Annotated in this window: 47 protein-coding genes (1 of these 47 running past the window's edge); 32 read left to right on the top strand and 15 right to left on the bottom strand. The window is 57.6% G+C overall.

Annotation, left to right across the window (positions count from 1 at the left end; translation table 11 throughout):
* Window positions 1-526, top strand: the 3' portion of a protein-coding gene (locus B3075_RS07695; protein WP_290488219.1) for a hypothetical protein. It extends 125 nt beyond the left edge of the window; only the last 526 of its 651 coding nucleotides appear in the window; its start codon lies beyond the left edge, outside the window; it ends in the stop codon at window positions 524-526.
* A gap of 299 nt (window positions 527-825) precedes the next feature.
* Window positions 826-1,080: a hypothetical protein gene (locus tag B3075_RS07690; RefSeq protein ID WP_290492066.1), complete on the top strand. Its 255-nt coding sequence runs from the start codon at window positions 826-828 to the stop codon at window positions 1,078-1,080.
* A 307-nt stretch (window positions 1,081-1,387) separates the two neighbouring features.
* Here the strand turns inward: B3075_RS07690 and bla are convergent, their stop codons facing one another.
* Window positions 1,388-2,245 (bottom strand): class A beta-lactamase, encoded by an 858-nt coding sequence (bla, locus tag B3075_RS07685; RefSeq protein WP_290488221.1) that lies wholly within the window; start codon window positions 2,243-2,245, stop codon window positions 1,388-1,390.
* 194 nt (window positions 2,246-2,439) lie between these two features.
* On the opposite strand from bla, the gene B3075_RS07680 reads away from it, so the two are divergent.
* The 13 genes from B3075_RS07680 (at window position 2,440) to B3075_RS07620 (ending at window position 18,043) form a co-directional block, all read left to right on the top strand.
* A complete protein-coding gene (locus B3075_RS07680; protein ID WP_290488222.1) occupies window positions 2,440-2,943 on the top strand; it encodes a DUF456 domain-containing protein in 504 nt (167 codons plus the stop codon).
* Between the two features lie 165 nt (window positions 2,944-3,108).
* Complete coding sequence (locus B3075_RS07675; protein WP_290492065.1) at window positions 3,109-3,429, top strand: DUF3784 domain-containing protein; 321 nt, start codon at window positions 3,109-3,111, stop codon at window positions 3,427-3,429.
* A gap of 56 nt (window positions 3,430-3,485) precedes the next feature.
* A complete protein-coding gene (locus B3075_RS07670; RefSeq protein WP_290488224.1) occupies window positions 3,486-5,852 on the top strand; it encodes a glycosyl hydrolase family 95 catalytic domain-containing protein in 2,367 nt (788 codons plus the stop codon).
* A gap of 14 nt (window positions 5,853-5,866) precedes the next feature.
* On the top strand, window positions 5,867-6,958 hold the full coding sequence (locus B3075_RS07665) for a M28 family peptidase (protein ID WP_290488225.1): 1,092 nt from the start codon (window positions 5,867-5,869) through the stop codon (window positions 6,956-6,958).
* Window positions 6,955-7,989 carry an alpha/beta hydrolase gene (locus B3075_RS07660; RefSeq protein ID WP_290488226.1) on the top strand — a complete coding sequence of 345 codons (1,035 nt, stop codon included), beginning with the start codon at window positions 6,955-6,957 and terminating at the stop codon, window positions 7,987-7,989. Before B3075_RS07665 ends, B3075_RS07660 begins: the two co-directional genes overlap by 4 nt.
* Before the next feature lie 71 nt (window positions 7,990-8,060).
* Window positions 8,061-10,790, top strand: coding sequence for an isoleucine--tRNA ligase (gene ileS / locus B3075_RS07655; RefSeq protein ID WP_290488227.1), 2,730 nt, complete (start codon window positions 8,061-8,063; stop codon window positions 10,788-10,790).
* A gap of 30 nt (window positions 10,791-10,820) precedes the next feature.
* On the top strand, window positions 10,821-11,594 hold the full coding sequence (locus tag B3075_RS07650; RefSeq protein WP_102747305.1) for a signal peptidase II: 774 nt from the start codon (window positions 10,821-10,823) through the stop codon (window positions 11,592-11,594).
* Window positions 11,595-11,601: 7 nt separating this feature from the next.
* On the top strand, window positions 11,602-12,264 hold the full coding sequence (locus B3075_RS07645; RefSeq protein WP_290488228.1) for a DUF1573 domain-containing protein: 663 nt from the start codon (window positions 11,602-11,604) through the stop codon (window positions 12,262-12,264).
* 17 nt (window positions 12,265-12,281) lie between these two features.
* Window positions 12,282-12,764 (top strand): rhodanese-like domain-containing protein, encoded by a 483-nt coding sequence (locus B3075_RS07640; protein ID WP_102747307.1) that lies wholly within the window; start codon window positions 12,282-12,284, stop codon window positions 12,762-12,764.
* Window positions 12,765-12,766: 2 nt separating this feature from the next.
* Window positions 12,767-13,993, top strand: coding sequence for an aminotransferase class V-fold PLP-dependent enzyme (locus tag B3075_RS07635; RefSeq protein ID WP_094136585.1), 1,227 nt, complete (start codon window positions 12,767-12,769; stop codon window positions 13,991-13,993).
* 37 nt (window positions 13,994-14,030) lie between these two features.
* Window positions 14,031-15,764 carry an esterase/lipase family protein gene (locus tag B3075_RS07630; RefSeq protein WP_290488229.1) on the top strand — a complete coding sequence of 578 codons (1,734 nt, stop codon included), beginning with the start codon at window positions 14,031-14,033 and terminating at the stop codon, window positions 15,762-15,764.
* A 25-nt stretch (window positions 15,765-15,789) separates the two neighbouring features.
* The gene (locus B3075_RS07625) at window positions 15,790-16,239 is read left to right on the top strand and encodes a hypothetical protein (protein ID WP_290488230.1); all 450 of its coding nucleotides are present in this window, start codon (window positions 15,790-15,792) and stop codon (window positions 16,237-16,239) included.
* Window positions 16,240-16,399: 160 nt separating this feature from the next.
* The gene (locus tag B3075_RS07620; protein WP_290488231.1) at window positions 16,400-18,043 is read left to right on the top strand and encodes a protein kinase domain-containing protein; all 1,644 of its coding nucleotides are present in this window, start codon (window positions 16,400-16,402) and stop codon (window positions 18,041-18,043) included.
* 408 nt (window positions 18,044-18,451) lie between these two features.
* Here B3075_RS07620 and rplS read toward each other — a convergent pair whose 3' ends face one another.
* Together rplS and B3075_RS07610 are read right to left on the bottom strand one after the other, a co-directional pair.
* Window positions 18,452-18,799, bottom strand: a complete 348-nt coding sequence (gene rplS, locus B3075_RS07615) for a 50S ribosomal protein L19 (protein ID WP_012419257.1) — start codon at window positions 18,797-18,799, stop codon at window positions 18,452-18,454.
* Between the two features lie 109 nt (window positions 18,800-18,908).
* Complete coding sequence (locus B3075_RS07610) at window positions 18,909-20,447, bottom strand: TIGR03790 family protein (RefSeq protein ID WP_290488232.1); 1,539 nt, start codon at window positions 20,445-20,447, stop codon at window positions 18,909-18,911.
* 166 nt (window positions 20,448-20,613) lie between these two features.
* Between B3075_RS07610 and mce the strand changes: the two genes are divergently transcribed.
* The 8 genes from mce (at window position 20,614) to B3075_RS07570 (ending at window position 28,514) form a co-directional block, all read left to right on the top strand.
* Window positions 20,614-21,036, top strand: a complete 423-nt coding sequence (gene mce, locus B3075_RS07605) for a methylmalonyl-CoA epimerase (RefSeq protein WP_022197871.1) — start codon at window positions 20,614-20,616, stop codon at window positions 21,034-21,036.
* Between the two features lie 31 nt (window positions 21,037-21,067).
* Window positions 21,068-22,633: an acyl-CoA carboxylase subunit beta gene (locus B3075_RS07600; RefSeq protein ID WP_290488233.1), complete on the top strand. Its 1,566-nt coding sequence runs from the start codon at window positions 21,068-21,070 to the stop codon at window positions 22,631-22,633.
* Window positions 22,634-22,653: 20 nt separating this feature from the next.
* A complete protein-coding gene (locus B3075_RS07595) occupies window positions 22,654-23,100 on the top strand; it encodes an OadG family transporter subunit (RefSeq protein WP_022197873.1) in 447 nt (148 codons plus the stop codon).
* 74 nt (window positions 23,101-23,174) lie between these two features.
* Window positions 23,175-23,576: a biotin/lipoyl-containing protein gene (locus B3075_RS07590; protein WP_179218419.1), complete on the top strand. Its 402-nt coding sequence runs from the start codon at window positions 23,175-23,177 to the stop codon at window positions 23,574-23,576.
* Between the two features lie 78 nt (window positions 23,577-23,654).
* Window positions 23,655-25,319, top strand: a complete 1,665-nt coding sequence (locus tag B3075_RS07585) for a sodium ion-translocating decarboxylase subunit beta (protein WP_290488234.1) — start codon at window positions 23,655-23,657, stop codon at window positions 25,317-25,319.
* Window positions 25,320-25,355: 36 nt separating this feature from the next.
* The gene (locus B3075_RS07580) at window positions 25,356-26,135 is read left to right on the top strand and encodes a biotin--[acetyl-CoA-carboxylase] ligase (RefSeq protein ID WP_290488235.1); all 780 of its coding nucleotides are present in this window, start codon (window positions 25,356-25,358) and stop codon (window positions 26,133-26,135) included.
* Between the two features lie 60 nt (window positions 26,136-26,195).
* Window positions 26,196-27,692 carry an acetyl-CoA hydrolase/transferase family protein gene (locus B3075_RS07575; protein WP_094136596.1) on the top strand — a complete coding sequence of 499 codons (1,497 nt, stop codon included), beginning with the start codon at window positions 26,196-26,198 and terminating at the stop codon, window positions 27,690-27,692.
* A gap of 120 nt (window positions 27,693-27,812) precedes the next feature.
* Complete coding sequence (locus B3075_RS07570) at window positions 27,813-28,514, top strand: hypothetical protein (protein ID WP_290488236.1); 702 nt, start codon at window positions 27,813-27,815, stop codon at window positions 28,512-28,514.
* Window positions 28,515-28,758: 244 nt separating this feature from the next.
* Here the strand turns inward: B3075_RS07570 and rfbA are convergent, their stop codons facing one another.
* From rfbA to B3075_RS07555, 3 genes are all read right to left on the bottom strand, one after another.
* Window positions 28,759-29,622, bottom strand: coding sequence for a glucose-1-phosphate thymidylyltransferase RfbA (gene rfbA / locus B3075_RS07565; protein ID WP_102734813.1), 864 nt, complete (start codon window positions 29,620-29,622; stop codon window positions 28,759-28,761).
* A gap of 9 nt (window positions 29,623-29,631) precedes the next feature.
* Entirely contained in the window at window positions 29,632-30,684 is a 1,053-nt protein-coding gene (gene rfbB / locus B3075_RS07560; protein WP_290488237.1) for a dTDP-glucose 4,6-dehydratase, read from the bottom strand.
* Window positions 30,685-30,816: 132 nt separating this feature from the next.
* Window positions 30,817-31,779, bottom strand: a complete 963-nt coding sequence (locus B3075_RS07555) for a 6-phosphofructokinase (RefSeq protein WP_046434818.1) — start codon at window positions 31,777-31,779, stop codon at window positions 30,817-30,819.
* Between the two features lie 110 nt (window positions 31,780-31,889).
* On the opposite strand from B3075_RS07555, the gene B3075_RS07550 reads away from it, so the two are divergent.
* Together B3075_RS07550 and gatB are read left to right on the top strand one after the other, a co-directional pair.
* Window positions 31,890-32,621: a uracil-DNA glycosylase family protein gene (locus tag B3075_RS07550; protein ID WP_102734814.1), complete on the top strand. Its 732-nt coding sequence runs from the start codon at window positions 31,890-31,892 to the stop codon at window positions 32,619-32,621.
* A 337-nt stretch (window positions 32,622-32,958) separates the two neighbouring features.
* The gene (gatB, locus tag B3075_RS07545; RefSeq protein ID WP_290488238.1) at window positions 32,959-34,425 is read left to right on the top strand and encodes an Asp-tRNA(Asn)/Glu-tRNA(Gln) amidotransferase subunit GatB; all 1,467 of its coding nucleotides are present in this window, start codon (window positions 32,959-32,961) and stop codon (window positions 34,423-34,425) included.
* A gap of 54 nt (window positions 34,426-34,479) precedes the next feature.
* Here the strand turns inward: gatB and B3075_RS07540 are convergent, their stop codons facing one another.
* Window positions 34,480-36,210, bottom strand: a complete 1,731-nt coding sequence (locus B3075_RS07540) for a thiamine pyrophosphate-dependent enzyme (protein WP_290488239.1) — start codon at window positions 36,208-36,210, stop codon at window positions 34,480-34,482.
* Window positions 36,211-36,382: 172 nt separating this feature from the next.
* Window positions 36,383-37,021: a PEP-CTERM sorting domain-containing protein gene (locus B3075_RS07535; protein ID WP_290492064.1), complete on the bottom strand. Its 639-nt coding sequence runs from the start codon at window positions 37,019-37,021 to the stop codon at window positions 36,383-36,385.
* 564 nt (window positions 37,022-37,585) lie between these two features.
* Here B3075_RS07535 and B3075_RS07530 point away from each other — a divergent pair.
* Window positions 37,586-40,123 (top strand): hypothetical protein, encoded by a 2,538-nt coding sequence (locus B3075_RS07530; RefSeq protein ID WP_290488120.1) that lies wholly within the window; start codon window positions 37,586-37,588, stop codon window positions 40,121-40,123.
* Between the two features lie 109 nt (window positions 40,124-40,232).
* Here B3075_RS07530 and B3075_RS07525 read toward each other — a convergent pair whose 3' ends face one another.
* Entirely contained in the window at window positions 40,233-40,886 is a 654-nt protein-coding gene (locus B3075_RS07525; RefSeq protein WP_290488121.1) for a hypothetical protein, read from the bottom strand.
* Between the two features lie 167 nt (window positions 40,887-41,053).
* Between B3075_RS07525 and B3075_RS07520 the strand changes: the two genes are divergently transcribed.
* The 3 genes from B3075_RS07520 (at window position 41,054) to B3075_RS07510 (ending at window position 48,248) form a co-directional block, all read left to right on the top strand.
* Window positions 41,054-43,810, top strand: coding sequence for a calcium-translocating P-type ATPase, PMCA-type (locus tag B3075_RS07520; RefSeq protein ID WP_290488122.1), 2,757 nt, complete (start codon window positions 41,054-41,056; stop codon window positions 43,808-43,810).
* 97 nt (window positions 43,811-43,907) lie between these two features.
* Complete coding sequence (locus tag B3075_RS07515) at window positions 43,908-45,065, top strand: efflux RND transporter periplasmic adaptor subunit (protein ID WP_290488123.1); 1,158 nt, start codon at window positions 43,908-43,910, stop codon at window positions 45,063-45,065.
* A 12-nt stretch (window positions 45,066-45,077) separates the two neighbouring features.
* Entirely contained in the window at window positions 45,078-48,248 is a 3,171-nt protein-coding gene (locus B3075_RS07510; protein ID WP_290488124.1) for an efflux RND transporter permease subunit, read from the top strand.
* Window positions 48,249-48,294: 46 nt separating this feature from the next.
* On the opposite strand, the gene B3075_RS07505 is transcribed toward B3075_RS07510, so the two are convergent.
* On the bottom strand, window positions 48,295-49,677 hold the full coding sequence (locus tag B3075_RS07505) for an SLC13 family permease (RefSeq protein ID WP_290488125.1): 1,383 nt from the start codon (window positions 49,675-49,677) through the stop codon (window positions 48,295-48,297).
* Here B3075_RS07505 and B3075_RS07500 point away from each other — a divergent pair.
* The gene (locus tag B3075_RS07500; RefSeq protein ID WP_290488126.1) at window positions 49,669-49,929 is read left to right on the top strand and encodes a hypothetical protein; all 261 of its coding nucleotides are present in this window, start codon (window positions 49,669-49,671) and stop codon (window positions 49,927-49,929) included. The two genes, B3075_RS07505 and B3075_RS07500, sit on opposite strands and share 9 nt — an antisense overlap.
* A 34-nt stretch (window positions 49,930-49,963) precedes the next feature.
* On the opposite strand, the gene B3075_RS07495 is transcribed toward B3075_RS07500, so the two are convergent.
* Entirely contained in the window at window positions 49,964-50,236 is a 273-nt protein-coding gene (locus B3075_RS07495; protein ID WP_012419280.1) for a hypothetical protein, read from the bottom strand.
* A 185-nt stretch (window positions 50,237-50,421) separates the two neighbouring features.
* Window positions 50,422-51,210 (bottom strand): bifunctional hydroxymethylpyrimidine kinase/phosphomethylpyrimidine kinase, encoded by a 789-nt coding sequence (thiD, locus tag B3075_RS07490; protein ID WP_290488127.1) that lies wholly within the window; start codon window positions 51,208-51,210, stop codon window positions 50,422-50,424.
* Between the two features lie 112 nt (window positions 51,211-51,322).
* Here thiD and B3075_RS07485 point away from each other — a divergent pair, with 112 nt between their 5' ends.
* The gene (locus B3075_RS07485; RefSeq protein ID WP_143245642.1) at window positions 51,323-51,790 is read left to right on the top strand and encodes a hypothetical protein; all 468 of its coding nucleotides are present in this window, start codon (window positions 51,323-51,325) and stop codon (window positions 51,788-51,790) included.
* On the opposite strand, the gene B3075_RS07480 is transcribed toward B3075_RS07485, so the two are convergent.
* Complete coding sequence (locus B3075_RS07480; RefSeq protein ID WP_290488128.1) at window positions 51,787-52,818, bottom strand: tetratricopeptide repeat protein; 1,032 nt, start codon at window positions 52,816-52,818, stop codon at window positions 51,787-51,789. The genes B3075_RS07485 and B3075_RS07480 overlap by 4 nt on opposite strands.
* 160 nt (window positions 52,819-52,978) lie before the next feature.
* Here B3075_RS07480 and B3075_RS07475 point away from each other — a divergent pair, with 160 nt between their 5' ends.
* The gene (locus B3075_RS07475) at window positions 52,979-53,716 is read left to right on the top strand and encodes a hypothetical protein (protein ID WP_290488129.1); all 738 of its coding nucleotides are present in this window, start codon (window positions 52,979-52,981) and stop codon (window positions 53,714-53,716) included.
* Window positions 53,717-53,733: 17 nt separating this feature from the next.
* Here the strand turns inward: B3075_RS07475 and B3075_RS07470 are convergent, their stop codons facing one another.
* Window positions 53,734-54,999, bottom strand: coding sequence for a hypothetical protein (locus B3075_RS07470; protein ID WP_290488130.1), 1,266 nt, complete (start codon window positions 54,997-54,999; stop codon window positions 53,734-53,736).
* A 320-nt stretch (window positions 55,000-55,319) separates the two neighbouring features.
* Window positions 55,320-57,383: an Eco57I restriction-modification methylase domain-containing protein gene (locus B3075_RS07465; protein WP_290488131.1), complete on the bottom strand. Its 2,064-nt coding sequence runs from the start codon at window positions 57,381-57,383 to the stop codon at window positions 55,320-55,322.
* Window positions 57,384-57,671: the final 288 nt, after the last annotated feature.

The raw sequence follows: 57,671 nt of genomic DNA, 5'->3' as shown, positions 1-57,671 counted from the left end.
AAATGAATTGACAAATAAGATAAAAGCCTTTTCAAAATGCAGCAAAACCTGCGGTAAAGGCAGGATGCAACAACCTCCCACAACTCCCTCAAATATGACAACTATTCCAACTAAAAAAGATATTAATCCTACACCACGAAATATTGACGAGTTAACAGCCCTGAAACATTTCCATGGAAAAAGCCAGAGCGAAGCCGCAAATCTTTTTTTTGAATATCCGACATATTATGAAGAAGATTTAAAATGGATGGGAAGTAAAGCATTCGCTTTTTACTTTCCTTCTATGGAACCGTATCTTTTGTCGGAAGCAAGTGAAGATGACTCAGATATAATTAATGCATTGGCGAATACGCTACAAATCCGTCTGAAGCAAGATCCCCAATCAATCAAAGGATGTCTAGTTCCTGCTCTTAGAATTCTAGATTATATATCGGACAATATGCAAAAATTCAATGTGGATCCTACTATATACGGTAATATTACTGTTAAAGTGAGTAATCTAATCAATCAAATTCGCTTACTGTAAATTCCAGACTGATGGCTTGGTTAGTTCAATCTGAATACAACGATGTCTTTCTATGTACTAAATAGTTATGAGTCTCTATTCATCGTCATTTTAATTCGTAATTGTTTACTCTTGTTTTTTCATTCGAGTAATATTATGAATATAAAAAACCAAAATATTTTGAGAATTTTACAGCGGGACTATCCCACATAATTTTGAATTTATTTAATCATGAAATTAATCATAATTATATTCTTATTTTTTTTGCCTTACCTCAAAAAGAGGGGCAGCAGATCAAGAATATCAACAAATCGATTTATATGCAGAAACATCTTTTCTTAAAGATGATAAAAAAACATCGAGTTAAAAAATTAAATTTGGAACAAAAGAAGGAATTAGCGAGAATTATCAGCAAATACGATTTATTTCGGGATGGAAAAACGGAAACAGACGCTCCTTTTATAGGAACTCTGGGTATATTTCATATTGCAATAAATAAAAAACCTTATTTATTGTTCATGGCATATAACACCAAACACATTCATCTTTTTGACAGGAAAAAAAATTGGAGGTGAAGAATATACGAAGAAGCTCTTTTAACACAAAATATAAATATGCTAAATATATTTTTAGCAAATGCCAAATGCAATCATCGCAATAGCAAAACCCCTTATTTTTTGTTATCTCTCCTCAAGCCCATATGAGAAGAAAGCTTCTATTGGCGTGGGACAGAGACACTCATTCTCATCATCATTTTACGGAATTTTTTACTTCAGTATTATTTCATCAATCTCCCTCTGTTGCTCATCCAAGCAATGCGCTGAATATCAAAAGCCAGAATCTTTTGAAAATCTGACGCCAAGACTATTCTGCATTATTCCGTTATTCTTTTCCGGCGGCAGGCTTCCATTCCATGCACAGCCAGCGGGCCATGGAGGCAATCACCCGGTCACAAGCGGATTCAGAATCCTTTGAATCCCTGATAAACACGGAAACCGCCATTTTCCGGCCGTTGGGAAGAACAATGATGCCGACGTCATTGCGGGCGGTAACGCCACCCCCCGGAAGCGAGAATCCGGATCCCGTTTTATGCGCCACCACATAATCCCGCGGCAGCTGTCCTTTCAGACGTTCAAGGCCTGTAGAGCAACCGGCCATGATGTCCCAAAGAACACGTTGTGTGCCTTTTTTCAGAATTTTACCTTCGTCAAACGCGCGGAGAAGAGAGTTCATGGCCGACGGGCGGCTTGAGTTGGCATATTGTAAGTCGCGGTTCCGGTGTATTTCATCTTCCGTAAACCGGACATTAATGCCGTCAATACCCCATTCCTTCAAATCCTTCTGCACGGCCTGCGGCCCTCCAATAAGGCTAAACAGGAGGTCGCAGGTATTGTTGTCGCTTTCCTGGACAGTCACCCTCAGCAGTTCCTTCAGAGAAAAATCGCCGCCTTGCGGGAAACTCTCCCGGAGGGGGCTCCAGGTATCTTTCACCAGTTGTTCCGGACGGATGCGGATGATTTGTTCCAGATTCATGACGCCCTGGTCCACCCGCTTCAAGACGGACAAGGCCAGCACGAATTTAACGACGCTCTGCATGGGATAGGCCGCCTCATCCCCCACCGCGACGGTTTCCCCCGTATCCAGCATTTCCGCAGCCATGCCCACACGGGCTTTCAGGGAATGAGCCAGTTCTTGAACGGCGGAGGAATCCGCTGCGGAAACGGAAACCGGAGAAGACATGCCCCCCTGAGAAAAAACACCAAAGAGCATGATGCAACCGCATAGATAAGCACCGGTGGAAGTCATAGGCGCCATTCCATATCACGCCCGCAACAACCGCAATAATAATTTCTCCCCCTTTTTTCCTTTCTTCGTCATCCGCAAGCCGGGCAGAAACCTTGCCTCCCGCCCGGCTTCCTGATAAGAAGGAAAGCATGCCCCATCTCCTTTCGGAAACCCTCGTCTGGTGCGTCACCCTGCTGTTATTCGGCATGGGGCTGATCGGCACGCTCATCCCCATGCTTCCCGGAATTATCATCATTGCGGCCGGGTGCGTCTGGCAGGGAGTCATGGGAAAAGAGAATCTGGAGTGGTGGGAATGGACTGTCCTGGCGCTGCTGGTGGCGGGAGGCATGGTCATTGACAAGCTTTCCGGAGGCATGGGCGCCAAAAAATTCGGCAGCACTGCCGCCGGAATCTGGGGAGCCATGATCGGCGCCGTGGCGGGGAGCCTCCTTTTCTCCCCCATCGTAGGCCTTTTGTTCATGCCGTTCCTGGGAGCGCTGCTGGCGGAACTTACCTTTGCCAGAAAGGATATCATGGACGCCTTCAGGGCCGGTTCCGGAGCGGCGCTTGGGATGCTTGCCGGCCTGCTGCTGGAATTTACCTGCGGCCTGCTCATCATCGCCTGGTTCTGTTCCTGCTGTTTCCTGTTTTAATGTCAAAAAGAAACCGTAACCGTACCCTGCGGAAGCCTTCGGCAGGAACAACGGAGTTTCTCCGTTGCTGAAAGAAACACAGTTTCCCCAACGTATTCCGCAAAACGCCGCCTCTCCCGTCCGGTCGAACGGCCGGGTTCTCTCATTCCCCCATTTTGCCAGCTTATGGATGCACCTGTTCCTATACCCGTCGCCATGATGGCAGGTTTCATGATTCTTGGCGTCATTCTTTCCATGGGGAAATGTTCTTTCCTCATCACAGGCTGCAACATGATGAGCAGAGAGCAAAAAAGAAAGTATGATGAACAGGCGCTGTGCCGGTTCATGGGGAAAATCATGTACTGCCTCGCCTTCACCATGCTGCTCTGGCTTGCCAGCATCCTTCTCCAGAACTCCGTGCTTCTGTCCGCATCCCTGTGCTTTCTGGCGGGAAGCATTGCGTTTGCGGTCATTTACGCCGGCACCGGAAGCCGATTAAAAAAATAACGCTTTTTACACCAGCTTTCTTTTACTTTTATCATACGCAATATTCATCTTCTCTCATGAACATCCCTGCAACCTTGAAATATTCCTTCCTGCTCTGCCTTTTCGCCGCAGCCGTCCCCCTCCGGGCCATTCCGGCCCCCATGCAGGTCACCGCCTCCACCCCCGCCCGGGTATGGACGGAAGGATACGGCACGGGCAACGGAAGGTTGGGCATCCTCTCTTTCGGCGTTTTCCCGAAGGAAACCGTCGTCCTCAATGAAGGAAGCATTTTCGCAAAGAAAAATTTCCAAATGAGGGAAGGCGCCGCGGAAGCTCTGGACAAGGCGCGCGAATTTTGCAAGGAAGGAAAATACCGCAGTGCGGACCAGCTATTCCGGAAGAACATCCTTCCCCCCGGCAACATTGCGGGGGATTACCAGCAGGGGGGGCGTCTCCAGGTGGAATTCCAGGGGCTCCCCTCACCTTCCTCCTATCAGCGTACGCTGGATATGCGACGGGGCAAGGCAACCACCCGCGCCCAATTCGGCACTGGGGAATTGACCACAGAAATCCTGGCGGCTCCGTCCAGCGACTGCGCCGCCTACCACATTGCCTGCACAATGCCGTCCGGATGCCGCGTTTCCCTGAATCTGGAACACCCGGATCCGGCTTCCCGAATTGTTGCGCAGCCGAATGGCTGGACGCTGGAAGGACAGGGAAGCAACGGAGGCACCCGGTTTGAAAACACGGTGGTCATCCTGGCTCCCGGAGCCTCCATTACCCGCAAAGGCTCAACAATTATTCTTGATTCCGCCCGGGAAGTGCTGGTGCTTTCATCCATTTCCACAGATTACAATATCCGGAAGCCGGAAGCTCCCCTGACGCATTCCCTGGCGGCTAAAAACGCGCAAATCCTGGCAAAAGCGCAAAAGGCGGGATGGAAAAAACTGGCGGCGGAAACGGAAGATTATTTTTCCCGGCTCATGACGCGCTGCCAGGTGGATCTGGGAGATTCCCCAGCCGGGGTCTCCGCCATGACCACCGCCCAAAGACTAGAACGGGTCAAACAGGGAAAGAAGGACCCGGATCTTCTGGAACAACTTTTCCAGTTCGGCCGCTTCTGCACGATTGCCCACACCAGACCGAGGCAGCTTCCCTGCGGTTTGCAGGGATTATGGAATCCGGAGCTGAGGGCGGCGTGGATGGGCTGCTATTTCCTGAACATCAACAGCCAGATGAACCAGTGGCCCTCCCATGTCACCGGGCTGGGAGAATTCCAGAACTCCTATCTTGATTTTGTCCGCAGCCTGCGCCCCCACGGAGAGGAATTCGCGCGCTTCATCAAACGGGACGGCTTCTGCTTCGGCCACTATACGGATTGCTGGAAACGCACCTATTTTTCAGGCAACAATCCGGAATGGGGGGCCAGCCTCATGAACGGGGCGTGGGCATGCGCCCACCTGGTGGACAGCTACCGTTTCACCGGAGACCGGGAAGACCTTAAAAAATCGCTGCCCATTCTGGAATCCAACGCGCGTTTCATCATGTCCTGGTTTGAAGATGACGGCGAGGGCCGTTACCTTTCCGGTCCCGGCGTATCGCCGGAGACCGGATTTTACGCGCCGGACGGCACAGGCCCCAACGTGCTTTCCTATGTTTCCAACGGCGCTTCCCATGACCAGCTTCTGGGCAGGGAATCCCTCCGCAATTACATTTACGCCTGCGGGGAGCTGGGCGTACAAACGCCTACTCTGGTTAAAGCCGTTCAATTCCTCAGGAAAATTCCCCAACCTGCCATCGGCCCCGACGGAAGGGTACAGGAATGGAGGCAGCCTTTTGAAGAAATGCAGAAGGGCCACCGGCACATCAGCCACCTTTACGGCCTATTTCCCGGCACGGAATGGGACGTTCTCAATACGCCGGAATACGCGGAGGCTGTACGCAAGTCAGCCGATTTCCGGCGCAAGTACGCGGATATGGGAAACAATGGCATCAGGACGGGATGGAGCACGGCATGGCTCATCAATCTTTACGCCGCCCTAGGCGACGGAAACGCCGCAGAGGACAGGATGTACACCATGCTGAGGCACTACATCAACTCCAACCTTTTTGACCTCCATCCCCCGTTCCAGATAGAAGGGAACTTCGGCTTTTCCTCCGGCGTGGCCGAATGCCTGATCCAGAGCCGGGTCATGCAGGACGGGTTCCAGGTTATCCTGCTGGCCCCGGCCCTGGCAGACGACTGGAAGAAGGGTTCCGCCACGGGATTGCGCACGCGGGGCGGGCTTAAGGTGGATTTGTCCTGGCAAGACGGCCGGGTGCAGGCCACGGCTACCGCTACGCGTCCGGGCAAATTCCGGTTCATGCATCGAGGCCGGAAAAAGGATTTGTCCATGAATAAGGGAGAAACGGCGCGTCTTGATTTTCCTCCGCTTTCCCATTAGGATTCTCTTCCTGCATGACTTTTCCAACTTCCGCCATGCATTTCTTTTCCATGACCTTCAGGCTCAGTCTGCTCATAACGGCGGCCTGCATCGCCCTCAGCTCCTGTTCCAAGCTTTTTTCTCCCCGCGGAAGCGGAGAAATACCGGACACGGACCAAACGGAAACGCTCCTGAAAGCGCATGTATTCCACCTGGCGGATTCCATCGGTGAACGGAACGTTTACCACTCCGGCGCCATGGAGCGTTCCGCCCGCTACATTGAACAAAAACTGGAGGAGATGGGTTATGCCGTCACGCGCCAAGCTGTCCATATCCCACCCTCCGGAGAATTCGGCGCCGTCAAGGACTGGACGGCATATAATCTCATCGCCATCAAGAAAGGGACCTCCCCCCGGCCCAAAACGCTCATCGTCGGCGCGCATTACGATACCAAAGTGGGCATGGACAACTGGCACGACCACGGCCCCGCCCGGCCTTCCCGCACCGGAACGCCGGGAGCCAATGACAACGCCTCCGGCGCAGCCGCCCTGCTGGAAACGGCACGCGCCCTTGCAGCAACTTCCACCCTCCACGATGTTTGCCTAGTGGCCTACGCCAATGAAGAGCCTCCCTTTTACCAGACGCCCGCCATGGGCAGCGCCGTGCATGCCAAATCCGTCTCCCTTCATCCGGGCAGGGAAAAAATCATCGGCATGATTGCCCTGGAAACGCTGGGCTGCTATTCTCCCCGGGTGAATAAAAAACGCCAATCCGCCGTAGTTGCCGGATTGGCCGGCCTGCCGGACCGCTGCGACTATGTTGCCTTCCTCTCCACCAACACGGGCCGCAAACTGGCACGCTCCTGCGCGGAGGAATTTTCCACTTTAAGCCGTTTTCCGGTGCGTTCCGCCGTGTTCCCGTATTACGCCCGCGGCGTTTCCTGGTCTGACGACTGGGGATACATGAAGGAGGGCATCCCCTCCTTTGCCGTCACGGATACGGCCTTCCTCCGTTGCGACGATTACCATGAAACCAGCGATACGGCTGAAAAGCTGGACTATCCCCAGTTTGCAGAAGTAGTGCAGGGACTTTCCAAACTCATCATTTCACTCGCCAACAAACCATGAACATGAACCCGGTCTTCTTCTCCGCTTTTTTTCCGGCATTCGCCTGCACCGCAGCTGTACCTCCTGAACCGTCCGCGCTGGAGGCCATCTGCCTGCCCTCAGAGGGAAAAGCCTTTCACTCCGGATGGATTTCCCTGGGACTGAAAGCGGCGGATCTGAAAGAAAAACAAGTCTCCGCCGGACACATTACGGATGTGGGGGAAGCGCAGGTTCTGCTTCACTTCCCCGCCGGATGGAGGCCGCAGGACAAGCGCACGGCCCTGTGTATCTTTCCGGGAGGGGGGTATTCCATCCAGGCCATTGAAAAGGAAGGGAGCCGCATTGCCGGCTGGGCGGCGGAACACGGCATGGTGGGGGTTGTCGTGAAATACCGCGTTTCAGGAACCAGCAATGCCTTGGGGAAGTTTCCCGGCCCCCTGCTGGACGCCCGCCAGGCCCTGAGGACCGTGCGGGAAAACGCCTCCTCCCTGGGAATTGACCCTCTCCGCATCGGCGTCATGGGCTTTTCCGCAGGCGGCCATCTGGCGGCCATGACCTCTACGCTGTGGAACCGCACCCTGCCGGAAGAAGCGGAAAATCCGCTGAAAAACATTTCCGCCCGTCCGGATTTTTCCATGTTCATTTATCCCGTCATTACCATGGCGCCCCATACAACCCACGGGGGAACGCGCAACAAAATATTGGGCCCCCATCCCTCCCCGGCCCTGGAGGAGATGTGTTCCGCGGAGCGGCAGGTAACGGAACAGACGCCCCCGGTCTTCCTCGTTCACGCTCTGGATGACGGCGTTTCCTGCGCCAACAGCAGGTTGATGGAACAGGCCTGCCGGAATAAGGGGGTTCCCGTCAGCCTTAATCTCTATCCAACGGGAGGCCACGGGTATGGCATGGAAAAACGCGGGCATCCCACGGATCAATGGCCGGATGCCGCCGAACAATGGCTCAGGGAACAGGGATTTCTTCCTTCCCCGGCTTCTGCCCGCGGGGGCGCTCCTTCTGGCGCCGTCCCCTCCTCCGGAACACGGCGGGAATGAATGCGCTAGGACCCAGGTGTGCCGCACCGCAGGGTTGACCGGAACCGGGTCCAGTGGTACTTTTTCCGGGCATGAGTGCGCCCGAAAAGAATTATAAAGACACCATCCTGTTACCGGAAACCGGCTTCCCCATGAGAGGGGATCTGACGAAAAACGAACCCGTACGCCTGAAAAAGTGGGAAGACACCGGGCTGTACGAACGCATTTTGTCCCGCAGGATGGCCCAGGGCGCACCCCGGTTCCTCCTTCATGACGGCCCCCCCTTCGCCAACGGGGATGTGCACATGGGCACCGCCCTGAACAAAATTCTCAAGGACCTTGTCCTGAAATCCAAAACCATGGCAGGCTACGCCGCCCCCTATGTTCCGGGCTGGGACTGCCACGGCCTTCCCATTGAATTCAAGGTAGTTCAGAAGGCCCGTGACCTGGATGCGGCGGAAATCCGCCGGCGCTGTGCGGAATTCGCCAAAGGATTCATTGACATTCAGCGCACTTCCTTCCGCCGCCTGGGCGTGTTCGGCGACTGGGAGAATCCCTACCTGACCATGAAGCCGGCGTATGAGGCCAACATCCTGCGCGTGTTCGCCAAACTGGTGGAAGACGGAGCGGTGTACCAGAGCCGCAAACCCGTCCAATGGTCCTATGGGGCCTATACGGCGCTGGCGGAAGCGGAAATAGACTACAAGGAAAAGGTCAGTACCTCCGTTTTCGTGCGCTTCCCGCTTCTTGACAATCCCCTGGGACTGAAAGCCTCCATGGTCATCTGGACCACTACTCCGTGGACGCTGCCCGCCAACGTAGGTCTCGCCCTCCATCCGCGTTTCACCTACGTGGCAGGCAGGTTCATGAAGAACGGCCAGACGGAAAACCTCGTCATCGTCAAAGAGCTGCTGGATGCCTTCGCTCAGAAAACGGGCTGGGCTCTTGCGGAAACCATCCGTGAATTCAAGGGAGCCGAACTGGAAAACTGCGAAGCCCGGCATCCCTTCCTTTCCCGAACGTCAACAATCATCCTGGCGGATTTCGTCACCACGGACACCGGAACCGGCATCGTCCACATCGCGCCCGGCCACGGCGCGGACGACTATAACGTAGGACGCCAATACGGACTGCCCGTCCTCTCCCCCGTGGACGACGACGGCAAATACACGGAGGAAGTGGGCGTGCCCTCCCTGGTGGGCAAACATGTCTTTGACGCCAACAAGGACATCATTTCCATGCTGGAACAGGGCGACAACCTCTTCGGCGTGGAAGAATACCGCCACCAGTACCCGCACTGCTGGCGTTCCAAGACGCCTATTATTTTCCGGGCCGTGGAACAGTTCTTCATCTCCATGGACAAGCTCCGCCCGCAGGCCCTGGAAGAAATAGACAAGGTGCAGTGGCTGCCCTCCTGGGGCCGCAACCGCATTTACGGCACGGTGGAAGCCAGGCCGGACTGGTGCATCTCCCGCCAGCGCACCTGGGGCGTGCCGCTGCCCGTCTTCTTTGACGAAAACGGCAAAGCCGTGCTGGACGCCGCCCTGGTTCGCAAAATCGCGGATATGGTGGAGAAACACGGTTCCAACATCTGGTTTGAACTCTCCGATGAAGACCTGTGCGAACGCCTCGGCCTGCCGAAGACCTGGAAAAAGGGCAAGGATACGCTGGACGTCTGGATTGATTCCGGCAGTTCCCATATGGCCGTCATGGACAACCGCCCCGGGCTGGACGCGCCGGCGGACCTTTACCTGGAAGCTACGGACCAACACCGAGGCTGGTTCCAGAGTTCCCTGATGCTTTCCGTCGCCTGGCGCGGCAAGGCTCCGTACAAGGCCGTGATGACCCACGGCTTCGTCGTGGACAAAGACACCGGGAAAAAAACCTCCAAATCTGACGCCAAGAGCGGCAAACCCATTGACGCGGCCTATTACTACGACAAATACGGTGCAGACATCGTGCGCCTGTGGGCCGCTTCCGTGGATTGGCAAAATGAAGTCCCCTTCGGGGAAGACCTCTTCAAGCAGGTGACGGAACCCTACCGCCGCCTCCGCAACACCCTGCGCATCCTGCTGGGCAACATCAGCGGATTCGATTTCGCCGCGCAGGCAGTCGCCCCGGAACACATGCCCCTCCTGGACCGCTGGATTCTGGAACGCCTGAACGCCGTCATCAGGGAAACGCTGAAGGCCTATGAAGCCTATGACTTCCGCAAGGCGTTCAGCGCCATCAACCAGTTCTGCACCAGCGACCTGTCCGCCCTGTACGTGGACACCACCAAGGACCGCCTGTACTGCGACTCATCTTCCTCCGTGCGCCGCCGCGCCACACAAACGGCCATGACCATCATCTTCAAGGCTCTGTGCCGTCTGCTGGCTCCCATCCTGGCCTTCACGGCGGATGAAGCCTGGGAATACGCGGGATATGAAGGCAGCGTGCATGAGCAGGACTTCCCCGCCCCCATGCCGGAATACGATACCCAGGAGGCGACCTCCGTCATTTCCCGTCTCCAGGAAATCAAGTCCGTCATTCAGGTAGCCATTGAAGAACAGGTGAAGGCCAAGGTATTTTCCAAAAATAATGAGGCCTCCATCACTCTGACCGTTCCCGTGAATGAGAGCGAAGACGTCGTGGCGCTTCTGGAAGACCGGGCGTTTGCCACGGAATTCTTCATCATCGCGGACCTTGACGTGAAAACCGGCCCGGAACTGGCAGCCTCCGCCGCAAAAACGGAACATGCCATGTGCCCGCGCTGCCGCCGGTATGAACCGGCGGCGGAGGGCAGGGACGTATGCGAACGCTGCGCGGAAGTTCTTTCCTGAACCGCATCCACTCCATTTCCCGACCTTTATATGGACCCCCAGACGGAAAAAGAACCCGCCCCCCATAAAAAAACTCCCCCCGGCTGGCTCTGGTGGAGCTTGCTGGGCGCAGGGCTGTATGCGCTGGACCAGGCCAGCAAGCTGTGGATTATCCGCCGCTTCCCGCTGAACTACCTGAACGAAAAGCTCCATAAGTACGCCTATCTGCCGGACTTTCCGGGCTTCCAGCACATCAATGCGGACGGCACGCTGGACTTCGCCACGAACGGACGCATGCCGGAGGCGGAACTGGCGCGGCTCCCGGATCTGAATCCAAACACGGTGGACGCCCTGAACAAACTGAGGGAACTGGAACCCATTTCCTTCCTGGACGGGACCATGAACATTACCCGCGTGCACAACACGGGCGTTGCTTTCGGGCTGGGGAACGGCACCGTCTGGTCCAGCTATCTTTTTCTGGCGGTTCCCGTGCTCGCCATCGTGGTCCTGGTCGTGCTTTACCGGAAAAACTTCTTCCACACGGCATGGCTCAAGCTGGCCTATGTTCTGCTGCTGGCGGGCGTAGCCGGCAACCTGACGGACCGCCTGATTCAAGGCTTCCTGATTCCGTATGAGCAGCAGCACGGCTTCTTCACCAAGCTGATGAACGGTTACGTGGTGGACTTCATTGACGTCACCATCCCCCTCTTCAACTACCGCTGGCCCGCCTTCAACGTGGCGGACTCCTGCATCTTCGTAGCGGCAATTATTTTCTTCATCGCCAGTATTTTCTCCGCCAGGAATAAAGAAGAAAAACCATCCTGAAACGCCCATGACCACCCGGCTCGCCATTCTGTCAGGACTGCTTTTGTGCGGGAGCCTCGCCTCCGGCAAAAATGAATTGTCCTTCAAGGAAACGGTAGTTCCGGTAAAGGCGGCTCCGGACCAGGACAGCATCACCGCCTCCTTCCCCTTCACCAACACGTCCGGCACCCCGATCACTATCAGTAAAATCCATGTTTCCTGCGACTGCACCACCGCCGGAGCGAAGGATAACAAGCTGACGTATGCCCCTGGGGAATCCGGCGTCATCAGCGCCGTGATGAAAACCGGCAATTTTTCCGGTACCGTGGACAAGGACATGACGGTGCATGCCAACGGCTCCGCCTACAAGCTGGTGATACGCGCGCAAATCCCGGACATCATCCGGATGGAGCCCCGCAAGCTGGAATGGGCCAGGGGAGAAGCCGCCGCACCCAAAACCATTAAAATCACCATCTCCAAAGAACTGCCCGTCAACCTGACCACGGTGGATTTGACGGGAGACGCCTTTGACTACGAACCTGTGACCGTGAAAAAAGGCAGGGAATATAAAATCATCGTCACCCCCAAATCCACGGCCAAACCGGCCTTCAACACCATCTGGGTGCGCACGGATTCTACCGTGCCGCGCTACAAGCGCCAAATGGGGTTCCTGGCCATCAAGGAAAACTGACATCCGCCCTTCCTTCCATGAGAGACGCTTTTTCCACCGCTCTGAAACTCCTGCTGGCCGTATTTCTGCTGGCCGTAGGCGTCGCCGCGCTGGACCTGCGCGTCATCCAGCCGTTCCGCACGCCGCCCTGCAACCCGGAAACGCTGGAGGAAGGGCACGTGTGCCTCTCCCAGATATTAAAGGAATGGCCGGGGAAAATCCTCTGGATTGACGCCAGAAAACAGGACGACTTTGAACGCCATACCGTCACACAGGCTCCCGTTTACCCCATCCGCCCGGCGGATGCCAATTACCAGGAACTCCTGGCGAATGCCATGGAAGCCCTGATGACGGCAGAGGACAGGGGATTCTGCATCGTCATCTTTTGCAGCAGGGACTGCACCTCCAGCGCGGCCGTGGCCAATGAACTGAAAAAGCCGGAATACGGCATCCGAGCGCCCATTTTCATTCTGGAAGGGGGCTGGGATGAATTGCGCAAAGAACCCTCACTCGTACCATAGCCATGCTTGACACAGCAACCATTCGCCCGCAGTTCCCCATTCTGGAAACCAGCGTGCACGGCAAGCCTCTCATTTACCTGGACAATGCGGCCACCACGCAAAAGCCCCTGGCCGTACTGGACGCCATCCGCCATTACTACGATACGGAAAACGCCAATGTGCACCGCGGTTCCCACTACCTGAGCCAGCTCGCGACGGAAGCGCATGAAGAATCGCGGGAAACGGTGGCGCGGTTTATCAACGCGCCGGAAACGGCGGAAGTCCTGTTCACCTCCGGCTGCACGATGGGCATCAACCTGGCGGCGGATACCATCGCCGGGTCCGGCATGGTCAAACCGGGAGACGAAGTCATTGTTACCGCTTCCGAACACCATTCCAACATCGTTCCCTGGCAAATGCTGTGCGAACGCACGGGCGCCGTCCTGAAAGCGGTTCCCCTGACGCCGGGCCAGACCCTGGACATGGAAGCTTACCGGAACATGCTTTCCCCCCGCACCCGCATCGTAGCCGTGGGACACGTCTCCAACACGCTGGGGACAGTCAATCCCGTGCGGGAAATGACCGCACTCGCCAAAGCGAACAGGCAGGAAACCATCGTGCTGATTGACGGGGCCCAGGCTGTCTCCCACATGAATGTGGATGTTCAGGAACTGGGCTGCGACCTGTATGCCTTTTCCGGCCACAAGCTGTACGCGCCCACCGGCATCGGCGCGCTGTGGGGGAAAAGGGAGCTGCTGGAAAAACTGCCGCCGTGGATGGGCGGCGGAGAGATGATCAAGGAAGTCACCTTTGAAAAAACCGTTTACAATGACATTCCTTTCAAATATGAAGCGGGAACGCCCAACATAGGCGGGGCTGTGGGTCTGGCGGCCGCCATCCGCTACGTCTCCGGACTGGGCCTGGACAACATCGCCGCCCATGAACAGAAACTGACGGATATGGCGGTGGAAGGCCTGAAAGCCATGCCGCGCCTGACCGTACTGGCGCCGGACGTGCCGCACAGCGCCGTGGTCTCCGTTCTGGCGAAGGGCATCCACCACTATGACCTGGGTACGCTGCTGGATCAGATGGGGATTGCCGTAAGAACCGGGCACCATTGCTGCCAGCCGCTCATGTGCGCCCTGGGTACCACCGGGACAACCCGCGCCTCCTTTGCCCTGTACAATACGGAAGAGGAAGTGCAGACCTTCCTCAAATCCATGAACCGGGCGCTGGACATGCTCTCCTGAACCACCCTCCCTTCCCTTTTTATTTACACCGCTCATCATGAAAACGGTTTCCATCCTTCTTTTAGGACTGGCCATAGGCCTTTCCGGCTGTTCCCTGCACCAGCGGCAGGAAATGGAGTACTCCCATTACCAGGATGACGCCGCAGCCATCCGGGAAGCCCATGCCGCATGGCTCATTCTTTCCTCTCCCCAACGCAGCCGGGAATGGCCGGAAGCCCGGAAAAAATATAACGCGTGCATTCGGGAGCTGGCCTCCCACTTGAAGGAAGCCAAACGCAAAGGGGGCATGAATGAGGCGAAGCGCCTGAGCCTTCCCTTCGTCATTGAAAAATCCTCCTACGCCAGGGACAGCAATCCGTGGTTCTATGAGGCCATTTTCATGTCCGATGAAGTGGACCCCACCTTCCGCCTGCGGGAAAGCGTAACCGTAGAGGGAATGGGCATACCGCTGGCGGGGCTGGCGCCCCGGGGCGGCTCCCTCCCACATGCCAACGTGCTTAAGGACAACGGCAACGTGCACACGCTGACAGCCATTCTGGACTTTGACCGCATGGTGGACGGCAAACCTACCCTCCGCACCATTCCGCGCCTGATGAATGAACATATTTTCATTGGCAAAAACAAGGTGCGGCAGCCGCTGGCGGCCAATTTTTCCGTCCCTATCGCCCTGTTCTGGAAGCTTTCCGACGCAGACGGGACGGAACTGCTGGGGGCATTCCGCCCGAAAAAGGCCATCAATACGATGGGGCTTTATTTTTCCGAACCCTATGACCCCCGGAAAATACCCGTGGTTTTCACCCACGGCCTGATGTCCGGCCCCGCCACCTTCGCCAACCTGACCAACCGTCTCCTGGTGGATCCGGTCATCCGGGAAAACTACCAATTCTGGTTCTTCGGCTATCCGTCCGGGCTGGCCTGGACCATTCCGGCCAGCAGGCAGCGGCAGGCCCTGAAGGAACTCATGCAGGAATACAATCCCCGCGGCACATCCAGGGAAATGAACAATATCGTCATGGTGGGGCACTCTATGGGCGGCCTCATCACCCGCTTCAACAATTCCACCAAACCCTGGACGCTGATGAAGGGAGTATTTGAGCTTTCTCCGGAAACGTTTGAGGGAATGACGCTGGAAAACTGGAAGAAAGGGCTGGCCCCCCTCCATTATGATGAACAAACGCTTGAACGGCTCCAGAATAATTTCATCTTTTCCCCGCCCCAGGGAGTCACGCGCATCGTGTACATGGCCACCCCGCACCGCGGTTCCACTTTCGCGGACAACTGGATAGGAAGACTGGGCCAGCGCCTGATTGACCTCCCCTCGGACATGCTGGAAGAAGTCACCCGCATCGCTACACTCAGCCGCGGCATGTTCCTACTCAATCCGTTGAAAATGAAAGACGAGCTGACCAGCATCCGCCAGCTTTCCCCGAACTCATCCCTGGTCAAATACATGTCTGAACTGCGCGGTTCTCCCAATGTTCCCGTTCATTCCATCATCGGAGACAGAGGCAGGAATGACACGCCCAATTCCTCCGACGGAGTGGTCAAATACCAGTCCTCCCATCTGGACTGGAGCGCCAGCGAAAAAATTGTTCCGTCCGGGCACAGCGTGCAGGATGACCCGGCATCCGCCGTGGAACTGCGGCGCATCCTCCGGGAACACCTGGTCAAGGTCAAAGGCCGTAAAACGCTGGAAGAAGCGGACGCACGGGCCGCTACCCCGGTATGGCAAACCAATCCCTCGCCTCCCCTCATTCTGAAAAGGCCCTGATGCAGAAAATCAAATGCTCTTGTCCATGCAAGACTTCCTCTCCTCGTTCCTGTCATCCATCATATACGGCGAAATAACGTCCAAAACAAAAAAGGAAGAACGTTTCCTGAATAAAAAGAAGACCCGGGAAACCGTCAAAAAATATCAACTCCCCGCGGGGATCATCGCTTGCTCCTTCAGCCTTTTGCTGCTCCTGCTGATAGCAGCAGCGATTTTCCAGTCAAAAGGCCAACCCATAACGGCTCTGTTTCTGGGGTCCCTGTATGTCCTGACGTTAACAGAGGGGACGGCATTATTCATCCGCCTTCTCTGCCGCTGCCGGAAAAGCTGGAACAAACAGGATTTTTACCTCTCCGCGGCCGTCTGCGGCAACATGCCGCCGCGCCGGTTGAAACAACTGAAATTCCTCCTGATCATTACGGCCTGCTCCGGTCTGGCCTGTTCAGCCTTCCTGTTCCTGGCTACCCTGATTTAACCGGCCGGTTGAGGAAAAGGGAATGCCGCGGCCGGACATGATTGGCGCCCGTCCAGCATCAGGACATCCCCTCCGCCAAAATATGCCTGCCTATAGAGTTGCTCCCGGTGGGGAATTTAAGGTAGAGTGGAGACCGATACTATTCCACCTGCCTTTTTCCATGCCTGCCGACGATTTCCTTCCCTTGGACCAGCTTTCTTCTCTCTTTCCCCAATTGGAAAATATCCAGCTTGTCGGAGCCAAAGGCCCCCAGCAAATCTTTACGGCTACCCTGAAATCCAACTTTGCTCCCGTCATGCTGCGGGTAGTTCCCACGGAAGAAGCCGGCATCTTCGGCTGGGATCCTGAATTCATCGTCCGCTCCCTCACCATCGTGGAACAATCCCATCAGGGGCTTCTGCGCGTTTATGAAACAGGACAGGCGGGACCGTTTACTTTCATCATTTCCGAGCACTCCCCCTACCCGCGTCTGGCGGATATGGCCACCCTTCCCAAAATATCTCCCCAGGCGGCGCTCAACCTGGTGCGCAACATGGCGGAAGGACTGCTGACGCTCCACCGGAAAAACATTTTTCACGGGGGCATTACGCCCAAGCTGATTTGCCTGCGCGAAGACGGCGGAGACGCCCTGCTGCTGCCCATCAACATTTATCCTGCCCAATCTCCGGTGGATATGGGGGACTTCGCTTCTCCGGAGTGGGTCACCGGGGCGGAAACCACGTTCACGCCGGGCATGGATATTTACGCGCTGGGGCTGGTGCTCTACATTCTGCTTACCCGCAAAACGCCGATGGAAGCGGGTTTTGCCATGCCCTCCTCACTGATCAAATGCAGCGATGCCGTGGATTCGGTAGTCTCCCGCGCCATCAATCCAGATACCCGGGAACGCTACCGGGACCTGGGGGATTTCATCACGGATCTGGATAAAGCCATTGCCCATCCTTCGGGAAGAAACGCGGCAGCCATCCCTCCGCCGCCATCTTCCCCGGTCATTCCGGTTCTGAACATGCAAAAAGGGCAGTCCAATATCTATTACTATCTCATTCCGGCCCTGATCATAGGCATTGTGCTGACCTATACCTGCATCCTGTATAAGAAGGATGTCGTCAAAATGCGCAATGATTATAATGAGCAGGTGCAGAAGGAAAATAACGCGAAAGCGGAAGCGGCAAGACAGGCGAACAGGGAAGCGCTCCGCCACGCCCCGTCCGCCGCGAAACACGCCGCTGCGGCCATTCCTTCACCTGTTCCGTCCGCACGTCCGGAGCAGGCTCCGGCAGTTCCCAAAGTTTCCGGGGAACCCGGCAAAGTCAACTGGAGCCTTCAGCCCGGCGTCAAGGTGCGCCAGAGTTCCAACCGCAATATGCTGGCAGCTTACGGTCCGGAAAAGGCCGTTGACGGCAATACCAGCTCCAGGATTTCCGATGTTTCCATCAGCGCCACAGGCGTGGTTGAAGGAAAAACCGCCTGGTTCGGCATTGACTTCGGCAGGGAAACCAACCGCACTATAGAAAAGGTGGTCATTTACACGCCGGCCAATCTGACGCTGCTGGGCGCCATGGAAAACTTCAAGGTCATCCTCTACGACAATGACAAAAACGTGCTGGCGGAAAAAACCTTCAGCACTACTCCTTCGGAAAAATCCACCAACATCACTTCCTGGGAACTGGACGCTCCAGTCAAAGCGCGCGCCTTGCGCGTGGAATCCTCAAATCCGTCCCAGCCGCTGGCGTTGACGGAAGTGGAAGCGTACGGACCGGAAGATGCGGAGGACACACCGGTTCCTGCATCTGCGGAAGAATAATTATCCGGAAGCGCTGTCCCCGGTCGGAAACACCTCCAGGAGCCAAGCAGAAGGCCGCCGCCTCCTTTCCTCCTCCCGAAATGAGAGTTGGGTGGCGCCGGAAGGAAAGTCACGCGCTGCGTTCCGGAATTGGCTTCGCGTATGAAACTGTCCGGCTCCTGCTTTCTTGTCTTGAAGACCTTTAGATCCAGTGTGGGAAAATCTGAAAGAACGCATTCGCTCCGGGCCCGCCCTCTCTCCTCACCCCCGAAAAAGCGCTTCCACCCCATATGAACTGCGGGAAAATATCTTGAAGCGGCTGTTGCCCCAGCGTCCTTTTCCCCATTCAGAAAGAGCAACACTCCGGAAATAAAAAAACCCGGCGCCGCCTCACGGCGGGCCGGGCCAGCAAAATAGCAATTCTTCCGATTACCGGTTGGCGGACTTCACAATCATGGCATCCTTGCCGATGCGGCCGCGCAGGTAGTGAAGTTTGGCGCGGCGGACTTTGCCGCGGTTCACGACTTCAATCTTGGCAATGCGGGGAGTATGCAGGGGGAATACGCGTTCCACGCCTTCGCCATAGGAAATCTTGCGGACGGTGAAAGCTTCATTGATGCCGGAACCGCGCTTGGCGATCACAATGCCCTGGAAAATCTGGATACGTTCCTTGCCGCCTTCAATAACACGAGTGTGAACCTTGATGGTATCACCTACGTTAAATGGGGTCACATCCGCCTTGAGTTGCTCTTGCTCGATTTTGTTGATAATGTTCATCTTGTGTTATCTATTGCTGGTGAATATCAGTAAAAGGAAAACTTACGGGACGCAGAATATGAGCCATAATCCCCTAAAAGGCAATCCAAATTTGCCATACGTCCTTAATTTATTTTTTCGGCGGGGCCGGCGGCGGAGCCACTCTGGCGAGCCATTCCTCCAGCGCCGGAAGAAAAGCGGAGGAAGACATGAGGCCCCGGATGCCGTCCGCCCGCTGCAGAAAGGCCTTGTTCCCGCCCCGGACCCGTTCCGCCAGCAGAATTTCCAGCAGCAGGCGCGCGCGGGTGCGGGCATTGGCCGCGCCGTCCAGGGCGGAAGAAAGAAACTCTCCGGCGCGGGCCGGTTCCTTCCGGTACAGGCATTCCAGAGCCAGAGCTTCATAAAGGCAGGAGAAAGGGGCTTTCCGGGCGGACTCCGTCAAACGCGCTGAACGGTCCTTCCAGCGGTCTCCAAACTGCACGAAGGAAGCCCACCACCCCTGGAAATAACGGTCTTCTTCCGTCGGCTCCACGTCCATATCCTTCATGCGGGCGTATGGACGGTACAGGGGGTCTCCGAACACCACCCCCTGCCAGGACAGCACAGGCATGCTCATCCAGGAGGCCTCCGCCACGGTATAACCGTCCAGGAGGCGGTCCACAAAAATATCAAAGCGGTGGCAGGCGCCCAGGAACGGCTCATACACGTTTCCCACCGTCACAGCAGCCCCCTTTTCCAACAGGGCGGAACTCCACCCCTTGCCGGGAACCTTGAAATCGGCGGCGCTGAAAGAATGCAGGTGCATGGCTATCGCCCCGGGCCGGAAGCGGAACGAAGGGTCTGAAAACGGTCCGTTCGCCTTCCCCGCATACCACCCGCAATAAAGAGCCGTATCCCGGCTCAGGGGGAATTTTTCCGGCAGAGTCTGAGGCCAGTCGTCCAGATAAACGGGAATGCCCGCCTCCCTCACGCGCTTGAACACGTCATCCATCCACCGGTCCCCCTGGGCATAGGGGCCGCCCCGGTCCACAACAGCCCACCCCCATAAACCCTGTTTCTCCACCTTCGCCGGCTCCGTCACCAGCCGCATGCAGGTATCGGGCGTCAGGCCGTCCAGGCGGCATACCAGAAACGAAGGAAGACCGGCCCCCACAAAATCCTCCCTCTTATTAAAATAGGGATTCACCTGCCAGGATTTCCTTTCATAACCGCCCACCGCCAGCAGCGCCAGTTCGGAATCCACCGCCGCCCGGTCCGTCTGCATCTGGTTGACCCCTTTCCCGGGCTGGGGAGCGGGCGTTTCATGCCGAATCTTCATCGGCAGATCCGCCATCAGCGCCAGCACAAAAATCTTCCGGTCCATCAAGGGGGAGGACGCAATGCCGGAAGGCGTCCACCACCGTTGTTTCCGCGCCGTCTCCAGCAGCGGGACGCGAATCGTCTCATCATACTCCTTCCGCGAAATTTCGCCGGTCATGGGGCAATCCAGAGAAACAAGGTTCCCTTCCGGAACGCCGCGCACCCGCGCATATTCCCTGGCCATGCGGCGGCTCAACTCGGATTTTCCGTTATAAACCACGGCCACATGAGCAGGCAGCAGCTCATAGGCACACGCGGCGGAAAACCACGACGCCAGCAGAAACAACACGGCTAATCCACTCCTGTACATGCCCCTACCATACCTCATCTCCCGGGGCAATCAAGCAGGTGAAAAGGACGGCCGCGAATTCGCCATTTTTCCGCTTTTCGCTTCACATCCTAAAAAAATCCGCTTTAATAACTCTTGATGTATTGCAGGCCTCCCCCCTGCATTCCCCTATAACCATCACACGCATATGATTCAGCAAATTGACCATATCGGCATCGCCGTCAAGAGTCTTGACGCCACCGTTCCCTATTACCGCGATGCGCTCGGACTCGGCGAGCCCCACATTGAGGAAGTCCCCACTCAAAAGGTCCGCGTCGCCATGTTTGACGTTGCCGGCGTCCACATCGAACTGCTCGAACCCACCTCTCCGGAAAGCGCCATCGCCAAGGCTATTGAGAAAAAAGGGGAAGGCATCCACCACATCGCTTTCAAGACCAATGACATCGCCGGAAATATCTCCCAGGCCAAGGAAGCGGGCCTTACCGTGCTGAACGATCCGCCCGTCCCCGGTGCCCACAACACGCAGGTCACCTTCCTGCATCCCAAGTGCACCTTCGGCGTCCTGACCGAATTCTGCCAGCACCCCGGCGGCTGCGAATGCGGTAAGTAACATTCTCCCTATTCACCATACCACTATACCAATGGCTATTGATCCCAAATTGATTGACGATCTGAACAGCCGCCGCAAGAAGGTGATCCTCAGCGGCGGTCAGGAAAAGATCGACAAGAGACACGAAAAGGGCGAAATGACGGCCCGCGACCGCATGGGGTACCTCTTTGAGGAAGGCACCTTCTCGGAAATCGGCATGCATGTGCGCCACAACTGCCACAACTTCGGCATGGGCAAGAAGGAAATCCCCGGCGACGGCGTCGTTTCCGGCTTCGGCCTGGTGGACGGCCGTCCGGTGGCCTGCGCGGCCTCCGACTTCCTGGCCCAGGGCGGTTCCCTCGGCTACATGCACGCCATGAAAATTGCGGATGCCCAGAAGTACGCCCTGAAGGCCGGCATCCCGATGGTGACCGTGAACGACTCCGGCGGCGCGCGCCTCCAGGAAGGCGTGGCGGCCCTTTCCGGCTATGCCCAGGTGTTCTACAACAATGTGCTTGCCTCCGGCGTAGTTCCGCAAATCTCCATGATTCTGGGTCCCTGCGCGGGCGGCGCGGCCTACTCCCCCGCCCTGACGGACTTCATCATCATGCGCAATTCCGGCAACGCCGGCATGTACATCACCGGCCCCAAGGTGATTGAACAGGTCACGTATGAAAAATGCACGATGGACGACATCGGCTCCGCCGCCATTCACGCCACCGTGTCCGGCAACGTCCATTTCGTAGCGGACAGCGACGCGCACGCCATGGACATCCTGAAGAGGCTGCTTTCCTTCCTTCCTTCCAACAACACGGAAGAACCGCCTCACAAACTGGACACCCCGCTTGACCTGAGCGCAGACGAAGGCATGAGCGCCCTGATTCCCGGCGACAACCGCACGCCGCTGGACGTCCAGCCCATCATCAGCCGCCTCGTGGACAACGGGGACTTCCTGGAAGTGCATAAGGACTTCGCCAAAAACGTCGTCGTCGGCTTCGGCCGCATCTGCGGCGTAGTGGTCGGCATCATCGCCAACCAGCCCAACGTGAAAGCCGGCTGCCTGGATATCGACTCCTCCGACAAGGCCGCACGCTTCATCCGCTTCTGCAACGCATTCAATATTCCGTTGGTGAACCTGGTGGACGTGCCCGGCTTCCTGCCCGGCAAGAACCAGGAACGGGGCGGCATTATCCGCCACGGCGCCAAACTCATCTTCGCCTATTCCCAGGCCACGGTGCCCAAAGTCACCCTGATCATGCGGAAAGCCTACGGCGGCGCCTACATCGCCATGTGCTGCAAGGATCTGGGTGCTGACGCCGTCTTCGCCTGGCCCGGCGCGGAAATCGCCGTCATGGGCGCGGAAGGCGCCGTTCCGGTGCTCTACGGCCGTGAATTGAAGGCTGTGGAAGACCCGGCGGAAAAAGCCAAGCGCCAGGGAGAACTCCTTGAAGAATACCGGGAAGCCTTCTACAACCCGTATGTGGCGGCCGGCATGGGGCAGATCACGGAAGTCATCAATCCGGAAGAAACCCGCGCCAAAATCGCCTTCGCCCTGCGCACCCTGCTGAACAAGAAGGAAGTGCGCCCGGCCAAGAAACACGGCAACATTCCGCTCTAACATCCATCTCAACGGATCATATGTTACTCACAACACTCGCCTTTGCACAGGGCATCGCCAACGTCATGAACAATCTGAACTATCAGATTGTCGGCATTATGGTGGTCATGATGTGCCTGGGTGGCCTGGCCGTCATTCTGACCATCAGCGGCTCCATCGCCGCCGCCATTCAGAACAGGGCCAAAGCCAAAACCGCCGCTCCCGTGGCCGCGCCTGCCGCCGCCCCCGCTGCGGCGGGCAAACCGGGCATGACTCCGGAAATGCTCGCCATCCTCTCCGCAGCGGTGGACTCCGCCATGACGGAGCTCACGCCGGAAATGGTGGCCGTCATCTCCGCCGCCGTGGACGCGGGCCTGGACGGCATGAGCCACCGCATTGTGGAAATCAAGCAATCCCCGGGCTCCGGCTATGCGGCCGCAGGCAGGGCGGAAATCTTCGCCTCCCACCGCATTCGGCCTTCCCGTTGAACTACAGCATTATTCACCCTTACCCCCGCCCCGGCGGGAACCATTTAACTTAATACTCCATACCATACATTATCATGAAGAAACTTCGCATCACCGTAGACGGCAAGGTATTTGACGTATCCGTAGAACTCCTGGACCAGGTATCCTCCACTACCGCAGCCCCGGCCCCGGCTCCCGCAGCCGCTCCCGCTCCTGCCGCATCCGCCCCCGTAGCCGCCCCGGCCCCGGCTCCCGCACCTGCGCCCGCTCCGGCCGCCGCCGGCGCCGGAGACGTGCCCAGCCCGCTTGCCGGCAAGGTTGTTTCCCTGGACGTGGCCGCTGGCGCCTCCGTGAAGGCCGGCGACCAGATTCTGACGCTGGAAGCCATGAAGATGAACACCATCATCTACGCTCCCGCCTCCGGCACGCTCACCGCTTTCTGCGTAAACCCGGGTGATACGGTTCAGGAAGGACAGGCTCTGGCCAAGATCGGTTAATCCCGGCGGCAACCGCCCGGGACCTCCAACAGTTCCGGGCTCCGACTCAGATAACAAACCGCTACAATAACATTCCGTATGAGTCTTTTTGATTCATTAATCACCTTTTTACAGGGGATGGGCGTCTTCTCCCTATCATGGCAAATGGTAGGGATGTGGGGCATTGCCATCCTGCTCCTGTATCTGGGTGTAGCCAAGCAATATGAACCTCTCCTGATGGTTCCCATTGCTTTCGGCGCCCTCATCGCCAACATTCCGGACAACGGAATGCTCATCACCCAGCTGAACCAGCAGGTCATTTCCTCCAATGAACAGGGGGAAGTAACCTCCACGTCCCTGAACAACGTGGGCTACCTGCGCGTTCATGTGGCTCCTCTGCAGCAGACGCCCGCCAAGGTGCCGGCCAATCTGACCACGCCGGAAGCCCGCTCCCAGTATCTGGAAACCATGCAGCAGCCCATGCAGGTTTATCCCGGCAGCCAGCTGACCGTTTCCAAAATCAAGTCCGTGCGGGAATCCCAGGAAAAAGCCAAAGCTGACGCCGCCCGTCTGGGAGACGACAGTCTGACGGTGGACCCCAACCTGAAGGACTTCCAGAACGTGACGGAAGACAACGGCAATGAGCCGGTCTTCCTGCTCACGAACGGAGAAGGAACCACCGTCGTCCGCCAGCAGGGAGTCAATTACTTTGACACCACCGGCAACCGTGTTCCCGTGGACCTGAAAACGCAGAAGCTGGAGCCCCTGGTGGTTTCCGCCGCAGGCAAATACGTGGCCGTAGGACAGCATACCCAGGAACTTCTGGTCACCTCCATCCACGGGGGCCTGTATGACTGGATCGGACTGGGCATCAAGGCTGAAATTTTCCCGCCCATCATCTTCCTGGGCGTAGGAGCCCTGACGGACTTCGGCCCGCTGCTCGCCGCACCGCGCACCCTGCTTCTGGGCGCGGCGGCCCAGGTGGGCGTCGCCGCCACATTCTTCATGGCCCTGTTCATGGGCTTCAACCCGAATGAAGCCGCCTCCATCGGCATCATCGGCGGAGCTGACGGCCCCACCTCCATCTTCCTGACGATGAAGCTGGCTCCGCACCTGCTGGGCGCCGTGGCCGTGGCCGCATACACGTACATGTCCCTGGTTCCGCTGATACAGCCGCCCATCATGGCGTTGCTGACGACCAAGAAGGAGCGCCTCATCCGCATGAAATCCCTGCGGACGGTCAGCAAGAGCGAAAAACTGTTCTTCGCCGTGCTGGTAACCATTGTCACCATTCTGCTGATTCCGGACGCATCCCCGCTCATCGGCATGCTGATGCTCGGCAACTTCCTGCGCGAATGCAAGGTAACGGAACGCCTGGTTCAGGCCTCCCAGAATGAAATCATCAACATCGTCACCATCTTCCTGGGAACCTCCGTGGGTCTCACGATGCAGGGAGACCGCTTCCTGCAGGCGGAAACGCTGCTGATCATTCTGCTGGGCATTGTCGCCTTCGGCGTGGCCACTGCGGGCGGTGTCATCGCCGCCAAGCTCATGAACCTCATCTGGCGCAAGAATCCGGTCAACCCCCTCATCGGGTCCGCAGGCGTCTCCGCCGTCCCGATGGCGGCCCGCGTCTCCCACAATGTGGGCCAGAAGTACGATCCCTCCAACTATCTGCTCATGCACGCCATGGGTCCGAACGTTGCAGGCGTGATCGGCACCGCGGTCATCGCGGGCTACTACATCGCCACGCTGGCGAAATAACCAGAATTAAAATTATTACCGGCCTCGGCCCGTCCCATGAATTCGGCAGCCCCATTTTCCAGCCCTCCGGCGGAGGAAGGACCATGCGGCGACTGGACTTATCATGAATGGGCCGAGGCTTTTTCCACCAATGACCTGGCCCGCTCCCTGCCCCCGGGGCATATTGCCGTCTGCCGCGTCCAGACAGGAGGCCGGGGCAGATTCAACCGCAAATGGATAGGGGATAAAGGAGGCCTGTGGGCATCCTTCACCGTTCCCCTGACCGCTCCCGCGGATGCAGCGGCCGGCGTGCACTGGGGCCATTTGCCCCTGGTTGCGGGACTGGCCCTGTTCAACATGCTCCGCGGCATGGGGCTGGATTCCGTACGCCTGCGCTGGCCGAACGACCTGCTGGCGGGCAAATCCAAACTGGCGGGAATACTGGTGGAACGCCCGGCGGAGTACATGGCCGTCATCGGCATCGGCATCAATGTTTTCAATGATGTAGCCTCCATCGCCGGGGAAATCAAGGACCCTCCGGCAAGGCTGTCGGATCTTGTTCGGAACTGCCCTTCGCTTCATGCCGTCATGGCTTCCCTGGGCAGTCATTTGAACCAGGTTCTCTCCGTCTTTTCCCGCGGCGGCATCCCCGCTCTCCAGGAGGGTCTGGCCCGGGCATGGGCCGGAGAAAGGCCGGTTTCCATTCTTACGGATGATGAAACCGTCCGGGGCATTTTTACAGGGATTGACGATCAGGGCAATCCTGTGCTATCCCTGCCGTCCGGCGCCGTCCGCACCGTGCCGGCGCACCTGATCAACAGGCTTCTCGAAGAATAAGCCTGCCGCTCCGTTGTTACACGGGGTTTCTTTCTTTTTCATCCAACAAAAATCACTGACATGAGTTACAAGGTACTGACACCAGAAGAAGCAGCAAGCCTGATCAAGCATGGCCACCATATTGGGCTGAGCGGATTCACTCCCGCCGGAACGGCCAAGGCCGTTACGGCCGCGCTGGCAAAAATTGCAGAAGCGGAACACGAAAAGGGGAACCCCTTCCAGGTGAGCGTTTTCACCGGCGCTTCCACCGGCGATTCCTGCGACGGGATCCTTTCCCGGGCCAAGGCGATCCGCTACCGCGCTCCCTACACCACCAACGTTGACTTCCGCAAGGCGGTGAACAACGGGGAAATCGCCTATAATGACATCCATCTGTCCCAGATGGCCCAGGAAGTGCGCTACGGGTTCATGGGCAACGTGGACGTCGCCATTATTGAAGCCTGTGAAGTCACGGCTGACGGCAAAATTTATCTGACGGCCGCGGGCGGGATCGCTCCCACCATCTGCCGCCTGGCAGACAAAATTATCGTGGAATTAAACGCCGCCCACAGCAAGAGCGCCATGGGCCTGCATGACGTTTACGAACCCCTGGATCCTCCCTACCGCCGTGAAATTTCCATCTTCAAACCCAGCGATCGCATCGGCAAGCCGTACATCCAGGTTGACCCGAAGAAGATTGTGGGCGTGGTGGAAACCAACTGGCCGGACGAAGCCCGCTCCTTCGCCGCAGCGGATCCCCTGACTGATAAAATCGGGCAGAACGTGGCCGACTTCCTGGCCGCCGACATGAAACGGGGCATCATTCCCTCCACATTCCTGCCTCTCCAGTCCGGCGTAGGCAACATCGCAAACGCGGTGCTGGGCGCCCTGGGCCGCGACAAGACGATTCCCGCGTTCGAGATGTACACGGAAGTCATCCAGAACTCCGTCATCGGCCTGATCCGGGAAGGCCGCGTAAAGTTCGGCAGCGCCTGCTCCCTGACCGTAACGAACGACTGCCTGGAAGGCATTTACAGGGATATGGACTTTTTCCGCGACAAACTGGTGCTCCGCCCCTCGGAAATATCCAACAGCCCGGAAGTTATCCGCCGTCTCGGCGTCATCTCCATCAACACCGCCATTGAAGCCGACATTTACGGGAACGTCAACTCCACGCACATCGGCGGCACGAAGATGATGAACGGCATCGGCGGCTCCGGCGACTTCACGCGCAACGCCTACATCTCCATTTTCACCTGCCCGTCCGTTGCCAAGGACGGCAAGATCAGCGCCATCGTCCCCATGGTTTCCCACCATGACCATACGGAACATGACGTCAATATCATTATTACCGAGCAGGGGGTCGCGGACCTGCGCGGCAAGAGCCCGAAAGAACGCGCCCAGACCATTATTGAAAACTGCGTCCACCCGGATTACAAAAACATCCTCTGGGATTACCTGAAGCTGTCCGACGGCAAAGCCCAGACGCCGCAATCCATCAAGGCCGCTTTGGGCATGCATGCCGAACTGGCCAGGAGCGGAGACATGAAGAATGTCGACTGGGCCCAGTATAAGTAATTCCCGCATGCCGTCATTCGCATTGGCATCCATGAATTCACGCTGATTCCTCAGGACCGCTTCCGCAAAGGGAGCGGTCCTTTTCCTTTTTTCCGTTCCCCGCTCCCCCGTCTCTTCACCATGAACTGGATGATTTACCCCGCCGCCAGGGCTTTCATCAAAGTCTGCGCCGTCCTTTTCGGCTCGGGCGTCGCAACGGCTGTCCTTATCCATCTGTTCATGCCCTGGTTCCTCCGCTCTCCCCGGACAGCCGCGCCCTTCCTGCTTTTGGGGACAGGGGCGGAATTGCTCTCCATCCTTTCCCTGTCCCTCCTCCTATTCTGGGGCGCCAGAGTTCTGCTGGCCTCCCGGGGAAGCAGGATAACAAGAAATCTGAGCGTGCTGGCCTTGCTGCCCGCCCTGTACGCGCTCCTTATTCCCTTTGCGGGCATGCCCGCCCCATCGCAATACACGGAAATGGACAGGGTTTGGGAGATCCTCCTCCTTCTGGCGGCCGTCACTTCTTTTTTTTCCTTCCCTTATACGGCGGGATATGGCGCCGCAGGCAGGAAATTATTCCTGTCCTGGGGAATTGCGGCGGCGGGCTGCGGGTTGCAGAGCGCCCTGTTCTTTCTCGCCGTCCTGTTGCGGCAGTTCCTGTCCACCGCGGTTCCCTCCCTGGCTGCGCCAACTGCATGGCTGGCCGTTCTCCTGTCCTGCGGCCTGGAAATCATGTTGGCGGCCCTTTCCGTCATTCTGGCGCGGCGCCTGTTCAAAAATGTCATGTCCATAGCGTCCATGCCGGAGCCAATGGATCCCGCCATGCCGGGCAACCGTCCCTGACTTCCTCCCTGCCTTCATGTTTACAGCCAGTTGGAAGGGGTTATCCCCCAGTCCGCGGCATGAATACGTGAACCGCTCACGGCATGAAAGGCTTTTACGGCCTTGAGCAGACAACGTCCGGAAATTTCCGCCGGCACGGCCACCGCATGGAAAACATCGCCGGGAAGCAAACCGCCCCCTTCCCCGAAAACCAAGGGATTTGCAGGGTCGCCCCTTCCATTTCCCTTGCTGACCTCAGACAGCCCTATTTCACCAATTCATCCAAATACCGGCCATAACCGTTATTGTTCATGGCTCCGGCCTGGGAACGCAGCGTCTCCGGGGAAATCCAGCCGTTATTAAAGGCTATCTCCTCCAGGCACGCCACCTTGAACCCCTGGTGATGCTCCAACGTGCGAACGAACATGGAAGCCTCCAGAAGGGTATCGTGCGTGCCCGTATCCAGCCACGTATAGCCGCGCGCCAGCTTTTCCACGCGCAACAGGCCCTGCTTCAGGTATTCCTGATTCACGGAGGTAATTTCCAACTCGCCCCGGGAGGACTTGGGAATCCTTTTGGCTATCTCCACCACCCGGTTGTCGTAAAAATAGAGGCCCGTCACCGCCATGTCCGATTTGGGCCTAAGCGGTTTTTCCTCAATGGATACCGCCTTCCCCTCCTCATTGAATTCCACTACCCCGAAACGCTGCGGGTCATGCACCTGGTACCCGAAAATGGTCGCTCCGCTCGTCAGTTTGGCGGCCCGCCTCAGCTTCTCCGTCAGGCCGCGCCCGTAAAAAATATTGTCCCCCAGCACCAGGGCTACGGAATCCTTTCCGATGAACTCCTCTCCAATAATAAATGCCTGCGCCAGCCCCTCCGGCCTGGGTTGCTCCCTGTATTCAAAGGAGACGCCGAACCTGCTGCCGTCCCCCAGCAAATCCCGGTACAGGGGCAGGTCCCGGGGCGTGGAAATGATGAGGATTTCCCGTATTCCGGCCAGCATCAGCACGGAGATGGGATAATAAACCATCGGCTTATCGTAAACGGGCAGCAGTTGCTTGCTGACGGAAAGCGTAACGGGATGCAGCCGCGTGCCGCTTCCCCCGGCCAGAACAATACCTTTCATATCAACCTCCTAGCCATTGGTTCCAAGACGTTCCAGGCGGTATTCCCCGGACAGGATGCCCCGCCACCATTCCTCATGGTCCAGATACCACTGAATGGTTTTTCTGAATCCGGAAGAATGGTCCTGGCGCGGAGCCCATCCCAATTCCCTCCGTATTTTGGAAGCGTCAATCGCATAGCGCAGGTCATGGCCCGGCCTGTCCTGAACAAAGGTGATTTGCTCCCGGTAGCTCTGGCCGTCCGTTCGCGGCCGCAATTCATCCAGATGGGAACACAGCAGCTCCACCAGTTCCAGATTGGTCTTCTCGTTATTGCCGCCGATGTTGTACGTCTCTCCGGGTTTTCCGCAGGAAACGACCGTCAGCAGCGCCTCGCAGTGATCCCCCACATACAGCCAATCCCTCACGTTTTCCCCTTTGCCGTATACAGGGATGGGGTCCCCGCCCAGCGCTTTCAGGATAACGACGGGGATCAGCTTTTCCGGGAACTGGTAAGGGCCGTAATTGTTGGAACAGTTGGTGATCAGCACGGGCAGCCCGTACGTATCGTGCCAGGCGCGCACCAGGTGGTCGCTGGAAGCCTTGCTGGCGGAATACGGGGAATGGGGGCGATACGGCGTGGATTCCGTGAACAGGCCTTCCTTTCCCAGGGAGCCGTACACCTCATCCGTGGAAATGTGGTGGAAGCGGAAGCGCTCCTTTTTCTCCCCCTCCAGGGAGCGGTAATATTCCAGGGCGGCCTGAAGCAAGGAAAAAGTACCCATGACGTTGGTGGTCATAAAGTTTCCCGGATCGTCAATGGAACGGTCCACATGGGACTCCGCCGCCAGGTGCATTACCCAGTCCGGCCCGTACTCCCGCAGGGTGCGGCTCATCAGGGAAGCGTCCCGGACGTCGGCGTGCAGAAAGCGGTATGCCGGGGAATCCGCCAAACCGTCCAGGGAATGGATGTTGCCGGCATAGGTCAGGGCGTCAATATTCAGGACTTCATGGCCGCGCTCCAGCAGCAGCCTGACCAGATTGGAGCCAATGAATCCGGCGCCGCCCGTAACGATAACTTTCATAGCACTATTTTCAGGGAAAGATGCGGCGCCATCATACAACAGCGGCGTTTTTTTTCAAAACAAATCCGCCCATGCCGCGGGAACGCAGCGGCATGGGCGCGGAAAAGCGGGGGTCCGTAACCGCAGAGACGGCTAGCAGCTCAGCTCCCGGCAAAGGTTGATGATATCCTGGTTCACGGAGTACTGCTGCCCGGCCACGGAATCCAGGGAGGCATAGCCGTACTGGCCGTCATGATACACCATGATCTGGTTGATGTCCCCGTTGTTAAGAGCTTCCACGGCGCGGGTGGCAAAACGGGTGCCCATCAGGCGGTCACGGGCGGTGGGGGAACCGCCGCGCTGCACATGGCCCAGCACGGTCAGGCGGGTATCCATGCCGGCGCGTTCCGTCAGCCAGCGGGTCAGGTACTGCGCCACGCGGGTGCCTTCCGCCACCACGGCAATGATGCAGCTTCCCTCCTCATTGATGACAGGCTGGAGGCGCTTGTAAATGGATTCCAGGTCATACGGAATTTCAGGGACAATGCAGATGTCCGCCGCGCTGCAAAGAGCGGTGGTCATCGCCAGATAGCCGCAGTCCCGGCCCATCGTTTCAATCACGAAAGCGCGGTGATGGGAACGGGCCGTATCACGGACGGAATCAATGCAGTCCAGAATCACGTTCTGGGCCGTGTCCACGCCCAGGCAGTAGTCCGTACCGGCAATGTCGTTGTCAATCGTGGCCGGAATACCGGCGAAAGGCACTTCAAAATCATTGAAAAAGTCGTTCAGGGCGCGGAAAGAGCCGTCTCCGCCCATAATGATGAGCTTGTCGATGTTGCGTTCCTTCAGATGCTCGTAGGCCTGCCTGCGGAATTCGTAGTCGAAAAAGCGCTTGGACCGTGAGGAACGGAGGAGAGTTCCGCCCCTGTAGATCATGTCGCTGGTCAGCTCCCGGGTAGCTTCCTTGATTTTTCCATCAATCAGTCCTTCCAAACCGTCATAAACAACGTACGGATTCATTCCAAGCTGGCGGGCATGGTCCACTGCCGCCTTGATCGCCGGGTTCATTCCGGCGGCGTCGCCGCCAGATGTCATAATGGCTATTCCACTCATAAGTAATAAGGTTAACTTGTCCGGGGGGAAATGTTACCGGGCGGAACAAATAATGCAAGCGCGGAGTTTTTACTGGCGCAATAAACGGCAACGCTTCATGATGCGGAGGCATGAACGACACTGCAGCAGCCATTCTGAAAGCCACGGCCGCCCTCCGGGACGGCACGGAGCGGCTCCGGTTCGGAGCTCCGGTCCATGTTACCTACAACCCTCTTGCTTATGCATGGAACCCGCATGAACAGTATGTGCGCACCTATGGAAACGGGGAAAAGGGCCATTTGTTCCTGGGCATGAATCCCGGCCCCTTCGGCATGGCCCAGACGGGCGTCCCCTTCGGGGAAGTGGATGCCGTCGTCAACTGGCTGCACATCCGCGGAGAGGTGGGGCGGCCGGAACATACCCATCCCAAACGTCCCGTGGAAGGCTTCGGCTGCCCCAGGTCGGAAGTCAGCGGCCGCCGCCTTTGGGGACTTTTCGCGGAAGCTTTCGGCACCGCGGAAAACTTCTTCCGGCACAATTACGTGGCCAATTACTGCCCGCTGATTTGGATGGGCGCCACCGGGGCCAACATCACGCCGGACAAACTGCCGGCGGAACAGCGCGCCGCCGTGGACGCGGTATGCATGGAGCACCTGCTTTCCCTCATCACCATCCTGAATCCCCATACGCTGGTAGGGGTGGGAGCCTACGCCACGCAGAAACTGCGGGACGCCGCCTCCCGGCTCCCCGGCAAGAACTTCACCATCGGCACGTTGCTCCACCCAAGCCCCGCCAGCCCCATCGCCAACAAACTCTGGCCGGAACGCCCCATCCAGCAGCTTAAGGAACTGGGCATTTTATAAAGAATGGGGAGGTTAGAGCGGAGAGTTCCGTGACATGAAAGGAATCACCGGAGCAACAAGCCGGAAATTTGCGGGTCATGTTGTTCACCTGCGGCAATTCCCGCGCCACGGCGGGAGCGGGCCCGTGTTTTCAAACAATGATTGAGACGCGGCGCCGGCGTCACCAGGGCGGAGAAGGACATAAACGCCTCCCCGCCTCCATTGCAAAAACAGCCTTCCGCCAGACCAATCATCATCTTTAGCCGGAAAACCCTCCGCTCTCCCCCGCAGGCCTTTTTACTGGACAGGGAGAAAAGGGTTCCGTACAGTTTCCGCGATCTTCAAGCGTTCCGAATTTATGGCAATTTCAGATTACATCGTGACCATTGGCCTGGAAGTCCACTGCCAGATCAAGACAAAGAGCAAAATGTTCTGCTCCTGCGAAACCGGCTTTGGCTTTGAACCCAATACGCGTGTGTGCCCCACCTGCCTGGGGCTGCCGGGCGCCCTGCCCGTCCTGAATGAATTCGCCATTGAACGCACGCTGCTGACCGGCCTGATGCTGGGATGTTCCAGCCCGGAGATTTCCCAGTGGGACCGCAAGAATTATTTCTATCCGGACATGGCTAAAAATTACCAGACCTCCCAGCTGGATCTTCCGCTGTGCCTGGGCGGGGAAGTGCCCCTGTACCCCTGGTCCTATCCTAATGACGTGATCAAAGCCGGCGTCCCCCCTTTCCGCACCGTGAAGCTGACCCGCATCCACCTGGAAGAAGACGCGGCGAAGATTACCCATCACGCCAATTATTCCCTGATTGACTACAACCGCGCGGGGTCCGCCCTGATGGAAATCGTTTCCGAGCCGGACATAGACACCCCGGAAGAAGCCTACGCCTATCTCAAGTCCCTCCAGCAGATTCTGAATTACGGGGATATTTCCGACGCGGACATGGAAAAGGGCCAGATGCGGTGCGATGTGAATATTTCCCTGCGGCCCCACGGACAGAAGGAACTGGGAGCCAAGGTGGAAATGAAGAACATCAACTCCATGTCCGCCGTCCGCAGAGCCCTTCATGATGAAATCCGGCGCCAGGCGGAAGAACTGGACATGGGCATTCCTCAAGTCCAGTCCACCCGCCGCTGGGACGACGAACGCGGAGAAAGCGTCGTCATGCGCACCAAGGAAGACGCGCACGATTACCGTTATTTCCCCTGCCCGGATCTGGTTCCCGTACGCACGGCCCCCCTGGTGGAGAAGGTGCGCGGACAGATTCCCGAGCTGCCCCAGGAACGGCAGAAACGCTTCATGGAGGAATATGGCCTGAGCGAGTATGACGCCAACGTGCTGGTGGGGGATCTGGAGCTGGCGCGCTTTTTTGAAGAGGCGGCGCGGGGAACCGCCAGCGGCAAAAAAATCGCTAACTGGGTTATCAACAACATTTCCGCCGTGCTGAACGAAAAAGGCATGCGGCCGTCTGAATGCCCGGTAAAACCCGGCGCCATTCAGGAGCTGATCGCCATTATTGACGACGGCACCGTTTCCAACAACCAGGCCAAGGACGTATTCGCCAAGATGTGGGATGAACCGGCCCTCGCCGCAGCGCAGGCCGCCAAGCTGCTGGGCTTTGAAAAGGCGGATTCCTCTTTTCTGGACGGCATCGTGCGGGAAGTTATTTCCGCCAATCCGGACAAGGTGGCGGAAATACAGGGAGGCAACGAGAAGCTCCTGAACTGGCTCACCGGCCAGGTCATGAAGGCCGCCAAAGGCAAGGCCAACCCGAAAATCGTGACGGAAGCGCTGAAACAGGCCCTTTCCCTGAAGTGACCCCAAACAAAGAGCCGTTTTCCTTCCCGGTTTCCGGCTCCAGCCCGCAGGGCATCACGGTTTGAACAGCTTCCTGTTCCCGGCCAGGGTATTCCATACCTGCTTCACTTCCCCGGCCAGCGTCTGCTTCATCATGGCAAGGGAAAAGTCCGCGGCCTGGCCCATGCTGATGTAAGGAGGCAGGGCAATGGCGTCCCTGTCCACATGCGCGTCCAGCAGAGCGGCGCCGGGATAATTCAAGAACATGTCCACCATCTGATCCACCTGGCTGGATTTGTCCAATAAAAATCCCTTGATGCCGACGGCATCCGCCACGGCGGCAAAAGAGGGATTGTTCAGATTGATCTGCCATGGGATCAGCCCGGCCGCCTGCATTTCCAACTGGATGAAATCCAGACAGTCATTGTTATACACCACGATTTTCACCGGCAGCCTGTACTGCACAATCGTGATGAGATCCCCCAGCAGCATGGACAGGCCGCCATCTCCGCACAGGGCAATTACCTGACGTCCGGGGTATTCCATCTGCGCCCCGATGGCCATCGGCATGGCATTGGCCATGGAGCCATGATTGAAGGAAGCCAGCGTCCTCCTGCCCGGCGTAGCGCACAGGAACCTTGCGCTCCAGATGCAGGGGGTGCCGGTATCTACCGTAAATACGGCGTCGGATGCCGCATGCCTGTTCAAGGCGGTCGTGAGCTGTTCCGGACGGATGGGAGACTCCTTGTCATTTCCTTCCATATAGGCGTTCATATCCCTCACGTCCCTGGCGTGGCGTTTCAGGGAGGCGTCCAAATGCCCGGAATCCGTTTTTTCCTGCACCATGTTCAGCAACGCCTCCGCCGTGACGGAAACATCCCCGCAAATGCCCAGGTCCAGGCGGCAGCGGCGGCCCATCACTTCCCCGCGCCTGTCAATCTGCACGATTTCAGGTTTGGTGGGGATGAAATTGAAATAGGGAAAGTCTGTTCCCCACAACACGATCATGTCGCTTTCATGCATGGCCTTGTAGGCGTCTCCCCACCCCAGCAGCCCCGTCATGCCGATGCCCAGGGGATTGTCATGCTCAAAATAATCCTTGCCCCGCCAGGTGTAGGCAATCGGGGCTTTCAAACGGTACGCGAGCTTGACGACCTTGTCTTCCGCGCCCGCGCACCCGGCGCCGCAGAAGAAAGTGATGCGGCGGTGGTCATCAAGCATCCGCGCCAGAAGGGATACGGATTCATGCTCAGGAACAACACTCTCCCGGGTATAAGAAGGAGGATGAACCATGTGCTTCATCTCCGCGGGGGCATCCGCAATGTCTCCGGGCAGGACGACGACGCCTACGTCGCGCCTGGCCCACGCGTGCTGAATGGCGGACATCAGTATGCCCGGAGCCTGGGAAGCTTCCGAAACCAGTTCCGCATATGCGCTGCATTCCTTGAAAAGCTGTTCCGGATGCGTGGCCTGGAAATATTCCATGCCCACCTGGCTCTGCGGGATGTGGGAGGCGATGGCCAGCACCGGAGCATGGTTCCGGTGGGCGTCAAACAGGCCGTTGATCAAATGGAGGTTGCCGGGGCCGCTGCTGCCGCAGCATACAGCCAGGTTCCCGCTCAGCTGGGCTTCCGCGCTCGCGGCAAATGCCGCCGCTTCCTCATGCCGCACATGAATCCATTCAATGGTCTTCCTCCTTCTCAAAGCGTCCGTAACGGGGTTCAGGCTATCCCCCACAATTCCGTAAATTCGCTTAATTCCCGCCTTTTCCAAAATTTCAACGATCTGATCGGCTACCCTGTGCATGCAGCTTAGACACCGTCCAATCTCCCACGGATTCATTCTTATGTGTCATCCTCCCGCCTTTTCCGCACCGGAGAAAATACCTGCGGTTACCCTCCCGATATAAGAAACAATAAGGCCGCCGCCTTTGTCAGGCAGCGGCCCATGAATTGACGGGTTTTCCAGTGGGAAACCGTCAGGAACGGCGGCGGCGCATCATCAGGGCGGCCAGGCCCAGGATTCCCAGAGAAGCGGAGGCCGGCTCCGGAACCTGAAGCCCGGCAAAACCGGCAATCTGTTCCGCGCCAAGTTTTTCATTCGTCCATTTAACTTCACCCCATGTAAGGTTGGGATTAATCCAGCTGCTAATGGGGTTGGCGTTGCCGTTCATGTTGCCGTTGTAGGACAACGTGTCAAGCAGAGAACCATTCACATAGACATCCACAGACTGACTCTGGTCTGCGCCCGTGACGGACAAAGTAACGTTAAGAAGACCTCCACCCAAAACAACGGAAGTTTCAGAAACGTCCCCACGGTCTTGAGTAAAAAACCCGTTAGAAGTATTCAGGTTTCCATCTCCCATGCCAAGCCTGGCATCTGAAGTCAGATACAGGGCATTTGCCCCATAGCTTTGATTTGCGTTGCGTCCATAATAACCGAACAGAGCGGTTTGGGCTCCTTGCGTTAAGGAAGAGGTGTCCAGCCAGAGGGAGATCGTGTAACTGGAAGCATAAAAATTAGCACCATAAGGAATGGAACCAGCAGGGATAGCGCTGCTTGAAAGACTTCCGAACGTCATCTCTTTTCCCAGCGCAACACCTTCAGTTGTTGTCATCGTACCGGAATTGTAAAGCGTTCCGGACTCCGGAGCAACAGAGCCGGGGTCCGCCAATGCCGGCACGGAGCAACAAGCAGCAATAACCATTAATGCTAAAGTCTTTTTCATTTTTATGTATGATGGACTGAGTTGTTAGAGGAATATTCTCTGCCCTTCATATATCGGATTCCTAATCCGAGGTCAACCTAACATTTCAGATATGAAGATATTATCACGATTTTTCTCTTCTGAGAAAAAGGATTTCTGTTTCTAAACAGCAATTTCAAAGCGGCTGCAAAAAAAAATTATTCTGCGCTTCATTTATATTTTTTCATAAGTTGCAGAAAATAAGCATATTGAAAATTTGTTTAGAGAATAAAAAAGAGTTCTTTCCATCTTTCCCAGTTGAGAGAAAAAAGGGCGGATTAGGAATTCGGTTGTCTTTCTCCAGCCCTCAAAAAACAACATAATATTTTCATATTCAATAAGAATTATTCTTCTTCCCCTCCACTTCCAAGACCTTTTTCTTGAAAAAGAACCTTCCCCAAATTATGCTCCCGCTAGCTGTAATATCATTTCATCATGAAATTTTTCAAAACAACCATTGCCATGGCAACCCTGCTGGGCTGTCTGCCCACGTCTCCGGCAGAAGTTGCCTTTCCGGGGCCTGCTCCCGGAACAGCCAACGCGGAACAATCCGCTTCCGGCTATACTCTTTCCAATAATATCCTGACGGCCAAATTTATCCTTCGGAACGGCAGTCTTTCCTTCGGGGGAATGACTTCCAAACTGGGGCCCGTCGCCAAGGCCGGGGGAGACTTATTTATCATCAATCTTCAGGATGGACGGAGCATTAAATCCTCCGATCTGAAAGCGGGAAACGTCAAGTTCACCGCCCTCCAGCCCAATCCCAAAGCGTTCAGACTGGCTGACCGCTTCCCGGGAAAAGCCGTCAGCGCCACGTTTCAGGCTCTGAACGGCGCCCTTCGCATCTCCTGGCGCGCCGTGCTCAGGGATCATTCCCATTACCTGCGGCAGGAACTCCGCCTGACATGTACGAAGCCCATCCAGATGAAAAACATCATAGCGATGCAATATGACCTGGTAGAAGGGAAAGCCGGAGCGCCCTCCGTCTCCGGCAACGCCAGAGGCGCGCTCATCGTCAATGACCTGGCGTTCACTGCCCTGGAAACTCCCATGGGCATCAATACTGTGGGGGGCGCCGGAAATACGGCAGGGGGAGAAACCGCCAGCTGGAGAGCGGACAAGTGGTCCACAGCTTCATGGACAGGAAATTTCAATGTTCCCCAGGAACTGAAAAAGCAGTACGGAGAACAGGTTTCCAGTGCGGAAGGCCCGGTTTCCATTGACGGCAAAGGCGCATGCGCCGTCACCTTCCAGTATAAGGGAGGGGACAAGGGCAACAACAAGCTGAACCTCGCCGGCGTGCAGCTCCTTTCCTCCAAGGGGGCCGTCCTTGATTCCGATTTCCACAACGGCAGCACCGGAGATTCCAATGCCGGCAACACTTACACGGTGCAAGTTCCCTCCAGGGGAAATTACATTCTGCGCTACTGGGCTCAGACCAAGAGCGAACCGATTGCCAGCAAGGGGGAAATCACCTTTTCCCTGCCCGTGCGCACGCTGGAGGAAAAGCAGGAAGCCCAGGCGGGCGAATCCCGGCTGGCCCAGGGTCTCTGGAGCCGTAAAACCACCATGCAGCCCGGGGAAATATGGGACGTATCCTCCGTTCTCGGAATCTTTGCCCCCGGCCAGCAACGCCGCTCCTTCCTGGCCTATATGGAACGGGAACGCGTGATGCCCTACCGCCCCTTCATCCATTATAATTCCTGGTATGAACTGAACATCAACCGCAACAATGATTCGGACCCCGCCAAGCGCATGACGGAAGAACAATGCCTGGCCGTCCTGAAAGACTGGCAGGAACAGTTTTTCCAGAAACGCGGCATGTCCATTGACGCCTTCGTCTGGGACGACGGCTGGGATGAATTCAACAGCCTGTGGGATTTCCACAAGATGTTCCCGCAGGGCTTCAAGCGCATTGACGCCGCCGCCGGAAAACAAAAGGCCGGCATCGGCACGTGGCTGGGCCCGGTGGGGGGCTACGGAGCCTCCAAGGGCAAGCGGCTCGCCCACTGGAACGTGAAGCATCCGGACAACAAAATCGGCAACTTCCAGCTCTCCAACAAGGAATATTTTGACGCCTTTGTGGGCCGCTGCTCCCAGATGGTGAAGGACTACCATATGAAGTACTTCAAATTCGACGGCATCAGCACCCACTTCCATGCCAAGGGACCCGGCAACGAGGAGGATGCGGAAGGCATCATCCGCGTGCTGAACGCCCTGCGCAAGAAAAAGGGGGATCTTTACATCAACTGTACCGTAGGGACCTGGGCATCCCCCTTCTGGTTCCGTTACGCGGATTCCGTATGGAGGCAGGAGAATGACTTCGGCACCATCGGAACGGGCGACAACCGCGACAAATGGATCACCTACCGCGACCGCCTGGTGCATGAAGTCTTTGTGCAGGGCTCCCCGCTGATGCCCATCAATTCCATGATGACTCACGGCCTGATGGTCACTAAATTCGGCCCTCCGGCATGCATGCCCCGCGACCCGGAAAACGTCAAGAAAGAACTCCGCTGCGCCACCGCCTGCGGCACTTCCCTCCAGGAGCTTTACGTGGATCGGGACCTGATGAACGCCAACGGAGGAGTCCTGTGGGACGAACTGGCCAAGGGGATCAAATGGATCCGCCGCAATGCGGACGTTTTGGACGATGTGCACTGGGTAGGCGGCAATCCGTGGAACAGGGAAACTAACGAAGGGTCCGTATACGGCTGGGCCGCATGGAATAAAAACAAGGCCACCCTGGCCCTCCGCAATTCCTCCGACCAGGAAAAGAGCCTGACCGGCACCCTGCGCAGCATCCTGGATATTCCCGCGAACGTCAAGGGCTCCATCACCTTCAAGGATTCCTATGACGACCAGCGGACGCTGGACGGCTTCTCCGGCAGTTCCGTAAATATTGACAAGGAACTCTCCTTCACGCTGAAGCCCTTTGAAGTGCTGGTGTACGAAGGAGGCAAGGTCAAATAAAACCGGCCGGTCCGCACGCCCGGCCAAGCCGGAACGGCGCTGGAAAAACATGTTGAGGGAGGCGGGATACCCGCCTCCCTTCTTTTTTCCCGCCCGCACAGAGCCCGGGTCAGAATGTTTTTTCAAACGTCACCGCTTCCAGCGGATTGGCAGGGTTGACCGGCATCACCAGGCATTCCGCACCTTCCCCGCCCGGGTACAGCGTCAGGCTGCCACCGGAGGAATAGACGATAGAGATGCCGTAATATCCCCCTTTTTTCACCAGAGACCAGGTGCCGCGGCAGGAAGAAACGAGGTCCTCCTCCAGCACGGAAAGGTTCTCCCTCTCCTCCGGGCGGGAAATCCACCTGCCCCATGCCTCCGGACGGGGAAAGGAAGAAATCTCGCACGTCCCGTCTTCATTCAGGAGGAGCGTGGAAGAACTGACCTGGAAAAAACGCTTCAGCTCCGGAGGGCGGAAAAACCACCGCTCCCTGGGGGAGGATTCCACCTCATACTTTCCGGACAAGTCCCGCAGGTCCGGCTTCTGAATCCACAGGAAAGTTTGTTGACACGCCGCCTGGCGGCACGCCAACCCCACCACGGCCAGCAGGGAAAGGAACGCCAGAACAAACGCCCACAGAGCCAGCCGCTTCCTCCACCACGCATAAACGGCGGCCAGCCCAGCCACGCTGCCCGCGCAAACCCAGAACCCCCAGGAACAGGAAAGGAAGGCCAGGGCATCCGCCAGCACGGAAAATCCATGAGAAAGATCATTCCACATAGGCGCTCCAGAATCTCCGGAACATGGTCAAAGTCAAGACAACAATGCCGCCTTTCAAAGCACGGCCCGCGGGCCGCGCCCCGCTGAAAAACTCCCGTCATGACCCCGGAAAATATTCCTCCGCACTTTTCTCACGGACTTCAATCAGGTAAAGAAGCATCTGAACCATGAAAAGCGCAGCACATCATCAGGGGCTTTCGGAACAGCAGGTTCTGGAAAACCGGACCAGATACGGAGTCAACATCCTGACTCCCCCGGAAAAGGAGCCCCTGTGGAAGCAATTTCTGGAGAAATTTTCAGACCCCATCATTAAAATTCTGCTGGTGGCCCTGTTCCTGTCCGTAGGCGTGGCCTGCTATCAGTTCCTTACCGGAGCGGAACCGGCCAGCGTCTTTCTGGAGCCCGCGGGCATCCTGGCGGCCATCCTGCTGGCCACCTGCGTGGGCTTCGCCTTCGAGGTAAGCGCCAACAAAAAGTTTGAAATCCTGAACCAGGTCAATGACGACACCATGGTCCAGGTCATCCGCGGCGGCAATATCTGCGAATTGCCCCGCCGGGACGTGGTGGTGGGCGATATCGTCATCCTGAACACAGGGGAGGAGGTTCCGGCGGACGGCGTCCTGCTGGAAGCCGTTTCCCTCCAGGTCAACGAATCCACGCTGACGGGGGAACCCCTCATCGGCAAAACCACGAATGAGGCGGAATTCAAGAAGGACGCCACCTACCCCTCCAACCACGTTCTGAAAGGAACAACCGTGGCGGACGGCCACGGCGTCATGGAAGTGACGTCCGTGGGGGACAGGACGGAATACGGCAAGGTTTATGAAGGCTCCCAGATCGACAACAAGGTGCAGACGCCCCTCAACCGCCAGCTTTCCAGGCTGGGCGACCTCATCACCTGGGCCAGCTACGCCATCGCCGCCCTCATCATCATCGGGCGGCTTACCCTGTACTTCTCCCACCTGCCCGGCCCCGTGGAATGGCTGAGCGCGGGAACCTATATTCTGAATACCGTCATGATCGCCGTAACCGTCATCGTCGTCACGGTGCCGGAGGGGCTGCCCATGAGCGTCACCCTGAGCCTGGCGTTGAGCATGAAGAGCATGCTCACCAACAACAACCTGGTGCGCAAGATGCACGCCTGCGAAACCATGGGGGCCGCCACCGTCATCTGCACGGACAAGACGGGCACCCTGACGCGCAACCAGATGAACGTGTACAAGGCTGATTTTTACGGGTTGGGGGACGCCGCCCCGGCGGAAAACGAGCTGGGGGACCTGATCCGGGAGGGAATCGCCGTCAACTCCACCGCCTTTCTGGATTACGCGGACCCGGAACATATCAGGGCCCTGGGCAATCCCACAGAAGGAGCGCTCCTCCTGTGGCTGCACGGGCTGGGCGTGAATTACCTGGACCTGCGGGAAAACGCCCGCGTGCTGGAACAGCTTACTTTCTCCACGGAACGCAAGTACATGGCCACCGTGGCGAAATCCCCCCTGCTGGGCAAAAAAGTCCTTTACGTGAAAGGCGCGCCGGAAATCGTGCTGGGCCTCTGTTCCACCGTCCTGACTCCGGAAGGCCAGGTTCCCGCCGCGGACATGCGCCCCGCCATTGAGAAACAGCTCCTGGCCTATCAGAACCAGGCCATGCGCACGCTGGGCTTCGCGTACCGCGTTCTGGAGGATGACGCCCCGGTATTCGAGGACGGCCGCATCATCCGCAAGGATCTGGTTTATCTGGGCATCGCCGCCATTTCCGACCCCGTCCGGGACGATGTGCCCCAAGCCGTGAAGGACTGCATGGACGCGGGCATCCGCATCAAGATCGTCACGGGGGACACCCCCGGCACCGCACGGGAAATAGGGCGCCAGATCGGCCTGTGGACGGAAGAGGACACGCCGGACCGCCTGATGACGGGAGTGGAGTTTGAGCAGACCCCGGATGCGGAACTGCTGGACCGCGTGATGGACCTGAAAATCATGTGCCGCGCCAGGCCCATGGATAAGGAACGGCTGGTCAAGCTGCTCCAGAAGAAGGACCAGGTAGTGGCCGTCACCGGGGACGGCACCAACGACGCCCCCGCGCTGAACGCCGCGCAGGTGGGGCTTTCCATGGGGGACGGTACCACCGTAGCCAAGGAAGCCAGCGCCATCACCATTCTGGACAATTCCTTCATGAGCATTTCCCGCGCCGTCATGTGGGGGCGTTCCCTGTACAGGAATATCCAGCGCTTCATCGTCTTCCAGATGACCATTAACGTGGCGGCCTGCCTCATTGTGCTCATCGGCGCGTTCCTGGGCACGGAATCCCCCCTCACCGTCACGCAGATGCTCTGGGTGAACCTCATCATGGACACCTTCGCCGCGCTGGCGCTGGCCTCCCTGCCGCCGGACGAACGCGTGATGCGGGACCCGCCGCGCAAGACGACGGACCACATCATCACCCGCCCCATGGGGCGAGACATCCTGGGCGTGGGAATCCTGTTCGTCGCTTTCCTGTTCGGCCTGCTGCAATATTTCAAGCATGCGGACATTACCAGCCTCACGCAGTTCAGCCTCAGCGGCTACTTCCGCAGCTACCTGGACTTCTCCACCCCGGAACATGAACTGACAGGTTATGAACTGTCCCTGTTTTTCACCATTTTCGTCCTGCTCCAATTCTGGAACATGTTTAACGCCAAAGCATTCAACACGCACCGGAGCGCCTTTGCACGCATGGGCGCCAGCATCGGGGGCTTCGGGGTGGTGGCTTTGCTCATCCTGGCCGGGCAATACCTCATCGTCACCTTCGGCGGCAAGATGTTCAACGTGGTGCCCCTGAGCTGGACGGACTGGGGCCTCATCTTCGCAGGCACCTCCCTTGTCCTGTGGTTCGGAGAACTGGCGCGGGCATTCACGCCGGACAAATCCGCAGGCCGCCCGTAAACCGTCCGGAAGCAACCTCCCGCGCATGACACGGACGGCGACGCCGCCCGGAAAACCTTCTTTCAACAAAGAAGCCCGCGGGCGTGTCACTCCCTGCATGGACCTGACACGCCTGACGGGCTCTATCTCCGGCCCCGCCGTTTTCCTCTGCCTGCTTTCCCTCTTTTTTTCCGCGTGTAAAAAGACGGAACAGGCGCCGCATGAAACGCCCACGATTATTTACGAACACCCCGTTACCATGGATATTCCGGTGACGGGCAGCTGGGTGGGCCACCTGGACGGCGTGGACAACGCCTCCATCGTCCCCCAGATTACGGGCTACCTGCAAACGCAGAATTACGCCAATGGCGCTATTGTGAAGAAAGGGGAAGTTCTCTTCCGCATTGACGATTCCACATTCAGGGACCAGGTATCCAAGGCCAAAGCCACCCTGGCCCAGGCGCAGGCCCAGCTCCAGCAGTTGAATTACGACGCGGAGATTTACAGGCCCCTGGCCGCGGAGAGCGCCATTTCCAAACAGAAATACGAGGATACGCGCTTCTCCGCCCTGGCCGCGGAAGCGCAGGTGCAGCAGGCCGCGGCGGCCCTGGCCCTGGCTGAAAAAAATCTTTCCTATACGGTGCTGTACGCGCCTTTTGACGGAATAGCCGGCATTTCCAGGACAAACATCGGCGACCTGGTCAGCCCGGAAAGCGGCCCCCTTGCCGTCGTCTCCTCCGTCAATCCCATCCGCGTCAATTTCGCCGTCACCCAGCAGGAATGGATTCAGCAGGCGGGCAAGAACGGGAATGAGGGCGTCCAGACGGGCAGCAAGCTGGACATCACGCTGAAAGACGGGACCAAATACCCGGAACAGGCCACGGTAGTGGCTATTGACCGGGCGTTTAATCCCCAAACAGGCACCATCCGCGTGCAGGCCAACCTTCCCAATGCGGACTATCTGCTGCGCCCCGGCATGTTCATCATCGCCACGGCCCGGCTGGCCACCGTCAAGAACGCGCTGACCGTTCCGGCGAAATCCCTTCTTTCCACGCAGGGGCGCTTTTTCGTCATTGTTCTGGATGAGGGCAGCCACCCTTCCCTCATTCCCGTACAGGCCGGGACGCAGCTTGGAGACCGGCAGCAGGTTATTCCCCTGAAACCGGATTCCCTCACCCCTCAAAGCAAAGTGGTCGTGGACGGCCTTCTCCAGGCGGAAGCGGCCTCCAGAAATCCGGCCGCCCGCCTGAAAGCGGTACCCTCCAGCAACCAATAAGCTCCTCCCGCCATGGCTGATTTCTTCATCAAGCGCCCCATTCTTTCCATCTGCCTCTCCGTCATCATTGTCCTGCTGGGGGCCTTTTCCATTCTGCGCCTGCCCATCTCCGAGTACCCGGACATCATTCCCCCCTCCATCCAGGTGACGGCCACTTATCCCGGGGCGGACTGTGAAACGGTGGTCAAATCCATCGCATCCCCCATCGAACAGCAAATGTCCGGCGTGGACGGCATGTCCTACATGACTTCCGTCAACACCAACAACGGGCAGATGAGCATGATGATCCTTTTTGAAATCGGCACGGAAGCCAACATGGACCAGGTGCTTTCCTACCTGCGCTACGGGCAGGCCACCTCCCAGCTGCCGTCGGAAGTCAGCGCGCTGGGAGTCTCCCTCCGCAAAACAAGCGGGCTGCCCGCCCTGGTCGTCAGCCTCTATTCCCCCCAGGGAACTTATGACGGCCTCTGGCTGGCCAATTACGCCTATATCAATATGGTGGACGCCATCAAGCGCGTGCCCGGAGTAGGAGACGTGCAGGTGTTCGGAGCCGGCCGCTACGCCATGCGCATCTGGCTGAACCCGGAAAAGATGGCCGCCCTGAATATTACGGCCCGTGACGTGATGCTGGCCGTCCAGGCCCAGAACGCCGTGAATCCCGCGGGCAAGATAGGCGCGCAGCCCGCCCCGCCGAACCAGCAGCTTTCCTTCACCGTAAAAGCGCCCGGACGCCTGACCAGCGTGAAGGAATTCGAAAATATCGTGGTGCGCGGGCAGGACAGTTCCATCGTAAGAGTGGGAGATATCGCCCGCGTGGAACTGGGCTCGGAAACCTACAGCCTCAGTTCTTCCGTAAACGGCATGCCCGCCGCTTCCATCGGCATTTACGAGGCGCCCGGCGGAAACGCCATCCAGCTGGTGGACAATATCAAAGACCTGCTGAAAAATACGGATATGCCGCCCGGCATGGATTACCTCGTTTCCCTGGACTCCACGCTGGCCGTCCGCGCCGGGATTGAAGACATCGTCAGCACGCTGGTGATTGCCCTGGGACTGGTGGTGCTGGTCGTCTTCATTTTCCTCCAGGGCTGGCGCGGCACGCTGATTCCGGCCTTTGCCGTTCCGGTATCTATCGTGGGCGCCTTCATCGCCTTTCCATTGTTCGGCTTTTCCATCAATACCATCTGCCTGATGGGGCTGGTGCTGGCCATCGGCCTGGTCGTGGACGATGCCATTGTGGTGGTGGAAGCAGTAAAGAACCATATTTCCAACGGGGAAAAGCCCCTCCAGGCCACCATTGCGGCCATGAAGGAAGTATCCGGCCCCATCGTCAGCACGGCGCTGGTGATTTCCTGCGTCTTTATCCCCACGCTGCTGCTGCCCGGCGTCACAGGCAAACTGTTCGAACAGTTCGCCGTGACCATCGGCATGTCCATCATCATTTCCGCCTTCTGCGCCCTGTCCCTCAGCCCCACCCTGTCCGCCGGGCTGCTGAAAGGGGGAAAAGCGGACTCCATTCCCCTGCTGGGGCCCTTTTTCAAATTGTTCAACAAGGGGTTCAACAAGGCGCGCGACTGGTACGTGGAAATCTGCGCCGGGCTTATCCGGCACATGTGGCTGTCCATCCTGCTGCTGGCCGTCATGACCGCCCTTCTCTTTCCCCTGGCCAGGCTTATTCCCAGCGGATTCCTACCCAATGAAGACCAGGGTTACCTGTTCGGCGGCGTGGAACTGCCGGACAATACCTCCCTGAACGTCACGGCGGACACCGCCGCGCGGATTGAGCAAATCATCAGGGAGGATCCGGGCGTAGACGTAGTCACCACCGTAAACGGCTTCAACCTCATCAGCTCCGTCCAAAGCTCATCTAACTCCTTCTTCTTCATCTCCCTGAAACCGTGGTCCGAACGGACTGCTCCGGGCATGACGGCGGACGGCATCGCCGCGCGCCTGAAAAGCAGGCTGAACGCGGAAATTTCCTCCGGCGTGGCGTATGTGGTCCCGCCGCCGCCCCTGCCTGGCGTAGGAACGTCCGGGGATGTCACGTTCCTGCTGGAAGACCGCCAGGGCATCGGGGAAAAATTCCTGGCCGCCAATACGTCCAAATTCATCGAGGCGGCGGAAAAGAGGCCGGAAATAGCGGACATCAGCAATTTCATGTCTCCCTCCAACCTTCAGTACAACCTGAATGTAAACACGGAGCAGGCCACCCTCCAGAATATGGACGTGGATGAAATTTACGCCACCATCCAAGCCTACATGGGAAGCGCCTTCCTGAACAATTTCAATATCTACGGGCAGGAATGGCAGGTGTACATGCAGGCGGACGCGCCGTACCGGGACAGCATCGACAAGCTTTCCATGTTCTACGTGCGCAACAATGAAGGAGATCCGGTTCCCCTGGATTCCGTAATCAACGTCACGCACGGCTGGGCCCCGGAATTCCTGATCCGCCAGAATATGTTCAACAGTTCCCAGCTCAACGTCACCCCGGCTCCGGGCTATTCCTCCGGCCAGGTCATGAACGCCCTGGAAGAAGTTTTCGCCCAGACCATGCCTTCCGGCATGGGATACGACTATTCCGGAATGAGCTACCAGGAAAAACAGGCGCAGAAAGGCATCACCATCGGCATGATTTTCGCGGCATCAGCCGTGTTTGTCTTTCTGATTCTGGCCTCCCTGTATGAGAGCTGGTCCCTGCCCGTAGCCGTCTTCATGACTGCCCCCATTGCCATCCTGGGAGCATTTCTGGCCCTGTGGATTACCGGGCTGGACCTCAACATTTATTCGGAAATCGGCCTCATCGTCCTGATTGCCCTGGCGGCCAAAAACGCCATCCTCATCGTGGAATTCGCCGTGCTGGAACTCCGGCAGGGAACGGACCTGCTCACAGCCACCCTGGACGCGGCCAGAATCCGCCTGCGCCCCATCCTGATGACCAGCATCGCCTTTATCATGGGCTGCCTTCCCCTGGCCGTCGCCACGGGAGCGGGCGCCGCTGCGCGGCAGGTGGTGGGCGTCGGGGTCATCGGAGGCATGTTGACGGCCGTCTTCATCGGGGTATTTTTCATTCCTTCCTTCTTCTACCTGATTGCCAAGCTCGCCGGGCTGGATAAAAAAGCGGCGCGGAAACTTCAGGAAAAGGAGCAGGGAGCCCCTGCCCCTGCGAAGCTGGCCGAATGACGCTCCCGAAACGGGCAAACCGGCTCCCCCACAGCTTCCCGTCCCCTTACATCCAGAATATCCAGGCCCAGAACGCCTTCACGAACACGAGCACCACGTTAATCAGCAGCCCCACTTTTACCATGGTCATCTGTGGGAATCTCCCCGTAGCGAAGGCCAGGGCGTTGGGAGGAGTGGAAACGGGGAGCATGAAGGCGCAGGAAGCTCCTATGCCCACCAGAAGCACCAGCGGCGTAGCAGACATGCCCATGGCGGAGGCCACCGTGACCATCAGCGGGGCCACCAGGGCGGCGCTGGCCGTATTGGAACAGAATTCCGTCAGCGACGTGATGAAGAGGCTGATGATGAGCAGGATGATGATGGGGCTCTGCCCCATGGCGAGAGAAGATACCTGATCCGCCAGGAATCCTGCCGCCCCCGTCTGGACGAGGATGCTGCTGAGCGTGATGCCGCCTCCGAATAAAAGCAGGACGCCCCAGTCCGTATTTTTGGCGATGCCGCCCCAGTTGATCACCCCGCACAGCGGCAGCAGCACCGCAGCGCTCAGCGCGATGAGCGTGTCCATGGACGGAATGCCGCCCAGAGCAGAGGAAAGGAAACTGCTGCACATCCAGCTCCCGGCCACCAGCACGAAGAGAATAAGAACACGCACCTGTCTGGCATTCAACCGGGCCTCCGCGTTTTCCCCTTTCGCCGGCTCCATATCCACATGCATCCCCAGATTCGGCCGGAGGAACAGGTACATCAGGAAGAAAACAATCACCCCGAACACCAGAACAATGGGCATGGCAATCCGGAACCATTCCGCAAACCCCATGCCGAGTTCATGCGCCGCAATGGCGTTGGGAGGAGACCCTACCAGCGTTCCCATGCCGCCGATGGAGGCGCTGTACGCCACCCCCAGGATGGCAAAAGGAGCCGTCGTTTTCAGTCTTTCCGCCGGAATACGGTCCAGAAGGCCGATCACCAGAGGGAGCATCATCGCCGCCGTGGCCGTATTGGACATCCACATGGAAAGAAACGCCGTAGCCAGGAAAATCAGAATCAGGGCCATCCCCAGACTCCCGCGGGCCATCCGGAGGATTTTTCCCGCCAGCCAGGCATCGATTTTCTGTTCGTGGAGAGCGCCGGCCAGGGCAAAGCCCCCGAAAAACAGGAAAATGGTGGGATCCGCAAAACCGGACAGCGCCTTTGCCCCAGGCAGAATCCCCATAAACATGGCAAGCACCGGCACCAGCAGGGAAGTTACGGTTACGTGCAGGGCTTCCGTCAGCCACAGGATGCCGATAAAGGTGAGAACAGCCAGCCCCCTGGCTACCTCCGGTTCCACGGGAAGCCACTTGAGCATGGCCAGGAAAAGAAGCACGTCACACGCAATGATGATGTAATTGCGGTGCCCTTTGGGAGTGTCTGTAGTACGATGGCGCATAAAGTAAAGATAAACGACGCTATTTTCTTTGTACGCATCAGAAAAACAGTGTCAATCCTTTTCCATAAAACCCCGGAAAAAGCCTTCCCCGGAAACAGGGAAACACGAATCAACCGCCGGCTTGAGAATACGCACGGCGCGGCATCACCGGAACAGCCGCGCCACCTCTTCCCGCTTCTGAAAAACGCAGGAAATCCAGATATGCAAAAAAACCGCCGTGCCATTGCACGGCGGCTTGTAAAAACTGTTTGATTGACGCGCGAAGGGACCACCTCCGCCCGGGCAATTATTCGGCGGCGGGTTCAGCAGCCTTCTTGGCAGCCGGCTTTTTGGCGGGAGCCTTCTTGGCGGCGGCAGCCTTGGTTTCAGTCTTTTTGGCCGGGGCCTTGGCCGCAGTCTTTTTGGCGGGAGCTTCCTTGGCGGCAGGCTTGGCATCCTTGGCAACGGGAACGGCCAGACGGATAGGCGCATTGGAATTCAACTTGGACTGTTCCTTCTTACGCTTGAGGTATTCAATACGTCTGCGGCGCTTGGTGACTTTGCGGATTTGCTGTCCCATAGTGATGATTGCTATGATATTTACTAATTCTTACGAGCTCCATGTGGCACATGGGCGTGGATACAACTACCAACCCCACCTCCCTTACGCAAGCACAAAGCGTTATTAAGGCACAGAAAGGCGGAGGCAGTCCCCGGGTTCCCCAATCCGTGCGGGAGAGGAAGACAACCGGGGCGAAGGAGGTTTTACCACAATTTCAGCGCATCCACCCGGACCGGCTGTTCCCAGCGCAGATGGTTCCGGATGGCGGAAGCGATGAATTCCAGGCCGCGCTCCACCGCCGCAACCAGTCCATCCCCGGCAGCCAGCCGCGCCGCGACGGCGGCGGACAGGGAACAACCCGTTCCGTGAGTGCTCACATCCTGTACGCGCGGGCGTTCCCATTGTCCCAGCAGACAGCCGTCCGGGCCGGCCAGCACGTCCTGGCAGTCCCCCTCCAGATGGCCGCCCTTCAGAAGGACGGGGCATCCGTACCTGACGGCGAGGCGCGCGGCGGCCTCCGGCAGTTCATCCCTTCCCGGATTCACGGAAGAGCGGAGCAGGACGGCAGCCTCATCCAGATTGGGAGTAAGCAACGCCGCTCCCGGCAGCAGAAGCTCTTCATAAACAGCCACCGCCTCTTCCCGCATCAGGCGGTCGCCCGCCGTGGCGATCATCACCGGGTCCACCACAACGGGAACATCCGCCCCGGCCAGCACCTCATGCACCGCACGAACGATAGCCGGGGAATACAGCATGCCCGTCTTCACGGCGCGCACGGGAAAATGTTCCAGATTGATGCGCACCTGGTCAGCCACCAGCGCAGGGTCCACCTCCTGAATGCCGCGCACTGTCCCGGGCGCCTCGGACACGACGCAGGTAACGGCCGTAAGCGCAAACGCCCCCATGGCATGGGCCGCTTTCAGGTCAGCCTGGAGACCGGCTCCCGCGGAGCAGTCGGAACCGGCAATCGTCATCATTACGGGAATACTCATGGCCCTGTTTTTAATCGGGAAGAAAGCTCTTGAACATCCAAAAATCCGCACGCGCCGCCTCAATGTCACAAATCCGGGTGGGAAAACAAGGAGGGAATGCCACAATCATCTCATGACGCACGCCTCCCCCGCCCCGGATGAACAGGAATTCTGGCTTTTCATTCAGGATGCCCCTCTGCCGGCCGCAGAGGAATTGCAGGAGAGCATGTTCCGCCTGGACGGCTGTTTCCGGCTGAACCTTTCCGGTGCGCCGGAAAACGCTCCGGACCATGTGCTGGAAGGAGAATATCTGGATGAAGAGGGAGAATCCCAGCTGGACGTATTCTGGGTCATGGAAACGGACGACGCGCGCCAGGCGTTCAAAAGGGACAACGCGGCCCTCCGGCAGATAGGGAACCGCACCAAAATGCTGCGCTTCATTCTGGAGGACGAATATGCCCTGGGCCATGTATTCGCCATGATTCACGCCATACTGGAACAACGGGACGGCCTGCTGGTCATTCCGGACTCCCGGGGGAACGTTATTCTGGAACGGAAGAAAGCTTTGGATTTCCTGAACAGGGAAATCCGGGAAAGTTAACGTTTCTGCGTCTGCGGAGCAGAACCGCCCTCACGCTCCGCATTCAGTTGAAGCGCCTTCTTTTTCCAGACTTCCGCCATATCCGCATCCTGAGAGGTTCCCTTTCCGGTGCTGTAGCAGACGGAAAGCATCAGCATGGCGTTGACGTGATTCTGCCCGGCGGCCAGCCGGAGCCAGTTGAACGCCTTTCCCTCATCCACAGGCACGCCGGAACCTTCCAGATAAGCCAGTCCCACGATATACTGGGAATGGGCGTCTCCGGCCGCAGCCGCCTGTTCATACCACTTCATGGCTCGCTCCATATCCCGCGCCACTCCCTGCCCCTTTGCATAAATGTTCCCCAGATAGACGGACGAAGGCGTATTCCCTCCGTTGGCGGCCTTCTCCAGCAGCGCCAGGCCGGAAGCGGCATCCTTCTCAAAACCCATCTTCCCCTCCATGTAAGCCCGGCCCAGCAGCCCCATGGCAGCCGGATGTTCCTCATCCGCCGCCTTGCGCCACAGCCCCAGCGCCTTGTTCAGATCCTGATCCGCGCCATCCCCCTTGAAATACATCATTCCCAACATGTACAGGGCGTTCCCCCGCTGGGTTCCCGGGCGGCCAAGCCCGTACTCAAACCACTCCCTGGCCGCTACGGCATCACGCTTGATTCCCGTCCCATACAGGAACATGGCGCCGATAACCGTTTCCCCGGAGTACCCGGAACCGGTCTCCGCCACGGAATCACACCAGGAACGCACGTCCAGCGGATGAACCCAGCCATTCTGCAACCCCTCCGCATACAGAGCGGCCACATCATTGAGGGCTTTTACATGCTCGCTGCCATTTTCCTTCTCGCGGCCGGCGCCCGCCACAGCAGCGTCCAGGCGCTCTCTCCATATTTCCGCCTCTTTCCGCACCGCAGACGGCTTTTCCCGTTCCGCTGAAGGAGCAGCCCGCTTTTCCCCGGAAGAAGGGGCGCGGTCACATCCGCTCAAAAAAAAGAAGGCGAAGGAAGCCGCCCATAAAGAGACAATTTTTTTCATCATGGCCATTACCATAAGACAGCCTCATCAGGCTGCCAAGAAGAGAAATGACGGAAACGCCGCCTCCGCACGCCGCGGAAGGGAGAAGCCGGAGAGCCGGATTTCCTCTTTTTGCATTGAATATTTTCCTCTTTTTGCTCTACTGAAACCAGTTCAACCTCTGATGAAATTCGTTCTGCCCCTGTATCTCTTGACATGCCTGGGCCTGGCGTTCCTGGTAAGTTTTTCCTGCCGGGGTTCCGCGACGGAACTTCCCGTAAAATACGTCTTCGAGCTGTCGGATGAGCCGGTGAAAGTGCATCCCGGCAAAATAGATACCAAAAGCGTTTTCTTCCCCAAATACGCGCGCGGCACGTCTCCGGAAACCCTGAAGCGGCAGGCCGCCCTCTTCCAGTCCAAGGCCTCTCACGAGGCCTCCAAAAGCAAACCGGCCATCAGCATCCACATGAATGACGACAAAATGGAAAGGGACGTCCATGAGCGGTCAGGCTATGAATTTCACCATGCGGAAAACCAGGAAGACATTGTCATCACAACCGAGACGCCGGACGAGGAAGTCTGGCTGAACGCCGGGGATCCGGACAGTCCCTTTTTCCATACGCCCCGTTCCGCCGCCAATACGGGAACTCGCGGAACCGCTACACCTTCCGATTCCTGGCCCGCCTGGAATGAAGAAGAAGTCAACCTGCACATGAACCTTCCGGAATCGGCGCCGCGCCCCCTGGTAGTGCAGCCGGCTCCGTCCGGAGCCATCCGCACCATCATCAAATCCTTTAACGGAACCGTTTTTGAAGCGGATGCGCAGCCCATGCATCCCGTCTGGGATCAGCTTCCGCCCGGATACGTTCCTATTCCGGCTCTTCCGGCCTATCAGCCCGCTATATTGAAGAAATTACAATAGGAGGGGGGCAGAAAGCCTCAGAACTTGAAGCGGACAGCCCCGAAAACAGACCATCCGTTAAAGGCTTTGGCCGTTGCCGAATCCACATGGCTGGTGACATACTCTACAGCCAGCATCAGCTTGACCGCATTGACGGCCTCCGGACACAGATAGCAATTCAGCCCCAGGTAAAAGGAATGCATGCTGTCCACCCATGCGGGGTAATGAGTGACGCTGGGCACATAACGGGTATTCAGCTTCACAGAACGGTTCCCAAAAGAGCACTGGTATTGAAAGACGCCCTCAAGATGCGGGGAAATCCGGTAAATGGGCTGCAACACCAGTCCGTACACATTCTTTGCATCAGGCTGGCCTACAATTCCCACGCCTGCCAGCAAATTCCCCATGATGGAGAAAGCGCCGCGGCTGGCGTCCCAGCTCAGGGAAATCACGTCCTGCGCCCCCGTTCCGCAGTAGTCGGATGTGGAGGGAATTTTCCTTCCCCGCCATTCCGTAAAATTATGGGCATACTGGTACCCCAGAAACTGGCTGTCCCACATGGGAGAAGCCACCTTCCACTTCATGGCGTTCAGGAGAAACAGGTTGTCCGCGGAATGGAACTGGATTTCATCCTTCAAATCCGTACCGTTCGCATTCAGGTAAACGCCGTAGGAATGGTACAGGCTCTTGGCATCCTTCTGAAAATTGGCCTCCAGCCCCCAGTTGGAAATAGGGATTAATTCATTGCACAGGGCGGACCTTTCCACTGTTTTAATCCGTGAGGAAGCCAGGCAATATTCCGACGTCAGGTGAGGCGTCAGCTTGCCGGCCCTGAGCTTGACGCCGGACATGGTCTTTTCCAGATAAAGTTCATACAGGGACCACTCCGTGTGGCTGCCGATCCATTCTCCCCGCACTTCGCGGTGCCGGCCTTCCAAATCCCCTACATTCGTCAGATTGGACAGACGCCAGGAACCGTCCCCCATCAGGATGTCGCCGCCCAGGTAAGCGCGCCTCCACCCGTTGTTATGACCGCCGGAAGAAGCGCAGAATTTATTGGCTCCATTGGGGCTGACGGCTGCTGCCTGATACTGGCCGATCAGCGTCAGCTTCACCTTCCTGATCCATGAGGAATCATTCCGGTACAGCACGGGACCGCGGTCCAGCACCCGGCACAGGGACGGCAGAGATTCCCCGGAAACCGGCTGGAACTGAGTTGCCCCCACACCGGCTTCCGCCGAAGGAAAGGCGGCACACCAGCAAACGGCCAACAAGGACATCCCCGGAAAAACAAGCTTCATCATAGGTTAAACAAACAAATTGGGCGCACATCTTAAGGAGCCGCCTTTGAAAATCAAGCCCGGATGTTCCTTTCGACATCACAGGTTTCTGAAAGGGTTGTTACAAAGAACGGCAATGGTGAACGCAGCGGTACGCCCTTACGGAGCGCCACTATCAAAAGGCTTAGGGACGCAGGTTTCGGCACGGCCTGGAGTTATGGCGACATCAGCCTGCGTATCATCGGCCTGACGAATGGGGGCCATTCCTCATCATTCCCGACGCGATGGAGAAACCATAATGAAGTCCCCTGGCATCATCGCTAACGTTTACCGGCTCCAGCGCATCATTCCGGCAAGCTTTCCCTCCCGGCCCGCATGGAGGAACATGCCTGAATAACTACCTCCCGCTCCTGCGGGGAAAGACCGTAAATGTCTTCCATCAGCACATTCATCCGCTCATCCCCTTCCGGACAATAGCGGACCGCGAGCGCGTCCGCCAGCCTTTCCGCCTCCCGCAACAGGGGAAGGCCGGGCACGCGGATGGGGGCCCGGAGGATAGGGGCGGTATCCATCTGGAAAAAATCCCCCTGCATTTTTCCCCGGCGGAGAAACCAAAACTGCATCAGGCGCGAATTGAACAGAGCCGCCAGATATTTCATGCTCACGCGTTCCGAGCGAATCACGTTGAATGCCATCATCACATAAGCCTCCTTTTCCGTATAGGAGAAGGTTGGACGGGCACACTTCCTGACGGCCAGGATTTTGGGGCCGGGACGGAAAAAACGCTCCTGCCGGGGCCAGTGCACATGGTAGTATTTCATGCGGCCCATGCGTGTTTCCCGCCGGGCCTCCATCAGGGGACGGAACTTTTCCAAATGGCGCAAAAGCGTAACGGCCTGCTCCGCTCCGTTGGACGGGGTCAGATATAACAACACCTTCTCAGGATCGTTCAGCGCATGCCGCCCTGCCTGAACAGGTTCATACAGAGGCTTGAGAAAACGCCGCTCCCGTTCCGGCAGCAGGTCAACATACCCCTTAGGCACGACGAATACCCCATCCCCCCTCCGGATTCCGAACCGCCGCACGGTTTCAGGCCCCAGATTCTCCAGAGCGCGGGAGGAAACGACGTCTGGATTCGGCACAATCCCCTGCGTCATTTCCTTTGCGGCGTCCAGCCTGAAATTCCGGCACGCCTCCATCTTTTCCAGAAGACGCCGCTCTGCTGAAGAGCAGAAGGACAATCCTTCCCTGACGCACGTTCCAGCATCTTCCGGCAGGGGAAATTGACGGTACGGCTCATGTTCCAGAAATGATTCCACTTCATTCACGGAGCCGCCAAAACGGCGGTATTCCGGAACCAGACGCTTGCCTTCCTCTCCCTTTTTCTCCGCCAGAACAGTCATGGTATGGACGCGGGCGGATTCAAACACCCGGCAGGCTCCGAAATCCGACAAGCGCAGCAAACCGCAATCTTCCAGCAGCTTGCGGCGGAGAAAGGCGGCTCCGGCATTAGCCATCCACTTGTTGGGAACGACCAGATGCATCACGCCCCCCCGCTTCAGGGCATCCAGCCCCACACAGGCAAACACGTACCAGTAATCCATGCGGGAAGAACAGTAGGAAGCAAGAGAAGAACATTTCAACCGGTCAAATAATTCCTTGTTCCCTTTTTCCCCGACAAAAGGGGGATTGCCGATCACCAGATCAAAGCCTCCTTCCTCCATGACCGTTGAAAGGCCCTGCCGCCAGACGCCGAACGCTGACATATCCAGACTGTCCCCGCACAGCAGGCGATCCCGTAACTCCCCCTTTCCTCCGGCGGCGAGCCATGCGCAACGAAAACGGAAACGGGCCACTTCCAACGCCTCCGCACAGACATCCACTCCGTAAATATTCTCTTCCAAAACGGAGCGGATTAAATCGGACTCCGGACACCCCGGTTCCAGACGCTTTCTGCGGGAGACAAGCTCCCGGAGCATTCCCATGGTGAATGCTCCGGCCCCGGCGGATAAATCCAGCACACGGACACTTCCCAGCAACCCGGCTTCTTCATCATCGCTCCTGGGAGCAGGCAATCTGGATTCCAGCCAGGAAGATACCGCTTCCCGGGCCATCCAGCGAACAAGAAAGCCGGGGGTATACACCGTCCCGGAACGACGGGCATCCGTCAGGAAACGCCCCAGCAATCCTTCCAGCACGGCAGGAGTAACAGCCCGGCGGGCCTCCTCTTCCCTCAAGGAAAAAGCGAATCCCCCCGGCAGCCGGCCCTCACGGCCAGCCTGCCGTTTCAGCAAATTATTCATCACCGCCTCTTTCAACCGCCCCCAGGTTTCAGGACGGCCCCCGCCGCCCTTCTCCACGGCGAAACACTGAGCTATAAAACAATCCTGAACGTTCCGCTCCTTCACTGCGGCATTCGTACACTACTGGAACGGGCCGCGCAATCAAAAGGAGAAATTGTCCGGGAAGCCAGCTTCAGAACATTCATGCCCGGAATGCCCTTTCCTGGACAATCCCGGCGCGCTTACACCGGCAATGCCTGTTTCCATGGAGGCAACACCCCATTTCATAAATCCGGTTTCCCTATCAGGTTTCTCAATTCGTTTCTCTATTCCCTTATTTTGGAATAAATAAAATCCGGCTTTGCCATCAGCAAGCCGGACTAAAAAAGAGATGGTACCCCGTCACGGGCTCGA

It is taken from the genome of Akkermansia sp. UBA7090 (assembly GCF_002493465.1).
GTDB lineage: Bacteria > Verrucomicrobiota > Verrucomicrobiia > Verrucomicrobiales > Akkermansiaceae > Akkermansia > Akkermansia muciniphila_A.
Note: the sequence above shows the minus strand (reverse complement) of the source record. Positions and strands in the feature narration are given on the sequence as shown.

What these genes read in the sequence shown, in the direction of transcription:
- rfbB (WP_290488237.1), bottom strand. Translation starts at nt 30,684, where the DNA reads ATGAAAGTTATCGTTACGGGCGGCGCCGGATTCATTGGCTCCAATCTG.
- B3075_RS07580 (WP_290488235.1), top strand. Translation starts at nt 25,356, where the DNA reads ATGAATTCGGCAGCCCCATTTTCCAGCCCTCCGGCGGAGGAAGGACCA.
- rfbA (WP_102734813.1), bottom strand. Translation starts at nt 29,622, where the DNA reads ATGAAAGGTATTGTTCTGGCCGGGGGAAGCGGCACGCGGCTGCATCCC.
- B3075_RS07645 (WP_290488228.1), top strand. Translation starts at nt 11,602, where the DNA reads ATGACCACCCGGCTCGCCATTCTGTCAGGACTGCTTTTGTGCGGGAGC.
- B3075_RS07540 (WP_290488239.1), bottom strand. Translation starts at nt 36,210, where the DNA reads ATGCACAGGGTAGCCGATCAGATCGTTGAAATTTTGGAAAAGGCGGGA.
- B3075_RS07690 (WP_290492066.1), top strand. Translation starts at nt 826, where the DNA reads ATGCAGAAACATCTTTTCTTAAAGATGATAAAAAAACATCGAGTTAAA.
- B3075_RS07530 (WP_290488120.1), top strand. Translation starts at nt 37,586, where the DNA reads ATGAAATTTTTCAAAACAACCATTGCCATGGCAACCCTGCTGGGCTGT.
- rplS (WP_012419257.1), bottom strand. Translation starts at nt 18,799, where the DNA reads ATGAACATTATCAACAAAATCGAGCAAGAGCAACTCAAGGCGGATGTG.
- ileS (WP_290488227.1), top strand. Translation starts at nt 8,061, where the DNA reads ATGAGTGCGCCCGAAAAGAATTATAAAGACACCATCCTGTTACCGGAA.
- B3075_RS07670 (WP_290488224.1), top strand. Translation starts at nt 3,486, where the DNA reads ATGAACATCCCTGCAACCTTGAAATATTCCTTCCTGCTCTGCCTTTTC.
- B3075_RS07625 (WP_290488230.1), top strand. Translation starts at nt 15,790, where the DNA reads ATGCAAGACTTCCTCTCCTCGTTCCTGTCATCCATCATATACGGCGAA.
- B3075_RS07525 (WP_290488121.1), bottom strand. Translation starts at nt 40,886, where the DNA reads ATGTGGAATGATCTTTCTCATGGATTTTCCGTGCTGGCGGATGCCCTG.
- bla (WP_290488221.1), bottom strand. Translation starts at nt 2,245, where the DNA reads ATGTCTTCTCCGGTTTCCGTTTCCGCAGCGGATTCCTCCGCCGTTCAA.
- B3075_RS07665 (WP_290488225.1), top strand. Translation starts at nt 5,867, where the DNA reads ATGACTTTTCCAACTTCCGCCATGCATTTCTTTTCCATGACCTTCAGG.
- B3075_RS07680 (WP_290488222.1), top strand. Translation starts at nt 2,440, where the DNA reads ATGCCCCATCTCCTTTCGGAAACCCTCGTCTGGTGCGTCACCCTGCTG.
- B3075_RS07630 (WP_290488229.1), top strand. Translation starts at nt 14,031, where the DNA reads ATGAAAACGGTTTCCATCCTTCTTTTAGGACTGGCCATAGGCCTTTCC.
- B3075_RS07475 (WP_290488129.1), top strand. Translation starts at nt 52,979, where the DNA reads ATGAAATTCGTTCTGCCCCTGTATCTCTTGACATGCCTGGGCCTGGCG.
- gatB (WP_290488238.1), top strand. Translation starts at nt 32,959, where the DNA reads ATGGCAATTTCAGATTACATCGTGACCATTGGCCTGGAAGTCCACTGC.
- B3075_RS07585 (WP_290488234.1), top strand. Translation starts at nt 23,655, where the DNA reads ATGAGTCTTTTTGATTCATTAATCACCTTTTTACAGGGGATGGGCGTC.
- B3075_RS07510 (WP_290488124.1), top strand. Translation starts at nt 45,078, where the DNA reads ATGGCTGATTTCTTCATCAAGCGCCCCATTCTTTCCATCTGCCTCTCC.
- B3075_RS07470 (WP_290488130.1), bottom strand. Translation starts at nt 54,999, where the DNA reads ATGATGAAGCTTGTTTTTCCGGGGATGTCCTTGTTGGCCGTTTGCTGG.
- B3075_RS07640 (WP_102747307.1), top strand. Translation starts at nt 12,282, where the DNA reads ATGAGAGACGCTTTTTCCACCGCTCTGAAACTCCTGCTGGCCGTATTT.
- B3075_RS07610 (WP_290488232.1), bottom strand. Translation starts at nt 20,447, where the DNA reads ATGTACAGGAGTGGATTAGCCGTGTTGTTTCTGCTGGCGTCGTGGTTT.
- B3075_RS07660 (WP_290488226.1), top strand. Translation starts at nt 6,955, where the DNA reads ATGAACATGAACCCGGTCTTCTTCTCCGCTTTTTTTCCGGCATTCGCC.
- B3075_RS07480 (WP_290488128.1), bottom strand. Translation starts at nt 52,818, where the DNA reads ATGATGAAAAAAATTGTCTCTTTATGGGCGGCTTCCTTCGCCTTCTTT.
- B3075_RS07570 (WP_290488236.1), top strand. Translation starts at nt 27,813, where the DNA reads ATGAACTGGATGATTTACCCCGCCGCCAGGGCTTTCATCAAAGTCTGC.
- B3075_RS07555 (WP_046434818.1), bottom strand. Translation starts at nt 31,779, where the DNA reads ATGAGTGGAATAGCCATTATGACATCTGGCGGCGACGCCGCCGGAATG.
- B3075_RS07635 (WP_094136585.1), top strand. Translation starts at nt 12,767, where the DNA reads ATGCTTGACACAGCAACCATTCGCCCGCAGTTCCCCATTCTGGAAACC.
- B3075_RS07500 (WP_290488126.1), top strand. Translation starts at nt 49,669, where the DNA reads ATGGCGCATAAAGTAAAGATAAACGACGCTATTTTCTTTGTACGCATC.
- B3075_RS07485 (WP_143245642.1), top strand. Translation starts at nt 51,323, where the DNA reads ATGACGCACGCCTCCCCCGCCCCGGATGAACAGGAATTCTGGCTTTTC.
- B3075_RS07520 (WP_290488122.1), top strand. Translation starts at nt 41,054, where the DNA reads ATGAAAAGCGCAGCACATCATCAGGGGCTTTCGGAACAGCAGGTTCTG.
- B3075_RS07620 (WP_290488231.1), top strand. Translation starts at nt 16,400, where the DNA reads ATGCCTGCCGACGATTTCCTTCCCTTGGACCAGCTTTCTTCTCTCTTT.
- B3075_RS07595 (WP_022197873.1), top strand. Translation starts at nt 22,654, where the DNA reads ATGTTACTCACAACACTCGCCTTTGCACAGGGCATCGCCAACGTCATG.
- B3075_RS07650 (WP_102747305.1), top strand. Translation starts at nt 10,821, where the DNA reads ATGGACCCCCAGACGGAAAAAGAACCCGCCCCCCATAAAAAAACTCCC.
- B3075_RS07515 (WP_290488123.1), top strand. Translation starts at nt 43,908, where the DNA reads ATGGACCTGACACGCCTGACGGGCTCTATCTCCGGCCCCGCCGTTTTC.
- B3075_RS07675 (WP_290492065.1), top strand. Translation starts at nt 3,109, where the DNA reads ATGGATGCACCTGTTCCTATACCCGTCGCCATGATGGCAGGTTTCATG.
- B3075_RS07600 (WP_290488233.1), top strand. Translation starts at nt 21,068, where the DNA reads ATGGCTATTGATCCCAAATTGATTGACGATCTGAACAGCCGCCGCAAG.
- mce (WP_022197871.1), top strand. Translation starts at nt 20,614, where the DNA reads ATGATTCAGCAAATTGACCATATCGGCATCGCCGTCAAGAGTCTTGAC.
- B3075_RS07550 (WP_102734814.1), top strand. Translation starts at nt 31,890, where the DNA reads ATGAACGACACTGCAGCAGCCATTCTGAAAGCCACGGCCGCCCTCCGG.
- B3075_RS07505 (WP_290488125.1), bottom strand. Translation starts at nt 49,677, where the DNA reads ATGCGCCATCGTACTACAGACACTCCCAAAGGGCACCGCAATTACATC.
- B3075_RS07495 (WP_012419280.1), bottom strand. Translation starts at nt 50,236, where the DNA reads ATGGGACAGCAAATCCGCAAAGTCACCAAGCGCCGCAGACGTATTGAA.
- B3075_RS07575 (WP_094136596.1), top strand. Translation starts at nt 26,196, where the DNA reads ATGAGTTACAAGGTACTGACACCAGAAGAAGCAGCAAGCCTGATCAAG.
- B3075_RS07535 (WP_290492064.1), bottom strand. Translation starts at nt 37,021, where the DNA reads ATGACAACAACTGAAGGTGTTGCGCTGGGAAAAGAGATGACGTTCGGA.
- thiD (WP_290488127.1), bottom strand. Translation starts at nt 51,210, where the DNA reads ATGAGTATTCCCGTAATGATGACGATTGCCGGTTCCGACTGCTCCGCG.
- B3075_RS07590 (WP_179218419.1), top strand. Translation starts at nt 23,175, where the DNA reads ATGAAGAAACTTCGCATCACCGTAGACGGCAAGGTATTTGACGTATCC.